The organism is Klebsiella sp. GB_Kp047 (assembly GCF_040065235.1).
In the GTDB taxonomy this organism is placed as follows: Bacteria; Pseudomonadota; Gammaproteobacteria; order Enterobacterales; family Enterobacteriaceae; genus Klebsiella; species Klebsiella quasipneumoniae.
Window position 1 is genome coordinate 392,015 of the sequence record NZ_JBEAJG010000041.1, and the last position, 56,721, is coordinate 448,735.

53 protein-coding genes (2 of these 53 only partly in view) are annotated in these 56,721 nt (G+C 60.1%); 29 read left to right on the forward strand and 24 right to left on the reverse strand.

Going from position 1 to position 56,721, the window contains the following annotated elements:
* From ABLV76_RS22465 to clcB, 3 genes are all read left to right on the forward strand, one after another.
* Positions 1-558, forward strand: partial view of a DmsC/YnfH family molybdoenzyme membrane anchor subunit gene (locus tag ABLV76_RS22465; protein WP_348878487.1) — the 3' portion only. Its footprint begins 300 nt before the window's first position; only the last 558 of its 858 coding nucleotides appear in the window; its start codon lies beyond the left edge, outside the window; it ends in the stop codon at positions 556-558.
* 41 nt (positions 559-599) lie between these two features.
* The gene (gene dmsD / locus ABLV76_RS22470) at positions 600-1,208 is read left to right on the forward strand and encodes a Tat proofreading chaperone DmsD (protein ID WP_053810421.1); all 609 of its coding nucleotides are present in this window, start codon (positions 600-602) and stop codon (positions 1,206-1,208) included.
* Positions 1,209-1,315: 107 nt separating this feature from the next.
* On the forward strand, positions 1,316-2,626 hold the full coding sequence (gene clcB / locus ABLV76_RS22475) for a voltage-gated ClC-type chloride channel ClcB (protein WP_348878488.1): 1,311 nt from the start codon (positions 1,316-1,318) through the stop codon (positions 2,624-2,626).
* Here the strand turns inward: clcB and bioD are convergent.
* From bioD to ABLV76_RS22490, 3 genes are all read right to left on the reverse strand, one after another.
* Positions 2,579-3,274 carry a dethiobiotin synthase gene (bioD, locus tag ABLV76_RS22480; protein ID WP_004206045.1) on the reverse strand — a complete coding sequence of 232 codons (696 nt, stop codon included), beginning with the start codon at positions 3,272-3,274 and terminating at the stop codon, positions 2,579-2,581. The genes clcB and bioD overlap by 48 nt on opposite strands.
* A 127-nt stretch (positions 3,275-3,401) precedes the next feature.
* Entirely contained in the window at positions 3,402-4,622 is a 1,221-nt protein-coding gene (gene mlc, locus ABLV76_RS22485) for a sugar metabolism global transcriptional regulator Mlc (RefSeq protein WP_004206046.1), read from the reverse strand.
* Positions 4,623-4,746: 124 nt separating this feature from the next.
* Positions 4,747-5,649 (reverse strand): LysR family transcriptional regulator, encoded by a 903-nt coding sequence (locus tag ABLV76_RS22490; protein WP_004206047.1) that lies wholly within the window; start codon positions 5,647-5,649, stop codon positions 4,747-4,749.
* A 130-nt stretch (positions 5,650-5,779) separates the two neighbouring features.
* Here ABLV76_RS22490 and ABLV76_RS22495 point away from each other — a divergent pair, with 130 nt between their 5' ends.
* A complete protein-coding gene (locus ABLV76_RS22495) occupies positions 5,780-7,030 on the forward strand; it encodes an MFS transporter (RefSeq protein WP_049092632.1) in 1,251 nt (416 codons plus the stop codon).
* 30 nt (positions 7,031-7,060) lie between these two features.
* On the opposite strand, the gene ABLV76_RS22500 is transcribed toward ABLV76_RS22495, so the two are convergent.
* Positions 7,061-7,153: a hypothetical protein gene (locus ABLV76_RS22500; protein ID WP_004206050.1), complete on the reverse strand. Its 93-nt coding sequence runs from the start codon at positions 7,151-7,153 to the stop codon at positions 7,061-7,063.
* 227 nt (positions 7,154-7,380) lie between these two features.
* On the opposite strand from ABLV76_RS22500, the gene ABLV76_RS22505 reads away from it, so the two are divergent.
* The 3 genes from ABLV76_RS22505 (at position 7,381) to ABLV76_RS22515 (ending at position 11,205) form a co-directional block, all read left to right on the forward strand.
* A complete protein-coding gene (locus ABLV76_RS22505; RefSeq protein ID WP_348878489.1) occupies positions 7,381-8,868 on the forward strand; it encodes a carboxypeptidase M32 in 1,488 nt (495 codons plus the stop codon).
* A 164-nt stretch (positions 8,869-9,032) separates the two neighbouring features.
* Positions 9,033-9,452, forward strand: coding sequence for an acid resistance repetitive basic protein Asr (gene asr / locus ABLV76_RS22510; RefSeq protein ID WP_004206052.1), 420 nt, complete (start codon positions 9,033-9,035; stop codon positions 9,450-9,452).
* 940 nt (positions 9,453-10,392) lie between these two features.
* Entirely contained in the window at positions 10,393-11,205 is an 813-nt protein-coding gene (locus ABLV76_RS22515; protein WP_200982890.1) for a serine protease, read from the forward strand.
* Here ABLV76_RS22515 and ABLV76_RS22520 read toward each other — a convergent pair whose 3' ends face one another.
* Positions 11,206-13,308, reverse strand: coding sequence for a bifunctional diguanylate cyclase/phosphodiesterase (locus tag ABLV76_RS22520; RefSeq protein ID WP_224052069.1), 2,103 nt, complete (start codon positions 13,306-13,308; stop codon positions 11,206-11,208).
* Between ABLV76_RS22520 and ABLV76_RS22525 the strand changes: the two genes are divergently transcribed.
* Positions 13,280-13,393, forward strand: coding sequence for an ArsR family transcriptional regulator (locus tag ABLV76_RS22525; protein ID WP_224052065.1), 114 nt, complete (start codon positions 13,280-13,282; stop codon positions 13,391-13,393). The genes ABLV76_RS22520 and ABLV76_RS22525 overlap by 29 nt on opposite strands.
* Before the next feature lie 74 nt (positions 13,394-13,467).
* Here the strand turns inward: ABLV76_RS22525 and kpnF are convergent, their stop codons facing one another.
* Both kpnF and kpnE read right to left on the reverse strand, forming a co-directional pair.
* Complete coding sequence (gene kpnF, locus ABLV76_RS22530) at positions 13,468-13,797, reverse strand: multidrug efflux SMR transporter subunit KpnF (protein ID WP_004206057.1); 330 nt, start codon at positions 13,795-13,797, stop codon at positions 13,468-13,470.
* Positions 13,784-14,146 carry a multidrug efflux SMR transporter subunit KpnE gene (gene kpnE, locus ABLV76_RS22535; RefSeq protein ID WP_004206058.1) on the reverse strand — a complete coding sequence of 121 codons (363 nt, stop codon included), beginning with the start codon at positions 14,144-14,146 and terminating at the stop codon, positions 13,784-13,786. Before kpnE ends, kpnF begins: the two co-directional genes overlap by 14 nt.
* Before the next feature lie 442 nt (positions 14,147-14,588).
* Here kpnE and ABLV76_RS22540 point away from each other — a divergent pair, with 442 nt between their 5' ends.
* The 9 genes from ABLV76_RS22540 to mdcH all read left to right on the forward strand — a co-directional run bounded on the left by ABLV76_RS22540 (position 14,589) and on the right by mdcH (position 22,908).
* Positions 14,589-15,623, forward strand: a complete 1,035-nt coding sequence (locus ABLV76_RS22540; RefSeq protein WP_049092628.1) for an AI-2E family transporter — start codon at positions 14,589-14,591, stop codon at positions 15,621-15,623.
* A gap of 221 nt (positions 15,624-15,844) precedes the next feature.
* A complete protein-coding gene (gene mdcA / locus ABLV76_RS22545; protein ID WP_004206060.1) occupies positions 15,845-17,500 on the forward strand; it encodes a malonate decarboxylase subunit alpha in 1,656 nt (551 codons plus the stop codon).
* Positions 17,500-18,342, forward strand: a complete 843-nt coding sequence (locus tag ABLV76_RS22550) for a triphosphoribosyl-dephospho-CoA synthase (RefSeq protein ID WP_048294814.1) — start codon at positions 17,500-17,502, stop codon at positions 18,340-18,342. The genes mdcA and ABLV76_RS22550 overlap by 1 nt, the downstream gene beginning before the upstream one ends.
* A 17-nt stretch (positions 18,343-18,359) precedes the next feature.
* Positions 18,360-18,659: a malonate decarboxylase acyl carrier protein gene (gene mdcC / locus ABLV76_RS22555; protein ID WP_017900317.1), complete on the forward strand. Its 300-nt coding sequence runs from the start codon at positions 18,360-18,362 to the stop codon at positions 18,657-18,659.
* Positions 18,652-19,485 carry a biotin-independent malonate decarboxylase subunit beta gene (locus tag ABLV76_RS22560; protein ID WP_048294813.1) on the forward strand — a complete coding sequence of 278 codons (834 nt, stop codon included), beginning with the start codon at positions 18,652-18,654 and terminating at the stop codon, positions 19,483-19,485. Before mdcC ends, ABLV76_RS22560 begins: the two co-directional genes overlap by 8 nt.
* Positions 19,485-20,285 carry a biotin-independent malonate decarboxylase subunit gamma gene (gene mdcE / locus ABLV76_RS22565; protein WP_032455992.1) on the forward strand — a complete coding sequence of 267 codons (801 nt, stop codon included), beginning with the start codon at positions 19,485-19,487 and terminating at the stop codon, positions 20,283-20,285. Before ABLV76_RS22560 ends, mdcE begins: the two co-directional genes overlap by 1 nt.
* 140 nt (positions 20,286-20,425) lie before the next feature.
* A complete protein-coding gene (locus tag ABLV76_RS22570; RefSeq protein ID WP_032455991.1) occupies positions 20,426-21,385 on the forward strand; it encodes an AEC family transporter in 960 nt (319 codons plus the stop codon).
* A 3-nt stretch (positions 21,386-21,388) separates the two neighbouring features.
* Positions 21,389-22,006: a malonate decarboxylase holo-ACP synthase gene (locus tag ABLV76_RS22575; RefSeq protein WP_049092627.1), complete on the forward strand. Its 618-nt coding sequence runs from the start codon at positions 21,389-21,391 to the stop codon at positions 22,004-22,006.
* On the forward strand, positions 22,006-22,908 hold the full coding sequence (gene mdcH, locus ABLV76_RS22580) for a malonate decarboxylase subunit epsilon (RefSeq protein WP_049092626.1): 903 nt from the start codon (positions 22,006-22,008) through the stop codon (positions 22,906-22,908). Before ABLV76_RS22575 ends, mdcH begins: the two co-directional genes overlap by 1 nt.
* On the opposite strand, the gene ABLV76_RS22585 is transcribed toward mdcH, so the two are convergent.
* The 4 genes from ABLV76_RS22585 to ABLV76_RS22600 form a co-directional block, all read right to left on the reverse strand.
* On the reverse strand, positions 22,898-23,824 hold the full coding sequence (locus ABLV76_RS22585) for a LysR substrate-binding domain-containing protein (RefSeq protein ID WP_004206070.1): 927 nt from the start codon (positions 23,822-23,824) through the stop codon (positions 22,898-22,900). The genes mdcH and ABLV76_RS22585 overlap by 11 nt on opposite strands.
* Before the next feature lie 156 nt (positions 23,825-23,980).
* A complete protein-coding gene (gene mqo, locus ABLV76_RS22590) occupies positions 23,981-25,591 on the reverse strand; it encodes a malate dehydrogenase (quinone) (protein WP_228958665.1) in 1,611 nt (536 codons plus the stop codon).
* Positions 25,592-25,898: 307 nt separating this feature from the next.
* A complete protein-coding gene (locus ABLV76_RS22595; RefSeq protein ID WP_017900310.1) occupies positions 25,899-26,819 on the reverse strand; it encodes an N-acetylmuramic acid 6-phosphate etherase in 921 nt (306 codons plus the stop codon).
* Positions 26,820-27,018: 199 nt separating this feature from the next.
* The gene (locus ABLV76_RS22600) at positions 27,019-27,342 is read right to left on the reverse strand and encodes a hypothetical protein (RefSeq protein WP_177952129.1); all 324 of its coding nucleotides are present in this window, start codon (positions 27,340-27,342) and stop codon (positions 27,019-27,021) included.
* Between the two features lie 152 nt (positions 27,343-27,494).
* Between ABLV76_RS22600 and ABLV76_RS22605 the strand changes: the two genes are divergently transcribed.
* A complete protein-coding gene (locus ABLV76_RS22605) occupies positions 27,495-29,111 on the forward strand; it encodes a sensor histidine kinase (RefSeq protein ID WP_064177876.1) in 1,617 nt (538 codons plus the stop codon).
* A complete protein-coding gene (gene dcuR, locus ABLV76_RS22610; protein WP_017900307.1) occupies positions 29,108-29,827 on the forward strand; it encodes a two-component system response regulator DcuR in 720 nt (239 codons plus the stop codon). Before ABLV76_RS22605 ends, dcuR begins: the two co-directional genes overlap by 4 nt.
* Here dcuR and ABLV76_RS22615 read toward each other — a convergent pair.
* Both ABLV76_RS22615 and ABLV76_RS22620 read right to left on the reverse strand, forming a co-directional pair.
* Positions 29,808-30,758 carry an FAD:protein FMN transferase gene (locus ABLV76_RS22615; RefSeq protein ID WP_135683136.1) on the reverse strand — a complete coding sequence of 317 codons (951 nt, stop codon included), beginning with the start codon at positions 30,756-30,758 and terminating at the stop codon, positions 29,808-29,810. The two genes, dcuR and ABLV76_RS22615, sit on opposite strands and share 20 nt — an antisense overlap.
* Positions 30,759-30,824: 66 nt before the next feature.
* Positions 30,825-33,602, reverse strand: a complete 2,778-nt coding sequence (locus ABLV76_RS22620; protein WP_004206081.1) for a flavocytochrome c — start codon at positions 33,600-33,602, stop codon at positions 30,825-30,827.
* A 643-nt stretch (positions 33,603-34,245) separates the two neighbouring features.
* On the opposite strand from ABLV76_RS22620, the gene ABLV76_RS22625 reads away from it, so the two are divergent.
* From ABLV76_RS22625 to ABLV76_RS22635, 3 genes are all read left to right on the forward strand, one after another.
* The gene (locus tag ABLV76_RS22625; protein WP_049092623.1) at positions 34,246-35,757 is read left to right on the forward strand and encodes an anion permease; all 1,512 of its coding nucleotides are present in this window, start codon (positions 34,246-34,248) and stop codon (positions 35,755-35,757) included.
* A 54-nt stretch (positions 35,758-35,811) separates the two neighbouring features.
* Positions 35,812-37,464 (forward strand): class I fumarate hydratase FumA, encoded by a 1,653-nt coding sequence (gene fumA / locus ABLV76_RS22630; protein ID WP_048294808.1) that lies wholly within the window; start codon positions 35,812-35,814, stop codon positions 37,462-37,464.
* A 164-nt stretch (positions 37,465-37,628) separates the two neighbouring features.
* Complete coding sequence (locus tag ABLV76_RS22635; protein ID WP_131079793.1) at positions 37,629-39,245, forward strand: mechanosensitive ion channel domain-containing protein; 1,617 nt, start codon at positions 37,629-37,631, stop codon at positions 39,243-39,245.
* A 502-nt stretch (positions 39,246-39,747) separates the two neighbouring features.
* Here ABLV76_RS22635 and pcaC read toward each other — a convergent pair.
* The 6 genes from pcaC to ABLV76_RS22665 are packed head-to-tail and all read right to left on the reverse strand — an operon-like array spanning position 39,748 to position 44,812.
* Entirely contained in the window at positions 39,748-40,137 is a 390-nt protein-coding gene (gene pcaC / locus ABLV76_RS22640) for a 4-carboxymuconolactone decarboxylase (protein ID WP_004886998.1), read from the reverse strand.
* Complete coding sequence (gene pcaD / locus ABLV76_RS22645) at positions 40,127-40,894, reverse strand: 3-oxoadipate enol-lactonase (RefSeq protein WP_048294806.1); 768 nt, start codon at positions 40,892-40,894, stop codon at positions 40,127-40,129. Before pcaD ends, pcaC begins: the two co-directional genes overlap by 11 nt.
* Positions 40,884-42,236, reverse strand: coding sequence for a 3-carboxy-cis,cis-muconate cycloisomerase (locus ABLV76_RS22650; RefSeq protein WP_102006573.1), 1,353 nt, complete (start codon positions 42,234-42,236; stop codon positions 40,884-40,886). The genes pcaD and ABLV76_RS22650 overlap by 11 nt, the downstream gene beginning before the upstream one ends.
* A 9-nt stretch (positions 42,237-42,245) precedes the next feature.
* Positions 42,246-43,448: a 3-oxoadipyl-CoA thiolase gene (gene pcaF / locus ABLV76_RS22655; RefSeq protein WP_004887005.1), complete on the reverse strand. Its 1,203-nt coding sequence runs from the start codon at positions 43,446-43,448 to the stop codon at positions 42,246-42,248.
* Between the two features lie 10 nt (positions 43,449-43,458).
* A complete protein-coding gene (locus ABLV76_RS22660) occupies positions 43,459-44,115 on the reverse strand; it encodes a 3-oxoacid CoA-transferase subunit B (RefSeq protein WP_004887008.1) in 657 nt (218 codons plus the stop codon).
* A 10-nt stretch (positions 44,116-44,125) separates the two neighbouring features.
* Positions 44,126-44,812, reverse strand: coding sequence for a 3-oxoacid CoA-transferase subunit A (locus tag ABLV76_RS22665; protein WP_004887011.1), 687 nt, complete (start codon positions 44,810-44,812; stop codon positions 44,126-44,128).
* 169 nt (positions 44,813-44,981) lie between these two features.
* Here ABLV76_RS22665 and ABLV76_RS22670 point away from each other — a divergent pair, with 169 nt between their 5' ends.
* Positions 44,982-45,788 carry an IclR family transcriptional regulator C-terminal domain-containing protein gene (locus ABLV76_RS22670; RefSeq protein WP_004887014.1) on the forward strand — a complete coding sequence of 269 codons (807 nt, stop codon included), beginning with the start codon at positions 44,982-44,984 and terminating at the stop codon, positions 45,786-45,788.
* On the opposite strand, the gene smrA is transcribed toward ABLV76_RS22670, so the two are convergent.
* Entirely contained in the window at positions 45,785-46,348 is a 564-nt protein-coding gene (smrA, locus tag ABLV76_RS22675; RefSeq protein WP_004887017.1) for a DNA endonuclease SmrA, read from the reverse strand. The two genes, ABLV76_RS22670 and smrA, sit on opposite strands and share 4 nt — an antisense overlap.
* A 101-nt stretch (positions 46,349-46,449) precedes the next feature.
* Complete coding sequence (locus ABLV76_RS22680) at positions 46,450-47,358, reverse strand: LysR family transcriptional regulator (protein ID WP_048324066.1); 909 nt, start codon at positions 47,356-47,358, stop codon at positions 46,450-46,452.
* Positions 47,359-47,524: 166 nt separating this feature from the next.
* On the opposite strand from ABLV76_RS22680, the gene ABLV76_RS22685 reads away from it, so the two are divergent.
* The 3 genes from ABLV76_RS22685 (at position 47,525) to abgT (ending at position 51,929) form a co-directional block, all read left to right on the forward strand.
* Positions 47,525-48,835 (forward strand): M20 family metallo-hydrolase, encoded by a 1,311-nt coding sequence (locus ABLV76_RS22685; protein WP_194418071.1) that lies wholly within the window; start codon positions 47,525-47,527, stop codon positions 48,833-48,835.
* Entirely contained in the window at positions 48,835-50,280 is a 1,446-nt protein-coding gene (locus tag ABLV76_RS22690) for a M20 family metallopeptidase (protein ID WP_194418072.1), read from the forward strand. The genes ABLV76_RS22685 and ABLV76_RS22690 overlap by 1 nt, the downstream gene beginning before the upstream one ends.
* 122 nt (positions 50,281-50,402) lie before the next feature.
* Positions 50,403-51,929: a p-aminobenzoyl-glutamate transporter gene (abgT, locus tag ABLV76_RS22695; protein ID WP_023318148.1), complete on the forward strand. Its 1,527-nt coding sequence runs from the start codon at positions 50,403-50,405 to the stop codon at positions 51,927-51,929.
* Positions 51,930-51,961: 32 nt separating this feature from the next.
* Here the strand turns inward: abgT and ABLV76_RS22700 are convergent, their stop codons facing one another.
* The gene (locus ABLV76_RS22700) at positions 51,962-52,120 is read right to left on the reverse strand and encodes a phosphatidate cytidylyltransferase (protein WP_200927343.1); all 159 of its coding nucleotides are present in this window, start codon (positions 52,118-52,120) and stop codon (positions 51,962-51,964) included.
* A 267-nt stretch (positions 52,121-52,387) separates the two neighbouring features.
* Between ABLV76_RS22700 and ogt the strand changes: the two genes are divergently transcribed.
* The 3 genes from ogt (at position 52,388) to uspE (ending at position 54,939) form a co-directional block, all read left to right on the forward strand.
* The gene (ogt, locus tag ABLV76_RS22705; protein WP_200927344.1) at positions 52,388-52,903 is read left to right on the forward strand and encodes a methylated-DNA--[protein]-cysteine S-methyltransferase; all 516 of its coding nucleotides are present in this window, start codon (positions 52,388-52,390) and stop codon (positions 52,901-52,903) included.
* A 194-nt stretch (positions 52,904-53,097) separates the two neighbouring features.
* Positions 53,098-53,850, forward strand: coding sequence for a fumarate/nitrate reduction transcriptional regulator Fnr (gene fnr, locus ABLV76_RS22710; RefSeq protein WP_004887031.1), 753 nt, complete (start codon positions 53,098-53,100; stop codon positions 53,848-53,850).
* A gap of 138 nt (positions 53,851-53,988) precedes the next feature.
* The gene (uspE, locus tag ABLV76_RS22715; protein WP_004887033.1) at positions 53,989-54,939 is read left to right on the forward strand and encodes a universal stress protein UspE; all 951 of its coding nucleotides are present in this window, start codon (positions 53,989-53,991) and stop codon (positions 54,937-54,939) included.
* A 119-nt stretch (positions 54,940-55,058) separates the two neighbouring features.
* Here the strand turns inward: uspE and ABLV76_RS22720 are convergent, their stop codons facing one another.
* On the reverse strand, positions 55,059-55,247 hold the full coding sequence (locus ABLV76_RS22720; RefSeq protein ID WP_004887037.1) for a YdiH family protein: 189 nt from the start codon (positions 55,245-55,247) through the stop codon (positions 55,059-55,061).
* A 148-nt stretch (positions 55,248-55,395) separates the two neighbouring features.
* A protein-coding gene (gene pntB / locus ABLV76_RS22725; RefSeq protein WP_004887040.1) for a Re/Si-specific NAD(P)(+) transhydrogenase subunit beta crosses the window boundary here: on the reverse strand, positions 55,396-56,721 show its 3' portion. 63 nt of this gene lie beyond the right edge of the window; the window shows 1,326 of its 1,389 coding nt (coding positions 64-1,389); its start codon lies beyond the right edge, outside the window — the gene reads right to left on this strand; the stop codon is at positions 55,396-55,398.

The window sequence follows — 56,721 nt, forward strand, 5'->3', positions numbered from 1 at the left end:
TGGTGGCTGCTGGCAGTGCTGGAAAAAATGCCGGCGGCGCTGGGCAAAATCTGGCTGATGATCACCCTGCTGTTGGGGCTGCTGTTTATCCTCGCGATGACCCGGGTTTATCAAATCGATACTGTACCGACATGGTACACTGGCTACACCACCAGCGCCTTCTTCCTGACGGTACTCCTTAGCGGGCCGCTGTTCGCCGCCCTGCTGTTGCAAATGGCGAAAGTCGACGTTAACGGCTGGTTTATTGCTGGGTTGAGCATGGCCGCGCTGGTCATCAGCGCCGCGGTGATCGTCATGCAAAGCGCCGGGCTCAGTACTATTCACAGCTCCGTTCAGCAGGCGGCCAGCCTGTTGCCGAATTACGGCAGACTGCAGGCCTTACGCCTGATCCTGCTGGCGCTGGGACTCGGCTGCTGGCTGTGCCCGCTGATCCGTCGCCAGCCGCCGCGCGCGGTGGGGCTACTGGCCGGTCTGGTGCTGGTCTTGATTGCTGAATGTATTGGCCGCGGCCTGTTTTATGGGCTACATATGACCGTCGGTATGGCGGTTGCCGGTTAATGAGACGGCGCGCCGGCGCGCGCCGCAGAAAGGAATAAGTGATGATGCCGTTCCCACACCGCGACGCCGTCGCGTTAAGCGCCCGTACCCTGGGCGCGTTGTTCTCTTATGCGCCGAATAACGCGCAAATCGCGCCGCTGGTCGCCGCCTTCCAGGACGGCAGCTGGCAGCAACAGTGGCCCTACCCGGTTGCCGCCCCGCTGGCATCGGGGTTTGCCGCGTCGGCTGAAGAGTCGTTGCCGGAAGCCTGGCAGCGCCTGTTTATCGGACCATGGGCCCTGCCGGCGCCGCCATGGGGATCCGTCTGGCTGGATAAAGAATCGGTGCTGTTCGGCGAATCCACGCTGGCCCTGCGCGAATGGATGCGCGCGAACGGCATCGCACTGGACGCCGATCGCAACGAGCCGGAAGACCATTTCGGCACCCTGCTGCTGCTGGCGGCGTGGCTGTGCGAAACGGAGCAGGAGGCGTTGTTTGGCCAGCTGCTGGCCTGGCATCTGCTGCCGTGGTCCGGACGCTTCCTGAGCGTCTTTGTCGAACGCGCTGCCCACCCCTTCTACCAGGCGCTGGGTCAGCTGGCGAAGGCGACCCTGGCGCAGTGGCAGGAGAATCTGCCGATCGCCGTGGCGGAAAAGCCGCTCTATCGCTAATCCCTTTACCGCGCCGGTAGTCGGCGCGGTTTCCTTATTTGCACGCCTGACCGTGACCCGCACTTATCGCTTTTGCATATAAGGTTATTCCCTATCACAATAAGGCCATGTTTTCCGACTCTCGCCATCGTCTTCATCCCTATCCTGACGTGCAGGTGATGTTTCGTCGCCTGCTGATCGCCACGCTGATTGGCCTGCTCGCCGCCCTGGCGGTGGCCCTGTTTCGCCATGCCATGGTGGTGCTGGAAACGCTGTTTCTCGGTAACGACAGCGGGAGCCTGGTCAACGCCGCGCAGTCGCTGCCGGCGTGGCGGCGGCTGATTACCCCGGCGCTGGGGGGACTGGCGGCAGGGACACTTCTCTGGCTCTGGCAGCGGCGCAGCATTGCCCGCCCGCACGCCGCCACCGATTATATGGAAGCCCTGGAAACCGGGGACGGTTGCTTCGATACGCCGGCAAGCCTGGTGAAGTCGCTGGCCTCGCTGCTGGTGGTGGTCACCGGCAGCGCGATTGGCCGGGAAGGCGCCATGATCCTGCTGGCCGCGCTGGCGGCCTCGCTGTTCGCCCGCCGCTTCACGCCGCAGGCAGAATGGAAGCTGTGGGTCGCCTGCGGCGCCGCCGCCGGGATGGCCAGCGCCTATCATGCCCCGCTGGCCGGCAGCCTGTTTATCGCTGAAATTCTCTTTGGCACGCTGATGCTGGCCTCGCTTGGGCCGGTTGTCATCTCGGCGGTGATCGCCCTGCTGCTCACCCAGTTTCTCAACGGCGGCGCCGCGCCGCTGTACCATGTCGTTCTGCAGAAGGACCTCAGCGCGCTGCACTATGGCCTGATGCTCGCCACCGGACTGCTGGCCGGGTTGTGCGGGCCGCTGTTTATCTGGCTGATGGACTACAGCCACCGCGGGTTCGTCAGGCTGAAGCTGGCGCCGCCGTGGCAGCTGGCGCTGGGCGGGCTGATAGTCGGCGGCTTATCGCTCATCACTCCGGCGGTGTGGGGCAACGGCTACAGCGTGGTGCAAAGCTATCTCCTGCTGCCGCCGCCCGGCGCGCTGCTGGTGGCGGTATTCCTGTGCAAACTGCTGGCGGTGCTGGCCAGCAGTGGCTCCGGCGCGCCGGGCGGGGTGTTTACCCCCACGCTGTTTGTCGGTCTGGCGATGGGCATGCTGTTTGCCCGCTTCAGCGAGCTGTGGCTACCGGGGGATCAGGAGATGGCTTTGATGATGGGACTTACCGGCATGGCGGCGTTTCTTGCCGCCACCACCCATGCGCCCATTATGTCGACCCTGATGATTTGTGAGATGACCGGGCAGTATACGCTGCTGCCCGGCCTGTTGATCACCTGCGTGGTGGCGTCGGTGCTGTCGCGGACGTTACGCCGGGATTCGATCTATCGCCATCACGTTGCCGAGCATGTCTAAGTCGACGTAGCGGCTTAGCTCACGCTGCTCGGCGCGCGGCAGATACGGCAGCTCGCCAATGAGCGGCGCCGGCAGCTTTTTGCTGAGCACATCGATGATTTCGGCGTAGTGCGCCAGACCGGGGTTAATGCGGTTGGCCACCCAGCCGATCAGCGGTAGCCCGTCATTGGCGATCGCCTGGGCCGTCAGCAGCGCATGGTTGATGCACCCTTCCTGGATCCCCACCACCATCAGCACCGGGAGCTGCTCCTGTACCACCCATTCGGAGAGCGGTCGCAGGTCGTTCATCAGGCTGCGCCAGCCGCCGGTGCCTTCAACCACCACATGTTCAACCTGCCCGGTCAGCCGCTGCAAACCATCCGACAGCAGACCGTAGTTGATCGGGCAGCTGTGCGCCACGCTGCTTTCGTCTTCGCTTAAGGCGATGGGATTGACAGCCTCATAGGGTAACGCCAGCGTGGAGACGCTCTGCAGCACCAGCGCGTCTTTGTTACGCAAACCGTCCGGCGTCTCTTTGCTGCCCTTCGCCACAGGCTTGTACCCGGCCACGCTTTTGCCTCTGGCAGCAAGTGCCTGCAACAGCGCACGGGAAACCACTGTCTTCCCGACAGAGGTGTCTGTACCTGTAATAAAGAAACGCTTAAACATCACTAACCCCACAGTTTTGTCGATGAAATATACGGGAGAGAAATAATCAACAGTGGGCAAAGTCTACGTGAAGCCGCTGGGGGTCAGCTTGAGATAGCGCAATTTTTGGTGTGACTATGAAAAAATGTTAACCCTGTAACAGTCGTATGAGTAAGGATCCGTTATAGAGCGCATCCTTGACCAACGCCGCGCCAGCCATCGTTCCGCGGTTGGAGAACTGGGTGCTTTCAACCGCGATATGCTGGCTGTAGGCCGGGAGTGATTGTTGCCGAATGCAGCTGGAAATTGCCGGAAAAAGAATGTCTGCCGCCAGGTTAAACGGCGAGCCAATCAGGATTTTCTGCGGGTTAAACAGATTGACCATGATCGCCAGAATGCGGCCGACGTGATTACCGACGCCGCTGATAATGTCCCGGGCCAGCAGATCGCCCTGCAGCGCCGCCTGACATAGCCACTCCACGCTCAGCGGACGCTGATGCAGTAGCGAGCTCATCGACTGCGCCATCCGCATCTGCGCCAGCTCCAGCACGCTCTCCACGCTGGCGATCGTTTCCAGACAGCCATGGTTGCCGCAGTAGCAGCGTTTGCCGTAGGGGTCGACCTGGGTATGACCGATCTCCACGAGACTGCTGCTGCCGGCGTGCAGCAGACGTCCATCGGTGATAACCCCGGCGCCGACGTTGTGATCGATCACTACCTGAATGACGTCCCGGGCGCCGCGCGAGGCGCCAAACAGCGATTCCGCCATGGTCCAGGCGCTGATGTCATGCTGAATATAGACCGGCACCCCGGTATGGTTGGCCAGCGTTTCGCCCAACGGGACGTCTTTGACTTCTTCATAAAACGGCATGCGATGAATAATGCCGTTTTCAGTATCAATGATACCCGGCATCGTGATGGCGATGGAGGTGAGACGTTCCAGCTTCTTCTGGTGGCGAATAAAGAAGCGATCGATATGGTCGATAATCCGCGTCAGAAACGGCGTGCTGTCGGCAAGCGCCAGCTCCAGCTGCTCCTCCACCACCAGCTGGCTGCTTAAATCACGCAGCGAAAGGTGGATCTCGCCGCGGCTGATGCGCACCGCCAGATAGTGCCATGCCTCGGTTTCCACCATCAGCCCCACCGCCGGCCGCCCGCGGCTGCCGGGCTCCTGAATTTCGGTCTCCTGCACCAGGTGCGCTTCCAGCATTTCGCGGACAATTTTGGTGATGCTGGCGGGCGCCAGTTGCGCAAATCGGGAGAGGTCGATACGCGATACCGGGCCGAGCTGATCAATCAGGCGATAGACGGCGCCCGCATTGGTCTGCTTGATTTGATCGATATGGCCTGGTTGACTATCCGCTACCACCATTGACTCCCTTTATTTTCGCGCTTCGAAATAAACTTTCGGCTATGGTGAAGCACTTCGATGGTGAACGTCAAATTTTTGCTTAGCCTTGTGATTTACCGCACATTTCCAGCCCATTTTTGCTTCAATTGCGCTCGCTTTTCCAGGCCAGCAGCGTGTCACGAAAGCGTTTTGCCAGCGCTCCCTGCTCATGGTGTTTCGACCACACCAGCCACATCTCTGACACCGCATCCTGTTCGTCGATCGGCAGCCAGCGCATTTCGCTGAGCTGCACGCGCTGAAAGGAGGCCGGCAGGATCGACACCCCCAGTCCGGCGGCCACCAGGCCAATAATGGTCATCGCCTCCCCCACCTCCTGCGCAATCACCGGCGTATGGCCGTAGCGGCGCAGCAGGCCAAGGATATCGTCATACAGGCCGGTACCGACATGCGGGTCGAAAAAGACGAACGGCTCCCGCGCCAGCGCCGCCAGGCTGACCGAGGGCAGGCGGGCCAGCGGATGGTCCGCCGGGACCATCGCCAGCAGCGGCTCACGCAGCACCCGCTGCCACGCCAGGGTGTCCGGCAGTTGGGTATTACGCAACAGGCCAAGGTCGAGGGCCCCCTCGCTCAACGGGACAATCTGTTCGCGGGTATTGGTCTCGCGGGTGAGAATATGCACATCCGGGTAGCGCTGACGAAACAGCGACAGCGTATCGGATACCGCCTTGATGAAAGGGGCCGAGGAGGTAAAGCCGATACGCAGTTCGCCCGTTTCCCCATGGTGCAGGCGGGCGGCGCGGGCGGCGGCGTCCTCCACCTGGGCGAGAATTTGTCGGCTGTCGGCGAGAAACTGTTTGCCCGCCGCCGTCAGGCTGACGCTGCGGTTGGTGCGGGCGAACAGGCGGGCGCCGGTCTGCTGCTCGAGGATCTGAATTTGCTGGCTTAACGGCGGTTGAGAGATGTTCAGTCGCGCCGCGGCGCGGCCAAAATGCAGCTCCTCGGCGACGGCGACAAAGTAGCGCAGATGACGCAACTCGATATTCATATTTATAACGTCTTATTTGAGATTATTAATATATTAGACAGAATATTTACATTTTCATACCCTAAAAATGTGAGCTGAATGGTCACAACACTCTGTTGGTAAGCAGCAACTTCTATCCAAGGAATTCTCTGTGAGTCGTACAACAACCGTTGACACCGTGCCGGCGGACGAGGTCAGCGTCGCTGGTGCATCCCGCCCGGATCAATTTATTAAGCGCGGCACCCCGCAGTTTATGCGCGTCACTCTCGCGCTGTTCTCCGCCGGTCTGGCCACCTTTGCCCTGCTCTATTGCGTGCAGCCGATCCTGCCGGTGCTGTCGAACGAGTTCGGCGTATCGCCGGCCAGCAGCAGTATCTCTCTCTCCATTTCCACGGCGATGCTGGCGGTGGGCCTGCTGTTTACCGGCCCACTATCGGACGCCATTGGCCGCAAGCCGGTGATGGTCACCGCCTTGCTGCTGGCCGCCTGCTGCTCGCTGTTGTCGACCATGATGACCAGCTGGCACGGCATCCTGATTATGCGCGCCCTGATCGGCCTGTCGTTGAGCGGCGTGGCGGCGGTCGGCATGACCTACCTGAGCGAGGAGATCCACCCCAGCTTCGTGGCCTTCTCCATGGGACTCTATATCAGCGGCAACTCCATCGGCGGCATGAGCGGCCGCTTGCTCACCGGGGTCTTTACCGATTTCTTCGGCTGGCGCGTGGCGCTGGCGGTGATCAGCGGGTTCGCTCTGGCAGCGGCGATTATGTTCTGGCGTATCCTGCCCGAGTCGCGCCATTTCCGCCCGACCTCGCTGCGGCCAAAAACGCTGCTGATTAATTTCCACCTGCACTGGCGCGATCGCGGCCTGCCGCTGCTGTTCGTCGAAGGTTTCCTGCTGATGGGGGCCTTTGTCACTCTGTTTAACTACATTGGCTACCGTCTGATGATGTCGCCGTGGTCGTTAAGCCAGGCGGTGGTGGGTCTGCTGTCGGTGGCGTATCTCACCGGAACCTGGAGCTCGCCGAAAGCGGGCGCCATGACCGTACGCTATGGCCGCGGTCCGGTGATGCTCGGCTTTACCGGCGTGATGCTTTGCGGACTGCTGATGACGCTCTTTTCTTCCTTGTGGCTGATTTTCATCGGCATGCTGCTGTTCTCCGCCGGCTTCTTCGCCGCGCATTCCGTCGCCAGCAGCTGGATTGGCCCACGCGCGCGCCGCGCCCGCGGTCAGGCGTCATCGCTATATCTGTTCAGCTATTATCTTGGCTCAAGCCTGGCGGGGACGTTAGGCGGGGTGTTCTGGCACCGCTACGGCTGGAACGGCGTCGGCGGATTTATCGCGCTGCTGCTCCTTGCCGCGCTGTTGACCGGCACTTGCTTGTATCGCCGACTAAAATAATCGCCCGTGACGTGGCCTGCGGGCCACGTTTCACCACATGCCCATGATAGATGACAAGCCCATCAGCTCTCTGACGGCATCAACGGACAGTAAGGCAATAAACAGCCAGGTGAACGGATTCATAAACCACCCCCGAACCTCCAGACCTGTGTAATCGATCACAGTTTAGTCACGATACGTTACCGATTTCTGCAATACCGCTCACAGAGCCACGCTTTTTTTCCTGCTATCACCCGGCTGATGCTATACCACGCCTCCTGCGCGCAACGCTCGACCCGCCAGGCGTATCAGGATAGTGTAGAGGCATACCGATAATCTGTTCATTCACCTGTCACGGACCGAACGCTACTATGACTGAAAATACGCCTTATCAGCAGCTTACCCGCACGTTTCAGCGCCTGTCGCGCTTTTCGCATCTATCCGCCATCGCCGGCTGGGATATGTTCGCCATGATGCCTCCGGGCGGTAGCGCCGCCCGCGGCGAAGCGCTGGCGGAACTCGGCGTGCTACAGCATCAGATCCTGACCGATAAAAAAGTGGGCCAATGGCTGCAGGCGGCCCGCCAGCAGGATCTCAACGACCTCGAACAGGCCAACCTGCGGGAAATGCAGCGTCAGTACGATCAGGCGGCGCTGCTGCCGGAAAGCCTGGTGGAGGCCAAATCACTGGCCGGTAGCCGTTGCGAACATGCCTGGCGCAGCCAGCGGCCGGCTAACGACTGGGCTGGCTTTGCCGAAAATTTGCGCGAGGTGGTCAGGCTGAGCCGCGAGGAAGCGCAGATCCGCGCCGACGCCCGGGGCGGCTCACGCTATGACGCGCTGCTTGATATTTTCGAGCCGGATATGACCAGCGCCCGGCTGGACAGCCTGTTTGCCGACCTCAAGTCCTGGCTGCCGTCCCTGCTGCGGCAAGCGGTCGACAAGCAGGCGACGCGAACCTTGATCGCCCCGCAGGGACCGTTCCCGATCCCTGAGCAGCGCGAGCTGGGTCTGCAGGCGATGCGCATCCTCGGCTTTGACTTTGACGGCGGGCGTCTGGACATCAGCGCCCACCCGTTCTGCGGCGGCGTCCCTCAGGATGTGCGCATCACCACCCGCTACAACGAAAACGACCTGCTAATCGCCCTGTTCGGCGTGATCCACGAGACCGGCCACGCCCGCTATGAGCAGAATCTGCCTCGCCCGTGGGTCGACCAGCCGGTAGGACTGGCCCGCTCTACCGCTATCCATGAATCGCAAAGCCTGTTCTTTGAAATGCAGCTGGGACGCAGCGAGCGCTTCCTCCACCGCCTGTTGCCGGCGGTGCGCGAACGCTTTGGCGATCGGCCGGCCTTTAGCGAGGAGAATTTTGTCGCCTGGAACCAGCGGGTGAAACCAGGCTTTATTCGCGTTGATGCCGATGAGGTCAGCTACCCGGCGCATGTGATCCTGCGCTATGAAATTGAACGCGCGCTGATCGATGGCGAGATCGAGGTGGAAGATATTCCGTCGCTGTGGGATGAGAAAATGCAGCACTGGCTGGGACTGTCGACCACCGGCAACTACCGGGACGGCTGTATGCAGGATATTCACTGGACCGACGGCGGCTTCGGCTACTTCCCTTCCTATACGCTGGGGGCGATGTACGCCGCGCAGCTGATGGCCGCCGCCCGCCGCGCGCTGCCGACGTTAGACCGCGATATCGCGGAAGGGGATTTCAGTGCCCTGTTTGACTGGCTGCGGCAGAATATCTGGCAGCATGGCAGCCGCTTCACCACCTCGCAGCTGATCCAGCAGGCCACCGGAGAGGATCTTAACAGCCGCTACTTCCGCGACCACCTTACCGCCCGCTATCTGTAATCGTCCGCGCCGGGCTGCCCGGCGCGTCCTTCGCTCCTCGCCTTGTACATTCGGTTACACGCCGATACCAAACACTCACGGAAAGCCCGAAAAGACAAGCATATAGTAATTTCACCGGCCCCGCAGTGGGGTTGAAATTAAGAAAACTTTTCGAGGATATCAGAATGAAAAAAGTATTAGCTCTGGTCGTTGCCGCTGCTATGGGTCTCTCTTCCGCCGCTTTCGCTGCTGACGCAGTAAGCACCACTCAGGCGCCTGCTGCTACCCACAGCACTGCTGCCAAGACCACCCATCACAAAAAACACCATAAAGCCGCAGCAAAACCAGCTGCAGAGCAGAAAGCTCAGGCTGCCAAAAAACACAAGAAAGCAGAAGCGAAACCAGCCGCTGCCCAGAAAGCCCAGGCCGCTAAAAAACACAAAAAAGCAGAAGCTAAACCAGCCGCTCCGCAGAAAGCCCAGGCCGCTAAAAAGCACCACAAAGCTGCCGCTAAACCAGTAGCCCAGAAAGCCCAGGCAGCGAAAAAACACCACAAAACCACCAAACACCAGGCCGCTAAACCTGCTGCACAGCCGGCAGCATAATTCCTCCCGGTGAACCAACCTTCTTAAATAATCGGCGCTGTTTCAGCGCCGTTTTTTCTGGAGAGCACTATGCTGCGGCGATATCGTTTTGAGCTCATCCTGATCCTGTTAATCATTTGCGCAGTGGTTGCGACCCGCTTTTTCCTCTATTAATTGTTTCGCCCCCTCTCCCTTTTTGCCGCCTGGCGCAGACTTCCCGGAAGGTGAATGTCGCGCAAATATTATTGCCTGCCTCTTACCACTCTCTGTACCCTGCCGCTGCCAGCGGCGCAAATAATGCCCGGCGCCCGAAGACGCCAGACACGTTAGCAAGAAACCATCGCGCGCCTGGCCCCCATGCGGCGGCCAGACTCATCACAAAGCACGTACCGCTTCCATCACCAGATAGCCGGTTGCGCCCCAGATGGCCACGGAGACCAGGGAAACATACACCAGTGCGCGAATACCTTTTTTAGACATATACCCTCCGAACGCCGGGGAAATAGAATTCAGGCTATCATCGCCGGTATTACCTCTCTATTTACTCAACGGCGGGGTGACGGTAACAATGTTTTCGGTGAGAAAATGTTTCGCATTGAAAATTATTACGTGAGGCGTAAAGAAGTGCGAATTCTGGTGAAGTTCTGGCGGGTAAACGTATTATTTTTGCACATTCCGCTGACAAACCAGGAATAACCTTAAAGAAGTGTTGCTGCATTATTCGCCAATTTCAGTACGTTCTGATACACGAATGTTCTTGCGCCAGACCGCGCTTTCTGCGGAAATAGCAGCAGAAGGTTACTGGTATTAACCGATTGAAATCAGACGGTTTTACCCGCGCCAGGGCCCGCCGCGCGCAGATGAGACATGCCGTTTGGCCTGATAAGAATTATTGTTTACTTTCATAAACTTAAATCTCCTGCTACTGTCAATAGACATCATAGCCTCCCCAGAGAGTGATATGCGTAGAAACGTTCTGTTATTACTGTGTACATTTTATCTGTTACCTCTGGGCGCACATGCCGATGATAACGGACTGAGCGCCAAAGATATTAAGACGTTGTTTTTCGGTCACGATGACCGTAAAGCGGTGAGCCGTCCGGAGGAGAGCCCGTGGGACGCGATTGGCCAGCTGGAGACCGCCAGCGGCAATCTGTGCACGGCGACGCTCATCTCCCCCAACCTGGCGCTGACCGCGGGCCACTGCCTGTTAACGCCCCCGCGCGGCAAGCCGGACAAAGCGGTCGCTCTGCGCTTTATTTCCCGCAAGGGAAACTGGGTGTATGAGATCCACGGCATTGACGGACGAGTGGATCCCGTGTTAGGCAAGCGCCTGAAAGCCGACGGCGACGGCTGGATCGTTCCCTCCGCCGCGGCGCCCTCGGATTTTGGCCTGATCGTGCTGCGCTATGCTCCCTCAGGCATCACGCCGATCCCGCTCTTCCCCGGCAGTAAGGCCGATTTAACCGCAGCGCTGAAGGCGGCGGACCGGAAAGTGACCCAGTCAGGTTATCCTGAAGATCATCTGGATAATCTTTATAGCCACCAGGACTGCATCGTCACCGGCTGGGCGCAAAACAGCGTTCTGTCGCACCAGTGTGACACCCTGCCCGGCGACAGCGGCTCGCCGCTGCTGCTGAAAACCGCAGACGGCTGGCAAGTGATCGCCGTGCAAAGTTCGGCTCCCGGCCCGCAGGATCGCTGGCGAGCGGACAACCGCGCCATCGCGGTGACCGGCTTTCGCGATAAGCTGGAGGCGCTGGCCGGAGAGTAATTACCCCTGCTGCTGGCGCCGCTGCAACAGGTCGGCGATCGGCATCGGTTTACTGAAGTAAAAGCCCTGTAGCCGGTCGCAACCGGCCCGCCGCAGCAGCGCCAGCTGTTGCGGATCTTCAACCCCCTCAGCCACGACCGTCATCCCCAGCGCGCGGGCGATGCGCACCGTGCCGCGCACCATCTCCGCCGCCTGCGCATCACAGTCCACCCGCCCGGCGAGGGATTTGTCAATCTTCAGGCTGTCAAAACGAAAGCGGCGTAAATAGCCGATGCTCGAATAACCGGTGCCAAAATCGTCCAGCGCCACGGCGATGCCCTGGGCCTTCAGATTCTCCACCACCGCCTGCGAACGTTCCGGATTTTCCAGCACATAACTCTCCGTCACCTCCACTTGCAGGCGTGACGGCGGAAAGCGGCAGGCAGCGACCGTCTCCATCACCCGGCTTTCAAAAGCCGGATCGCGAAATTGCGCCGGGGAGATATTCACCGACAGCAGCAGATCGCTCACCGGCTGCAGATCGCTGCAGGCACGTTGCAGAACGAACTGGCCGAGGGTGTCAATCAGGCCGCTGCTCTCGGCAATGGCGATAAATGCATCCGGCGCCAGCGCACCCTGCGGGCGACGCGGCCAGCGCAGCAGCGCTTCAACGCCGGTCATCGTCAGGGTATCGGCATCGACTACCGGCTGATACCAGACCTCAAATTCATCCTGCTCCAGCCCCTGACGGATGCCATTCTCGATCATCAGCTGATGACGTCGCACGGCATCCAGCGCATCGTCATACCAGGCCGTCTGCCCCTTGCCGCTCTTCTTGGCGTGGTACATGGCGATATCCGCCCGGCGAAACAGTTCGGTACTGGAGCATTCCGCCGGGGTTCCGCTGGCGATGCCGATGCTGGCGCCGATATAAATTTTGCGTTTGCTCAGTGCCACCGGCGCTTTCAGCAGCTCCAGCGCCGCCCAGGCGAACGCCGCCGCCCGGTCGATCGCTTGTTCGCCGCTCACCGCCATGGCGAATTCATCCCCGCCCATTCTTGCCAGCATGGCCTCCGCCGGCACCCGTTTTTGCAGCGCGCTGGCGATATGGCGGATCAGGGCGTCGCCCACATCGTGGCCATAGTTATCATTCACATCTTTAAATCCGTCCAGATCGATAAACACCACGCACTGCATGTCGTGCTTACTCGTGTCGCACACCTGGCTTAACCGCAGCAGCAGCGCTCGTCGGTTGGGCAGCCGGCTGAGCCAGTCAATCAGGGCGATCTCCCGCGCCTGACGTTCGCCGCGGGCCAGCTTATACATGCCGAGGCTGCTGAACAGAATAAACAGCAGGATCAGGCTGGCGGCCACCCCGGCGATCAGCCGCATACTGCCTGATGAGGCCAGGGCCGCTTCGGCGCCGGGCAGACGCGGCTGCCACGCCAGATAGCCCAGCACCTCGCCTCCCTGCGTGCGCAACGGAATATGGTGTTCGCCGGGGCCGTCGCTGAGATGGAGATGACTTATCTGGAAGGTGTCGCCTAAACGCTGCAGCAGCTGAGGACTGATGTGCCGGGTAATGACCAGATAGCGCCGGGTATCGTCAGCCACTTGCAGCCGGCCGGTCGTTGGCCGGATCAGACCGATGCCGACGAAAGCGATCCCTGCCTCGGTGCGCGTGATGCCGGCGAAGGCGTTTTTCCCCTCGCGCAGAGCTTTTGCATGATAACGGATCAGGCTGGTCAGCCCGGCGCCGAGAAATGAAAGGTCTGTCCGGGGCATCACCTGACTCTGAAAGGCGCCCCACAGAATGTGATAATGTTCATCAAGGACAAAGGTGCCGTCGTACAGGTTATTGATTTTGAAGCCCGATCCCCAGGTGTCGTACAGCCATTTTTGATCCAGTCTGGGGGCGTAAGTCTGGGTCACCGCATCGTCCCAGATAGCATTGTCCAGCACCAGGGACAGCACCCGGTTGACCGATGTCTGCACCGCCCCTTCCACCGACAGGACAGAACGCTGCTGGTCAATTTCATTGGATTTGCTGGCAATGAGGTGTTGGGACAGGTAAAGCAGGGAGATCACCGACGCGGTGAGGCCGAGCCCGGCGAGAAAAATCATTATTGACAACGTCCTGGCGGAAGGAATTTTCCGCCAGCCGAAAGCTGTGAACATGCGCAGTCCTCATCGTCACCGGGCACAATAACTGCGGGGCCGGTCTTGAGGTAAGCATACTACAGCGGACCCGTTTTGCCGCCTGGCTTTGCAGGCGGCGCGACGTCAGGCGAGTTTAATTAACACCATGCCGGCAACCAACAGGATGACTCCCGCCCAGCCTTTGTTATTCAGGCGCTGGCCAAACAGCACCCAGCCGGCGGCGATGGTCGCCGCGATACCGAAGCCGCCCCACAGCGCATAGGCAACCGACAGATCGATGCCTTTTACCGCCTGCGACAGGGCGCTGAATGCGCCCAGCACCGCCGCCAGCGACAGGATGCCATAGACCTTGCGGCGGAAACCGTCGGAAAACTTCAAAAAGACGTTGGCAATAATCTCCAGAACAATGGCGATAGCCAACCAGGCGGCGTGGATCCACTCAAACTGCTGCATGAGCCACCTCCTGCTTCGACGACGCTTTTTTCTGGGTGCCGGACTTAATCAGGACGATCCCCACCACCAGTGTGGTCAGACCGGCTATTTTCAGCAGCGACAAGCTTTCATCAAATAACAGAACGCTGAACAGGGTGATCAGCAAAATGCCAATCCCTTCCCATAACGCGTAAGCCACACCGAGGGCAATTTTTTTAACTGCAAAGGCGAGAAAAATATATGACAGAGCTATCATGGCCAGCATTAAAATATAGCCGGTATGCCCACCGCTGATGCTTGCCCATTTCATCGACAACGTGCCGGTAATTTCAGCAACAATAGCTAAAGCTAATAAAATCCAATAAAACATGATCCCTTCTCCTGCTTGAGAATATAATCCATTACCGTTTACGAGACGCGTAAACCGGAAAATTTCTGACGTAGATTTCGCTGTGCGCTTGGCGCCAGCTCAGGCAGAAAAAAGGTGACTATAGCGCCGAATGCCAGTGCTGTTCGCCGGCAAAACGGGAAAAAGTGAGGGATACTGCGGGGTGATTTAAAATATACATCCTGAACTGATTGTCCATAAAATTACAATTATCCGCGGTGTTGCTTCTCGTCCGGTGCGGATGGAAATTGTCCTCAGTAGTTAAACACAGGTAGATTTGTAGCATAGTGCTACATTTAATTCAAAGACTTTGCAATTCTTTACGCCGCGGTTTTGCAGCAATGCGTTTTTTCTGAAAAAAAACGTCATTATGCTAATGTAACGCAACCTGTTAACAGGCAAGGAAGATTGAGGACGGGATCCTATGGCTAAACCTATTATTACACTTAACGGACTAAAGATGGTCATCATGCTGGGCATGCTGGTGATCATCCTGACCGGCATTCGCTTTGCGGCAGACATTATTGTCCCGTTTATTCTCGCGATTTTTCTGGCGGTGATCCTTAATCCGCTGGTGCAGCTGCTGGTCCGCTGCCGGGTGCCGCGTGTGCTGGCGATCTCACTGCTGATCGGCCTTATCGTGATGTTAGCCGTTGTGCTGCTGGCCTCGCTGGGGACCTCGCTTAACGAGCTGGCGCGCACCCTGCCGCAGTACCGCAACTATCTCTACGAACCGATGCAAACCATCGCCCCCTGGCTGCAGCGCCTGGGTTTTACCGTCTCGGTGGTGGAGCTTAACAAATACATCGACCCCAACGCCGTGATGACCCTGGTCACCAGTCTGCTCACTCAGCTGTCGAACGCCATGTCCTCGATTTTTCTGCTGCTGCTGACGGTGGTGTTTATGCTGCTGGAGGTTCCGCAACTGCCCGCCAAACTGCAGCAGCTGATGTCCCGCCCGGTAGAAGGCATGGGGGCCATTCAGCGCGCCATCGACAGCGTGTCGCATTATCTGGTGCTGAAGACCGCGATTAGCCTGGTCACCGGGCTGGTGGTCTGGGGCATGCTGGTTCTGCTGGACGTGCGCTTCGCCTTTATGTGGGGGCTACTGGCCTTCGCGCTGAACTATATTCCCAATATCGGTTCCGTACTGGCGGCCATCCCGCCGATCCTGCAGGTGCTGGTGTTCGGCGGCCTGTACGAGGCGCTGGTGGTGCTGGCCGGCTATCTGATCGTTAACCTGGTGTTCGGCAATATTCTCGAACCGCGGATCATGGGGCGCGGCCTGGGGCTCTCCACCCTGGTGGTGTTCCTGTCATTGATCTTCTGGGGCTGGCTGCTGGGTCCGGTCGGTATGCTCCTGTCGGTGCCGTTGACGATTATCGTCAAAATTGCCCTTGAGCAGACCAGCGGCGGGCAGAGCATCGCCTTCTTATTAAGTGATGTGAGCAAACAGTAACCCTTCCCCGGGCCGGTGGCTGACCGGCCCTCCTCTCCTTGTCACCTGCAGTAGACCACTACGCCTTTTGTATTATTGATCCTCATCACAAAGGGCCACTCACCATTGTTACTCTCAGGCTAACGATTGGCCGCCGTGCTTAATTGATGCTCCGCGCCCCGCGTCGCACACTACCCTCCACCAGGACAAACAAAACGATTTGTCGAATCAGGAGGTTAATAATGAATGCCGAACAAACGACGGGGCGGGTCTGGAACCGTCGCCGGACGGAAAAGCAACGGCGGCTGGCCGAGGCCAACATCCCGGGCAAAGTCATCCCCACTGACCAGCTGGTCAGCGTACTGGAAAACCTGCTCGCCCCCGGCGACCGGGTGGTGCTGGAAGGCAACAACCAGAAGCAGGCCGATTTTCTCTCCCGCATGCTGGCGGAAGTCAATCCGCAGAAAATCCACGATCTGCATATGATCATGCCCAGCGTCGGGCGCAGCGAGCACCTTGACCTGTTTGAAAAAGGCATCGCCCGTAAGCTCGATTTCTCCTTCTCCGGTACCCAAAGCCTGCGCATTTCGCAGCTGCTGGAAGATGGGCTGCTGGAAATCGGCGCCATTCATACCTATATCGAACTCTACTCCCGCCTGTACGTCGATCTGTCGCCTAACGTCGCGCTGATCGCCGGCTACAAAGCCGACCGCAAAGGAAACCTCTATACCGGGCCGAGTACCGAAGATACCCCGGCGCTGGTGGAGGCCGCCGCCTTCCACGACGGCATTGTTATCGCTCAGGTCAACGAACTGGTGGACGACGAGTGCGATCTGCCCCGCGTCGATATTCCCGGCTCGTGGATTGATTACGTGGTGGTCGCCGACAAGCCGTTCTTTATTGAACCACTGTTCACCCGCGACCCGCGCCTGATTAAGCAAGAACACATTCTGATGGCGATGATGGCGATCAAGGGCATCTACGCAGAGCATCAGGTGCAGTCCCTCAACCACGGGATCGGCTTCAACACCGCCGCTATCGAACTGCTGCTACCGACCTACGGCGAACAGCTCGGCCTGAAAGGCAAAATCTGTAAACACTGGACCCTGAACCCGCATCCGACCCTGATCCCGGCGATCGAGAGCGGCTGGGTGGAGAGCGTGCACTGCTTCGGCGGCGAGCTGGGGATGGAAGAGTACATCCGCGCCCGCCCGGATATCTTCTTTACCGGCCCGGACGGCTCCATGCGTTCCAACCGCGCCTTCTGCCAGCTGGCGGGTCAGTACGCGGTGGATATGTTTATCGGTTCGACCCTGCAGGTGGATGGACTGGCTAACTCCTCGACCGTCACACGCGGCCGCCTTTCCGGCTTCGGCGGCGCGCCGAACATGGGCCACGATCCGCACGGCCGCCGCCACGCTACCCCTGCCTGGCTCAATATGATCACCGAGCCGGACCCAATGCAGCGCGGTAAAAAACTGGTGGTGCAGATGGTCGAAACCTTCCAGGCCGGCGTGAAACCGACCTTCGTTGAGACCCTCGACGCGGTCGACGTCGCTAAAACCTCCGGCATGCCGCTGGCGCCGGTGATGATTTACGGCGATGACGTCACCCACGTGCTGACCGAAGAGGGTATCGCCTATCTGTATCGTGCGGAAAGCCTGGAAGAGCGCCGGGCGATGGTCGCCGCAGTGGCCGGGATCACCGACATTGGCCTCGGGGTGGACGCAAAACGCGTGGCTGCCCTGCGTCAGAGCGGCAAAGTGGTCTACCCGGAAGATCTGGGTATTCGCCGCAGCGAGGCAACCCGTTCACTGCTGGCCGCCGGCAGCGTCGCCGACCTGGTGGAATGGTCCGACGGACTGTACAACCCACCGGCAAAATTCCGGAGCTGGTAATGAAAATTCTCTCTCCCCTGCACGCCGAAAGTCTTGTCAGCTGGCTGGCGGACACCGCCAGCGCCTGCCTGATTGACGAAGCCCGTCTGAGCCCGAAACCGGGTCTGGTCGACAGCCGCGGCAGTGGCGCGCATCAGGACCTCACGCTGGCGCTGATGGAACGCTCCGCCCGCAGCCTGCAGCCGACCTTCCACGCGCTGGCCCAGCAAAGCTGGCGCCGCCCGGCGGATATCGCGCTGCGCGAAACCGTCGGCCGCCTCGGTCGCGAAGGCGAAGCGCAGATGATGCAGGCCACCGGCGGGGTCAATACCCACCGCGGCGCCATCTGGGCGCTGGGGCTGCTGGTCAGCGCGGTGGCGATGTTGGGTGGAGAGGGTCAATCACAGACGATCGCCGACACCGCCGCCGCCCTCGCCCGCCTGCCCGACAGCCTGGCGCCGAAAAGCTTCAGTAAAGGGCTGCGCGCCAGCCGCCGCTGGCAGGTGCCTGGCGCGCGCGAAGAGGCGCAGCGCGGTTTTCCGCATATCACCGCCCTGGCGCTGCCGCAGTTACAGCAAAGCCGCGCCCGGGGCGCCAGCGAGCCGCAGGCGCGACTTGACGCGCTGATGGCCATCATGACCTCGCTGAGCGATACCTGCGTGCTGTCGCGCGCCGGCATGAGCGGCCTGCAGACCATGCAGCAGGGCGCCCGCGAGGTGCTGGCGGCCGGCGGTTGCGCCAGCGTCGCCGGACGCGCCGCCCTGGCGCGACTTGACGCGCAGATGCTGGCGCACAACGCCTCGCCGGGCGGCGCCGCCGATCTCCTTGCCGCCACCCTGTTTCTCGACCGGGTTGCCGGCTAACGCATTCAGAGGATGTTATGGAACAGATTACATTGTCATTTCCTGCCAGCCGCGCCCTCAGCGGCAGAGCGTTGGCAGGGGTTGTAGGTTCAGGCGATATGGAGGTGCTCTATACCGCCGCCGGGAGCGATACGCTCCGCGTGCAAATTACCACCTCGGTGGATAACAGCCAGGCGCGCTGGCAGGCGCTGTTCGACCGGCTGAACCTGATCAACGGCCTGCCCGCCGGGCAGTTGGTTATTCACGACTTCGGCGCCACGCCGGGCGTCGCTCGTATTCGTATTGAACAAGTCTTTGAGGAGGCCGCTCATGCGTAACGATCGCAGCTTTATCGAACTGCGCGCTCGCGAACGCGCCCACGCCCTGCTGGACGACGGCAGTTACCGCGAACTGCTGGATCCGTTTGAAGGCATTATGTCGCCGTGGCTCGGCGCGCAGGGCATCGTCCCACAGTCCGACGACGGTATGGTGGTCGCCAAAGGCACGATCAACGGCCAGCCGGCGGTGGCGATTGCCATCGAAGGCACCTTCCAGGGCGGCAGTATGGGCGAAGTCTCCGGCGCCAAAATGGCCGCCGCGCTGGAGCTGGCGGCGGAAGATAACCGCAACGGTATCCCGACACAGGCGGTGCTGTGCCTGGAAACCGGCGGCGTACGTCTGCAGGAGGCCAACCTCGGTCTGGCCGCCATCGCCGATATTCACGCGGCGATTGTCGACCTGCGCCGCTACACCCCGGTGGTCGGCATTATTACCGGTACCGTCGGCTGCTTCGGCGGTATGTCCATCGCCGCGGCGCTGTGCAGCTACCTTATCGTCACCCGTGAAGCCCGTCTCGGCCTCAACGGCCCACAGGTTATCGAGCAGGAAGCCGGCATTGAAGAGTACGACTCACGCAACCGGCCGTTTATATGGAGCATGACCGGCGGCGAAATTCGCGCCGCCAGCGGCCTGGTCGACGCGCTGGTTAACGATGGCGTCAACGCGGTCAAAACCGCGATGAACGAGGCGATCGCCAAAGGCGTACCGGCGCAGCACCGCAGCGACAATTATGACGATTACCTGCGCCGTTTAAGCCAGTTCGACACCCGCCAGCAGGCGGATACCGCGCAGATTAAACAGCTTTTTGCCCGGGAGGAGAAATAATGAGCCAGTTCCCAAACCGCGCCGCGCTGTGGCTGAACAAACTGGCGCCCGACGCGCCGCTGATGAGTGGTCTGTGCCCTTCGGTGCAGGTCGCAGATGGCCAGATTGATGGCGAAAGCGTCCGCTTTATCGCCGTGGTACCTGACGCTAACAACCACTACCCGCGCGCCGCCGGCGGCGAAGTCGGCCTGCTGGAAGGCTGGACGCTGGCGAAAGTGGTCAACGAAACCATCGCCGCTGACGCCGACCAGCCTGGTAAACGGCCGATCGTCGCCGTGATCGATGTGCCGAGCCAGGCCTATGGCCGTCGCGAAGAAGCCTTTGGTATTCACCAGGCGCTGGCCGGAGCGGCAGGCGCCTACGCCAAAGCCCGTCTGGCCGGCCACCCGGTGATTGGCCTGATCGTCGGCAAAGCGATGTCCGGGGCGTTTCTGGCCCACGGCTACCAGGCCAATCGCCTGATCGCCTTTAACGACAGCGGTGTGCTGGTCCACGCGATGGGGAAAGCATCGGCCGCGCGCATTACCCTGCGCAGCGTGGAGGCGCTGGAGAAACTGGCGGCAACCATCCCGCCGATGGCCTATGACGTCAACAACTACGCCACGCTCGGCCTGCTCTCTGCTCTGCTTGACATCAGCAATCCGGACGCGCCTGACGACCACGATCTGGCGCTGGTCAGCCACACCTTGCGCGACGCCATCGCTGACGCGCGCCAGGATCCCTCGCTGAAGTGCCGCCTGGGTGCGGAAAACCGCCGCAGTTCGCAGCAGGTCCGCGACCTTATGCGCGCCAGCTGGTAAGACGTTCGTTCGTACGTAAGTAGTAGAAGAAAACCTGCCGGAAGCCGTCCCCCGGAGCGCGTAATAACCGCGCCGGGCAGGGACGGCTTTTAGAAAAAATAACAATCGCGCCAGTACTCTATTTTATTTACAGGTGATTTATGACTTATGTGATTATTCATGCTCTTGCCCCGATTTTCGTCATTATGCTGCTGGGCTTCTGGGCCGGTAAGGCCGGTATGGTAGATAACAAAAATGTCTCCCTGCTCAATATCTTTGTAATGGATTTCGCCTTACCCGCTACGCTGTTCAGCGCCACGGTGCAAACCCCATGGGCCGGTATCGTCGCCCAGTCGCCGCTGGTGCTGGTGCTCACCGGCGCGATGTGGATCACCTACGCCGGGATCTACTTCCTCGCCACCAGCGTGTTCAAACGCACCCCGCAGGATGCCGCGGTGCTGACCCTCACCGTCGCGCTGCCGAACTACGCCGCGCTGGGCCTGCCGATCCTTGGCAGCGTGCTCGGCGAAGGCGCATCGACCTCGCTGTCGGTGGCGGTCTCTATCGCCTGCGGTTCGGTCCTGATGACCCCCTTCTGCCTGCTCATTCTGGAACGTGAAAAAGCCCGCGCCGCGGGGGAAAACACCGGTTCTACGCTGGCGATGCTGCCGGTGCTGATGTGGCGTTCGGTGAAAAAGCCGATCGTCTGGGGCCCGCTGCTCGGGGTGGTGCTTTCCGCTATCGGCATTAACATGCCGGACCTGCTGCTGGCCTCCATCAAACCGCTGGGCCTGGCCGCTACCGCAGCAGCGCTGTTCCTCACCGGGGTGATCCTCTCGGCGCGTAAACTGCAGATCAATGCGCTGATCGCCACCTCCACCCTCGTAAAACTGCTGGTACAGCCGTTTATCGCCTGGGGTCTGGTGATGCTGCTGGGTCTGCATGGCTCCATCGCGATTACCGCGATCCTGATGATTGCCCTGGCCGCCGGCTTCTTCGGCGTGGTCTTCGGCAACCGCTTCGGCGTGCAGTCCCCGGATGCTGAAGCCGTGCTGTTGTTAAGCTCGGTTCTGTGTATCCTGTCGTTACCGCTGTTTATCTCTTTGACTTCAGGACTGTAAACCATGTCATCAACGCCGCGTCCCCACGATTTAGTTTGGTTAAACCACGCCAGCGCCCTGGAAGATATTGCCGAGCCGTGGGTGGTTCAGCAATGGCGAACCGCGCTGCCGGTGGTGGTGAGGCGCGACGTTGACGGCCTGGCCCGCATCCCGGTTGGGGTGCGGGGCATGAAGCGCGAGCAGCGCGCCGCCGGCTGGGTACAGGCGCAGAATATCGTGCGCAGCGTCACCCCGGAGATGCTGGTGGAGCGCGAGCGCCTGCTGGGCTCTCCTTTTGTTTCGCAGCCGCCGGTGCAGGCGGCTATCGCCCTGACGCTGGACGAATGGCCCTGGCGCTGGGGCGTCACCGGCAGCACTGGCTACGCGCTGGCGACCGAAATCCCGGTACTCCATGCAGCAAGCGATTTGGATCTGCTGATCCGCGCGCCGCAGCCGCTGGCCCGCGAGGCGCTGCTGGAATGGCAGTCCCGGGTGGCCAAGCTCCCGTGCCGCGCCGATACCCAGGTCGAAACGCCGTACGGCGCCTTCGCCCTCAATGAGTGGCTACGCGATGGGCGGGCGCTGCTGAAAACGTCACACGGTGCGCGCTTAACTACTGCGCCGTGGCGCAGGGAGGAATGATGAAGATTTTGTTTACTTTTCCCGGACAGGGCGCCCAGCGTCCCAACATGCTGGCGGCTATCCCCGATCGCGAAGCGATCCTCAGCCAGGCGCGCGCCGTGCTGGGGGATGAAGTCGAGACTCTCGATAGCGCTGATGCGCTAAAACACACCCGTGCGGTCCAGCTCTGTCTGCTGATCGTCGGGGTAGCCTGGGCGCGCGAGCTACAGCGCCAGGGCGTTAATCCGCAGATGGTCAGCGGCCTCTCCATCGGCGCCTTTCCCGCAGCGGTCATTGCCGGCGCGCTCGATTTCGCCAGCGCGCTGCGGCTGGTAGCCCTGCGCGGCGATCTCATGGAGCAGGCCTATCCTGAAGGTTACGGGCTGACGGCGATTATGGGCCTGACCCGCCCGCGGCTTGAGGCGCTGATGCAGGGCCACGAGGTCTATCTCGCCAACCTCAACGCCGAAACGCAGATTGTGATCGCCGGACGCGATGAAGCCATGGCCGAAGTGGCACAGCTGGCGCTGCAGGCGGGCGCCAGCAAGGCGCAGCGGCTGGCGGTCAGCGTGCCATCGCACTGTGCGCTGCTGGATAAACCCGCCGCAGCGCTGGCAAAAGCCTTTGCCAACCTGACCTTAACGCGCCCGCAGTGCGCCTATTTAAGCGGCTCGACGGCGCGCGTGCTGTGGGAGCCGCAGCGGATCGCCGACGATCTGGCGATGAACATGGCGCGCACCGTCCACTGGCAGGAGGCGATGATCGCCGCCGATGAGCGCGACGCGCGCTTAGCCATTGAGATGCCCCCCGGCGGGGTATTGACCTGCCTGACCCGCCAGGCGGGCTGGCGCGGGGAGACCCTTTCGCTGGAACGCAGCGGCGTGGACGTTGCCCGCCATCTGGCGCAGCGGCTTAACGAATAAGGCTCCGGGCGTACATCCTTCCTTCCGCCGCCAGCGCCAGCAGGTCGGCATCGCGCTCGCGATGGTGTGAATAGACAATCGAGATCAGCTGGCGCATCTGGTACGGTTCCGCCAGCTTTAACAGCTGTACATCTTTTTCATAGACTTTCTTCATTCGCCCCGGCAGCAGCGCAAACCCGACGCCCGCCTGCACCAGGCTAATCATCGAAAAGATGTCATTCACCCGGGTGACGATCTCCGGCTCGAAACCAGCGATATGGAATGCTTCCCGAAATCCGGCATAGGTGGCGAACCCCTCCGCCAGCGACACAAACTTGCGATCGGCGTAATCGCGCAGGTCGGCGAGTTGTGAGGCATCCAGCTGCTCCGTCGCCGGGGCGGCGAGAAAAATATCGTCCTCAAACAGCGGCACCACGTCGAAAGCGGTATTGTTGAATTCCCCTTCATTGGTGGCGATCAGGATAGCGTCGAGAGCGTCGTCTTCCAGCATATCCAGCAGCATCTGGTTAGAGCCCATGGTCAGATCCAGCTCCAGCTCAGGGCGCCGCAGCTTCATGCCCATGATAATGCGCGGGACGGTTTCCAGGGTCAGGGAATAAAGAGTGCCGATGCGCAGCCGCCCCTGGCCGACGCCGGCGACTTTGCGCGTCGCCTCAAGCCCCCGGCTCATCAGACTCATCACATCCTGACAATATTCCAGCAGCGTCCATGCCGCCTGCAGCGGCAGTAAATTGCGCCCTTTGTGAACAAACAGCGGGCAGCCCACCCCCTCTTCCAGCGTATGCAGCGCGCGGTGGACGCTGACGCTGCTGAGCTTCATCGCTTCGGCGGTTCTGGCGATATTGCCTTTCGCCATAAACATCATAAAGACCGACAACTTGCGGAAGGTGATCTCCTGGTTGATATCGTCTTGCATAGCCCTTCCACACTCCTGATTTGCTTTTCTTTTTCAATTCAAATCAGTATATCGTTTATGACGGCAAAGTTGCAGGCAGAGCGCGGCGCAGGCGGGGAATGGACGCAAAAAAGGGAAGACCGTGGTCTTCCCTTTTGTTCACTTTCAAGTTTGCTTTTACAGCGCCATATCATGCTGCGGCGAGGCGTCGCGCTGAGGCTCAACCGGCTTCGCGGTCGCGGTGGGCGCAGCCGCTGGCATCTGGATCACCGGCGGTTTCGTCAGCTGCAGGGTCGCGGCGGTATCATCCCAAACCTGCTGGGTCAGCGCCACGTTGCCGTTCAGCTTCTGGCCGTAGCTCGGCACGATCTGGTGGATACGGGTCTGCCACTCCGGCGAGTTAAACTGCGTCGGGAACATCTGCTTGAGCACATTGAGGGTGATCGGCGCAGCGGTGGAAGCCCCCGGCGACGCGCCAAGCAGCGCGGAAATGGTTTTCTGCTGATCGACCACCACTTCGGTGCCCAGTTTCAACACGCCGCCCTTCTCTGCGTCTTTCTTAATGATCTGCACGCGCTGGCCGGCCTGGATCAGCTTCCAGTCCTCTTTACGCGCGTCAGGGTAGTACTCTTTCAGCGCGGCGAAGCGGTCATCATCGCTGAGCATCACCTGGCTGACGAGATATTTCACCAGATCGAAGTTGTCGAGACCGACGTGGGTCATCGGCAGCACGTTGTCAGTGGTAGTGGTGCTCAACAGGTCGAAGAAGGAACCGTTCTTCAGGAACTTGGTCGAGAAGGTGGCGAAAGGCCCAAACAGCACCACGCGCTTGCCATCGAGGTAGCGGGCGTCAAGGTGCGGTACCGACATCGGTGGTGCGCCGACCGAAGCCTGGCCATACACTTTCTCGAGGTGCTGCGCGGTGACCGCCGGGTTCTCGGTCATCAGGAACGAACCACCCACCGGGAAGCCAGCATAGTTGTCCGCTTCCGGTATACCGGTTTTTTGCAGCAGCTTCAGCGCGCCGCCGCCGGCGCCAATAAAGACGTATTTCGCATCGATGGTCTGCGCCTCGCCGCTCTGCACGTTCTTAATGGTCACGTGCCAGGAGTTATCGGCATTGCGTTTGAAATCGGTGACCTCAGAGGAGGTTTGCAGGGTGAAATGGCTGTTTTTCTTCAGGCTGCCGATCAGCTGTCGGGTGATTTCGCCATAGTTAACGTCGGTACCCACCGGCGTCCAGGTGGCAGCCACTTTCTGCTGCGGATCGCGGCCTTCCATCACCAGCGGCGCCCACTGTTTAATTTGCGCGTGGTCGGTGGAGAATTTCATCCCCTGGAATAAGGTGGTCTGCTGCAGCGCGGTATAACGCTTCTGCAGATAGTCGACATTATCGCCCCAGACGAAACTCATATGCGGCGTGGAATTAATAAAGGAGTGCGGGTCGTGCAAAATACCGCGCTTCACCTGTGCCGACCAGAACTGACGGGAAATCATGAACTGTTCGTTAATATCCAGCGCTTTGCTGACGTCAATCGATCCGTCCGCCCGCTCCGGCGTATAGTTCAGCTCCATATTCGCCGAGTGACCGGTACCGGCATTATTCCAGCCGTTGGAGGATTCCAGGGCCACGCCGTCCAGTTTCTCCACCATCGTCAGGTTCCAGTCCGGCTGCAGCGCCTGCAGCCAGGTGCCAAGCGAGGCGCTCATGATCCCGCCGCCAATCAGCAGGAAGTCGGTTTTTTTAGAGGTATCCGCTTCAGCATGCGTCGCCGCGCTGACGAACATCGCTAATGCGGTAAAGGAAATAATCGTTTTTTTCATTGCAGGCATAATAGAATTATCACGTAGCACACGGTAATAAGAGGCAGCATATTAACGCACTTTTACTTTATTTTAAAATATCATTTACACTCTCGCATTTTTAATCAAATAATTATTTAACTTAAAAAATCAGAGCGGCACTAAAAAATAAGCGTCGGCGTAAAAACTCACTGAAAATTCAGCGCAATTACCGGAATAAATAGAAGAGAGGAATTTCTTTAGTTAATAAAGTGCAGGCGCGCATACCGTTTGTGCGCGCCTGGCTAAAGGCTTAATGGGCGGGAGTGACAGCGCTGCGCTGGGCTTCGCGCAGGGCGAGACGCAGATGATCGTGATGTTTGGTCAGCAGCTCCCGCGCGTGCCAGGCGTCCAGCCCGCTGAGCAGCATCAGGATGGCGGTGCGGCACTGGTGGTGGCAGCTGGTCAGCGCGGCTTTCGCTTCGCTGCGCGTGCAGTCGGTGGCCGCCATGACAATCGCCACCTGCCGCTCCGCCCAGTGTGGACTGTCAGCCTGCAGATCCACTCGCAGGTTGCTGTACACCCGGCCGTCACGGATAGCGAGGCCCGTCGACACCATGTTAAGGATCTGCCGCTGGGCCAGCCGGGCCTTCGGATTGGTCAAGCCCGCCACCGCTTCCGGCCCGGTTTGCGGAGCAATAATAATATCCGCCAGCTGCGCCGCCTCGCTGGCCGCCTGCTGAGTCACCACCGCGATCGGAGCCCCCAGCGACCAGGCGTGGCGCATCGCCCCCCAGACCCATGGGGTCTTGCCGCTAACGGTAAGCGCCAGCAGCATATCGTGGCTGGAAAAGTCCAGCGACTGCAGCTCGAAGGCGCCTAGATCGTAATTATTCGCCGCGGTCTCCCGCTCGGCCATCGCCGGCGTCTGCCCACCTGCAATCAGCCCCACCAGCGCGTGTTTGCCTTCCGGAGAGTAGTCGCTGACCGCCTGGACAGCCGTGCGGCCTGATTCCCCGGCGCCGATAATAACCAGACGCCCTCCCCGGCTCATTGTCGCGGTGGCAATATCAATCAACCGGGCGATATCCGGCAAACAGGCGCCAACCGCCTCCGATATCTGCTTATCATCCTGATGCAGCATCGCCAGCATGTCGGCGGTGGCGAGGCGATCGATGTGGGTGGTATCCGGGTGACGACGTGCCTGCATTGACGCGGTTAGCGAACTGCTCATAACAACCTCCATTTACGACAGAAAAAGCGCATCTCGGCGAAATCAGCGGCCTGATGCATATCCTTATATTCATCAGGACTATTTAACCTCTGTCGCCACTATAAGGGGAATCTTCCGCGCTTTACCGCCGTCGGGGTCACAGTTTACCGTCCCGATCGCCCATTCACGGGCAATTGCCGATTATCTGAACAATCCTGTCTCAGCTCTCATCTTCGCCGTCCGCCTGCATGGCCAGCCAGAAGGATTGTTGACAGAGGTTATAAAATTGTTTGCGCATTGGCTGCACCACCAGGCCGGCGCTATCGATAACCTGCCACTCGATCCAGCACTCCGGGCAGGAGGCGGCATCCTGTTGCGGAAGTTCGAGTTCGTAGCGGTGCTGGATCACCACCCCGCTGCGATGTCGCCAGCGCGCGATCTTCCACTCTGCTTCCGCTTCATGGTCCTGTTCACGATGCTGCGCCAGTTGTTCAACGTGCTGTTGCCGGAGAATATCCCGGACCAGAGATGCCAGTTCCATCATGTCTGCCTTAAGCCTGTGGCGAAAAGCGACAGTTTATCGTGGACGGGACGAGGCTACCGTAGCAAAAGCGGCCTTTTGCTTTGATTACACGGCTTTATGAATGCCACGCTATCAGCGATAATAATCGTTTACTGACTCTATCCGGGATCGTCATGAAGGCATCAGAGCACCCGCCTCGCGTTCGTCAACGCGCCTTACCGTTAAAGCTGAGCACCGCCGTCTCCTTGATGATCGGCAGCGTGATCGGCGCCGTGCTGCTGCTGGTCTATGCCCTGTGGTATATGCAGATCAGCAATGCCACTCGCGATGGTCTGAAAGAGACCGCGCTGGCGGTGGCGCGCACCATGGCCGATATGCCGCAGGTGAAGCGCGGACTGGAGGCGCCGCCGCAGCAGCAAATTATTCAGCCGCTGGCGCAGGCCATCACCCGGCGCAACGACCTGCTGTACGCTATCGTCACCGATATGCAGGGTATTCGCTATTCGCATCCGGACAGCTCAATTATTGGCAAACCCTTCATCGGCCACGATATCCAGCCGACGCTGCAGGGAAAAGAGAACGTGGCCATTAACCACGGCGTGCTGGCCCCGGCGCTGCGGGTGTTTACCCCGGTGTTCAACGATCAGCATCAGCAGATTGGCGTGGTGGTGGTCGGCATTTCGCTGAGTAAAGTGGACGAGCAGATCGCCAACAGCCGCTGGGACGTGCTGCTGACCATCCTGTTCAGCGCGCTGGTCTGCGCCCTCGGCACCTGGAGCCTGGTGCGCGGCCTGAAGCGCGTCCTGCTGGGACTGGAGCCGCACGAAATCTCCACTCAGTTTCAGCAGCGTCAGGCCATGCTTCACGCCCTCAAGGAGGGGGTGGTGGCCGTCGATGCCCATGGTGAGGTTAACCTGATCAACCCGGCGGCGCGCGAGATCCTCTTTTCCGGGCCGGACAAGACGCTCGCTCATACCCCGCTGCTCGCTGACCTGCAGACGGTTTTGCACAGCGGCGAGCCGATGTACGACCGCGAGCTGGGATGCAATGGCCTGTTGCTAATCAGCAACACGGTGCCTATCCGCAGCCAGGAGGCCGTGGTCGGCGCCATCTGTACCTTCCGCGATAAGACCGAAGTCAGCCAGCTGCTGCAGCGGCTGGACGGTATGATGAGCTATGTCGATGCCCTGCGCACCACCTCCCATGAATTTATGAATAAACTGCACGTGATCCTCGGCCTGCTGAATATGAAAAGCTATGGCAAACTCGAGGAGTACGTGCTGCAGACCGCCCATCGCTACCAGGCGGACATCGGCGATATTCAGCACCGCATAAAATCCCCGGTGGTCGCCGGCTTTCTGATAAGTAAAATGCAGCGCGCCACCGAGTGCGGCTTTACCCTTAAGCTGGCGGATGAGAGCCTGGTGCCGGATTGCCCGAATGAGAAGCAGGTCACCGTGCTGGTGACGGTGCTGGGCAACCTTATTGAGAACGCGCTGGATGCCATGAACGGTCAGGCGGAGGGCGAGATCGGCCTGCTGCTGCACTATCAGGACGGCTGGCTAAGCGGTGAAGTGAGCGACGACGGGCCGGGGATCCCGGAAAACAACATCGACGCTATCTTTAACAAAGGTTTCTCCACCAAAGGGGAGAATCGCGGCGTCGGGCTGTTTCTCGCCAACCAGCAATTACGCGAGCTGGGCGGCACCCTCGCCGTCGAGTCGGAACCCGGCGTATTTACTCAATTTTTTGTTCATCTCCCCTGGGATAGTAAAAGGAAACGTGCGTGATAAATGTGTTGATTGTTGACGATGATGCCATGGTGGCCGAACTGAATCGCCTGTACGTGGCAAGGGTTCCCGGCTTTCGTTGCAGCGGGAGCGCTTCGACGCTCAGTCAAGCCCAGGAGATGATTAACGATCCGCAACAGGAGATCGATCTGGTGCTCCTGGATGTCTATATGCAGCAGGACAGCGGGCTCGATCTGCTGCCGACTATCCGTCAATCGGGGCGCGCCATCGACGTCATCATGATCACCTCAGCGGCGGATGCCGCCACGGTGCAGACCGCCATGCATTACGGGGTAGTCGATTACCTGATCAAACCCTTCCAGTTTCCCCGTTTTGAAGAGGCGCTCACTACCTGGCGGGAGAAGCGCAAGCTGATAACCGGCCAACCCTATTACGAGCAGGCCGACGTTGACCGCCTGCTGCACGGCGGCACGCCGGAGGCCAGCGACGCGCGCAAGCTGCCCAAGGGGCTTACCGCGCAAACCCTGCGCACGCTGTGCCAGTGGATTGACGCCCACCCGGACGTTGAATTCTCTACCGATGAGCTGGCGGCGGCGGTGAATATCTCCCGCGTTTCCTGCCGTAAGTATCTGATCTGGCTGGCGCAGATCAATATTCTCTATACCACTATCCACTACGGCGCCACCGGGCGGCCGGTCTATCGCTACCGGCTGGTGGCCGAACAGTACAGTTTGCTTAAGCAGTACAGTCAATAACGCGGTAGCCGCTGTCCAGCGGCGCAAAGCGCAATCGCTGCGGCGATGAAAGTATAATGTCGCGATTTTTGGTGACGAAAATCGCGTCGATATCCTGCCGTTGACGCAGCGCTGCGCAGCCTTTCTCGACGCCGAGGCCGAACAGCAGCGTGGTCCAGATATCGCCGTCTAAAGAATCAGTGGAAATCACCGTGACGCTGTCGAGTTCGTTATCCAGCGGGTAACCGCTGCGCGGGTCGAGAATATGGTGCCAGCGCCTGCCATCCTGCTCGAAATAACGTTCGTAGGTGCCCGAGGTGACCACCGACTGCCCGTTAACCGTCAGAGAGCCGATCAGCGCCTGCGCATCGGCAAACGGTTTTTTCAGGCCAATGGCCCATTCGCCAAGGGTATGCACGTTGCCGCCGAGGTTGATCAGCGCCTTTTCCACCTGCTGCTGACGGAGATAATCACGCACCCGGTCAGCGATATAGCCTTTGGCGATCGCCCCAAGATCCAGCTCCATCCCCGGCTGCTGAAGAAACACGCTGCAGGTTGCCTCATCCAGGATCACCTCTTGCGGGCGGGTCAGCGCCAGCCGGGCCCTGATTTCGCCGGCGTCAGGCACGCTGTGTCCCTGAAAGCCAATTCGCCACAGCTTCACCAGCGGCCCAATCGCGAGGTTAAAGGCGCTGTCGCGCACCATGCTGGCGGCTTTGGCGCACTGAATGAGCTGAAAGACCGGGCGGCTGACCGTCACCGGGTGACGTCCGGCGGCGTGGTTGATATCCATTACCTGCGACTCGGCGCGGTTAACGGTAAGCAGATCTTCGTAGCGTTTGATTAACTGAAATACGCGGGAGGCCAGCGCCTCATTATGGGAGCAGAGTTTGAGCAGGATGGGAGAACCCATCAGAACGGTGGAGTAGCTATAGACGCGGTTATCAGACATCGGGCTCTCCTTAGAAGGGATAAGCCGGGCGGCGAGAGCGCCAGCCCGGCATCAGGCAATTACGTCTTATCCTCTGGCGCGTTTCGCCGCCTGGCGACCCGCGAGGGTGCCGAAGATGATGATATCCGCCACCGCGTTACCACCGATACGGTTGCCGCCGTGGATCCCGCCAACCACCTCACCGGCGGCGTAGGCGCCGCGGATCGGCTGCCGGGCAACGTCCAGCACTTCGCCATCGGTGTTAATGGTCACGCCGCCCATGGTGTGGTGCACCCCCGGGGCGATACGGATGGCATGGAACGGACCTTCGTTAATCGGCGCGCGCAGCGCGGTGGTACGGCCAAACTGTTCATCATGCTGTTTTTCCACCGCCCCGTTGTAGCACTCGAGGGTGGCGAGGAAGGCATGGTAATCCATCCCCAGTTTATCCGCCAGTTCACGCGGCGAGCTGGCGCTGGTGACGAAGCCTTTGGCGATGTACTCATCGGCGGCTTTGTTTTTCGCCCGCACATGTTCGTCAAAGACGATGTACGCATAGTGTTCCGGTAGGGCGATAATCGCCGCGGAGACTTTATCGCGGGTCTCCATTTCGTTGAAGAAGCGGTTACCCTGCTGGTTGACGAGGATCGCCCCGCCGCCGCGAATCGACTCGGAAATCAGATAGGAGGTCTGCTGTTCAACGGTCGGGTGGATTTGAATTTCGCCCATATCCACGGTACCGGCGCCAATGCGCTCCAGCAGCGCGATACCGCTCCCGGTGGCCCCTTTGTGGTTGGTGGTGACGAAGCCTTCGAGGTCAGGACGATACTTCACCACCATCGCGCTGTTGGCGCTGAAGCCGCCGGTGGCCACCACAATGCTTTTAGTCTGGACCTCTACGATCTCGTTTTCGTCGTTGATCAGACGCACACCGCTGACTTCATCGCCGCTCATCAGGATCTCTTCCACCGAGGTATCCAGCAGGACGTCGATGCCGCGTTTGGTGATGTTGCGCACCAGGCCGCTAATCAGATAGCCGCCGACCGCTGACCCGTCGCGCGGACGGTGGGTGCGGTCAATGCTCATCCCGCCGGTGGTGGTGATATCGTTGAGCATAATGCCGCGGTCCGCCAGCCATTCAATGGCTTGCGGGGCATTCTCCACAAAGCGGCGCAGCAGCTGCGGATTGTTTTTATTGTGCCCGCCCCTCAGGGTTTCCTGATAGAACAGCTCTTTGCTGTCCTGAATGCCTTTCACGCGCTGGAAGCGGGTCTCCGCGGCGTTCATCCCGGCGGAAGCCTTGATGGTGTTCCCGCCAATGGTCGGCATTTTCTCGACGATCAGCACGCTGGCGCCTTCGTCGTGAGCCTGAATGGCGGCCGCCAGGCCGGCGCCGCCGCTGCCGACGACCACCACATCATAGCTTTTCGGCGCGGCGTCATTGCCGCCCTCTTCCGCCGCCAGCGCTTTGCTCGATTTCAGCATCGCTTTGGCGACCGCTTTTTTCACCGCCTCGCTCTGGCTGGTGGCCCCGGAAATGGCGTCGACGTGCGGGGTATTGGCGGTGAGAATACGTTCGCGGATCTCTTCGAAGCTGGTGGTGAACTCCACGGTCTGCACCGGGCTCGCCGCCAGTTCGATATCGGCGATATGGTCATTTTCGAGGCTGACGTTGATCACCAGTTCATTGGCGTCATCCTGAACGGTTTCAACAAACATCCCCGGCTTAAATTTAGCGTCGCCCATGCTCATGTCGCGGATCATCGCTTCCACCAGCGAGAAGCGCCACAGCGGTTCCGGAATGTGCAGCGCTTCGCGCTGGGTGCTGTCGATAAACAGCTCCAGCTCTTCACCCGCGGCGATACGAGCCGCCCAGTCAGGATAGGCGATGCAGGCGCGGCCCACAGCGATCAGGTCATAGCCGTGATCGAGGCCCAGCTCGGCATCGGCAACGTTAACCACCCCGCCGACGCCCATCACCGGCACCTGAGCCAGAGTGTCAGAGCGCATGGCGCAGTATTTCTCGATCAGCGGCGTCGGGTCGCTGGTATCGACGATAGAGGGACGCAGGGTCGCGCCCACCGAGAAGTGCAGATAATCGACGCCGCGAGCGGCCAGTTTTTCCAGCAGATACATGGTGTCATCGAAGCGGATCCCCGGGACCTCCATCTCTTCTGGCGAGAAGCGGTAGCCGATGATAAAGGCATCGTCAGCGTACTGGCGGGCCATTTTATGGGTGATGTCGAGAACCGCCAGCGGGAAGCGGGCGCGATTGTCGCGGCTACCGCCCCATTCGTCGTCGCGCTGGTTGGAGTTTGGCGAATAGAACTGCTGAATAAGGTAGGTGTTGGCGCCGTGAATTTCGACCCCATCGAAGCCGGCAAGGATAGCGCGGCGGACGCCCTCGCCAAACTTGGCGATCATCCCCTCCACTTCTTCTCCGCTCAGCGCCCGCGGCATCGCGGCGCCCTCACGCGGGGCGGCGATGGCGCTCGGCGCCACGGGCTGACGTCCGCCAATCAGCTGCGGGTCGACCATGCGGCCGCCGTGATAGATCTGCAGAATCGCTTTCGAACCTTCCGCTTTAATTGCTTCAGCGATTTTCGCCAGGCCGGCGATTTTTTCATCGTTATCGATACCGATAGCGCCCGGGAAGGCCAGACCGTAGTCATCAATAAAGCAGCACTCAACAATAATGGTGCCGATACTGCCGGCGCGGGCGCGGTAGTACTCCACCAGCTCGCTGGTGACAGTCCCGTCGAAATAACCGGTGCAGGTGGTCATCGGCGCCATCAGCAAACGGTTTTTCAGCTCCGTACCATTTGGTAAAGTAAATGGCTGCAAAATACGTTCGTTACTGGTCATAAGTTACGCTCCAGATTTTGAAATATTAAAAATTCAGAATGGGGTGACGGAATCATTAATGGTTGTGGTTTTTTAATTCCTGTTGTCATGCTAATAATATAGCGACTTTTTTAGTTACTAAATCAATTACGTTAGTTATAAAACTATTTAACCCCAGCAATAACATCGCTACCCCTATTGTATTATTAAAATAATAAATAGCATTTACATAATACAAATGAAGGATAACATTTTAGATACTTTCGTTAACATTCAAAGCGACCAACCATCAAGATTATTTGTTTTTATTTCATAGACATAGGCATGTGTCGAGTAAAAACAGCATTAATTGTACATTTTTATTTTAACATTTATCGATATTTTCGCCAAAATAACACCTCATCAGATAGGGTTATATCGAAAATAAAAAAAAATAGTGAAATCACCTGCTTTTCTTGATCTCGATCAATTGCAACGACCATTGAAAGCGCAATATATAAATAACCAACAAATTTAATTTAACGCCCATCAAACCGCGTTAAATAATCGCCAAGACGATACTCAGAAACGCAAAATAAAAACTAAAGTAATTTTTGTAATTAAAGAAATCACTGAGCGCATCGCTGGCGGAAACGTTATTTTCAACAACTTGCAGATACTCATTATGAAAGAGAAAAAGACAACCATACCGCCTGCCGGTGCAGTCAATCCAACGACTGCGAATAAAAAACGTCTCCTGATGATGGCGCTGCCGATTATCGTTGCTGTGCTATTACTCTTCGTCCCGGTCCCGGACGGCCTGCCGCCGTACGCCTGGCACTACTTCGCTATCTTCGTCGGGGTGATCGTCGGGTTGATTTTTGAACCACTGCCGGGCGCCGTTATCGGCATCACCGGCGTGGTGGTCATCGCCCTGTGCAGTCAGTGGCTGCTGTTCAGCCCGGAACAGATGGCCGCACCCGGCTTCAAAATGGCTGGCGCCTCCTTTAAGTGGGCGGTGAGCGGCTTCGGCAACTCCACCGTGTGGCTTATCTTCGGCGCCTTTATGTTCGCCGCCGGCTACGATAAAACCCAGTTCGGCCGCCGCCTGGCGCTGATTCTGGTGAAATATCTCGGCCGTCGCAGCCTGACGCTGGGCTACGCCATCACCTTCGCGGATCTGCTGCTGGCGCCGTTTACGCCGTCGAATACGGCGCGCAGCGGGGGCACCATTTACCCAATTATCGCCAACCTGCCGCCGCTGTACGGTTCAAAACCAAACGATCCGAGCGCGCGTAAAATCGGTTCCTATCTGATGTGGGTAGCGATCACCGCCGCCTGTATTACCAGCTCGATGTTCCTGTCGGCACTGGCGCCGAACCTGCTGGCGCTGGCGCTGGTAAAAAGCATCGTCGGTATCAATATCTCCTGGGGCACCTGGTTCATCGCCTTCCTGCCGCTTGGCGTACTGCTGATCCTGACCATGCCGCTGCTGGCCTACTGGTTCTACCCGCCGGAAGTGAAAGTCAATAACGAAGTGCCGCTGTGGGCCGCTCGTGAACTGGAAAAACTGGGCAAACTGTCGCGCAATGAGATCCTGCTGCTGGTGTTCGTCTGCTTCGCGCTGATGATGTGGATCTTCGCCGCCGACTGGATTGAACCGGCCCTGGCCGCCCTGCTGGTTATCGTGCTGATGCTGTGGACCGGCGTGCTCTCCTGGAGCGATATCACCAACAATAAAGCGGCGTGGAACACCTTTGTCTGGTTCGCCACCCTGGTGGCGCTGGCCGACGGCCTCTCCTCCACCGGCTTTATCGCCTGGCTGGGTAAAGAGGGCGGCGCGCTGATGAGCGGTATCTCCCCGGGGATGGCGACCATCGTCCTGCTGCTGGCGTTCTACCTGCTGCACTATCTGTTTGCCAGCACCACCGCGCACACTACCGCGCTGCTGCCGGCCATGCTGACCATCGCCGCCACCATTCCGGGAATGAATATGGAAGTGTTCGTTCTGCTGATGGTGACCTCGCTGGGCGTGATGGGGATCATCACCCCGTACGGTACCGGCCCGAGCCCGATCTACTACGGCAGCGGCTATCTGCCGACCAAAGATTACTGGCGCCTCGGCACCATCTTTGGCGCCATCTTCCTGGCCGCCCTGCTGCTGATTGGCTATCCGTGGATGTCCATGATGTTCTGATTCATAACCGCCGGGAGCACCCCGGCGGTTTTTATCTTTATGGAGTAAGTGATTATGTCGACTAAACCGTTTGTTTATCAGGATCCATTCCCGCTGGCGCACGACGATACCGAATACTATCTGCTCAGCAAAGAGCACGTCTCCGTCGCCGAGTTTGACGGCCAGGAAGTGCTGAAAGTGGAACCGCAGGCGCTGACCCTGCTGGCGCAACAGGCCTTCCACGATGCCGCCTTTATGCTGCGCGTCTCCCATCAGCAGCAGGTGGCCTCGATTCTGCTCGACCCGGAGGCCAGCGATAACGATAAGTATGTCGCCCTGCAGTTCCTGCGCAACTCGGAAATCGCCGCCAAAGGCGTCCTGCCCACCTGTCAGGACACCGGCACCGCCATCATCATGGGTAAAAAAGGTCAGCGCGTCTGGACCGGCGGCGGCGACGAAGCCGCCCTGGCGCAGGGCGTGTACAACACCTATACCGAAGATAACCTGCGCTACTCCCAGAACGCCCCGCTGGATATGTATAAAGAGGTCAACACCGGCACCAATCTGCCGGCGCAGATCGATCTCTACAGCGTCGACGGCGACGAATATAAATTCCTGTGCATGGCGAAAGGCGGCGGTTCCGCCAATAAAACCTATCTCTATCAGGAAACCAAAGCGCTGATCACCCCGACGAAGCTGAAAAACTATCTGGTCGAGAAGATGCGCACCCTCGGTACCGCCGCCTGCCCGCCGTACCACATCGCCTTTGTCATCGGCGGGACTTCGGCGGAAGCGACGCTGAAGACCGTCAAGCTGGCCTCCACCCGCTACTACGACGGCCTGCCGACCGAAGGCAACGAGCACGGTCAGGCGTTCCGCGATGTGCAGCTTGAACAGGAACTGCTGCAGGAAGCGCAGAACCTCGGCCTCGGCGCGCAGTTCGGCGGCAAATACTTCGCCCACGATATCCGGGTGATCCGCCTGCCGCGCCACGGCGCCTCCTGTCCGATCGGCATGGGCGTCTCCTGCTCCGCCGACCGCAACATCAAAGCCAAAATCAACCGCGACGGCATCTGGATTGAGAAGCTGGAGAGCAATCCAGGAAAATATATCCCTGAACATCTGCGTCAGCAGGGCGAAGGCAAGGTGGTCAGCATCAACCTGAATCAGCCGATGAGCGAGATCCTGGCGCAACTATCTGCCCATCCGGTTTCCACCCGCCTGAGCCTCAACGGCACCATTATCGTCGCCCGCGATATCGCGCACGCTAAGCTGAAAGAGCTGCTCGACAACGGCGAGGAACTGCCGCAGTACGTGAAAGATCATCCGATCTACTACGCCGGCCCGGCCAAAACGCCTGCCGGTTACGCCTCCGGCTCCCTCGGCCCGACCACCGCTGGCCGCATGGACTCTTACGTCGATCTGCTGCAGTCCCACGGCGCGAGCATGGTGATGCTGGCGAAAGGCAACCGCAGCCAGCAGGTCACCGACGCCTGCCACCAACACGGCGGCTTCTACCTCGGCAGCATCGGCGGCCCGGCGGCGGTGCTGGCGCAACAGAGCATCAAGAGCCTCGAGTGCGTGGCCTACCCGGAACTGGGGATGGAGGCTATCTGGAAAATCGAAGTGGAAGATTTCCCGGCGTTTATTCTCGTCGACGATAAAGGCAACGATTTCTTCCAGCAGATCCAGAACAAGCAGTGCGCTGGCTGTAAACAGCACGGCTAACACCCCCTTCTGGCGCTAACAGCAGGCCGTCGCCGTTCAGGTGACGGCTTTTTTTATGCCCGCGCCGCGCCAGCTTGAATTCACTTCCTGCCAGGCTATGCTCAACTACAAGTCCTACCTTGCTTGCTGAAAAATAACAATAATTCTCTTTCTCAGGTGCTTCTATGAACAGGATAAGCGTGGTTATCCTCTGGGTACTGGCGCTGCTGGCGTTACAGCCGGCGCTGGCCGCAGAGCCTCGGCAGCAGCCAACCGCTCGCGAAAAGGCGCGCACGGTATATATTTTCCACCAGCCGGTAGTGATGTTGCAGGCGACCTTTGGCCAGACGACGCCAGAAGAGCGCGTGCTGCGCACCCGCAGCGCCCTGCGCGCATTTACCGAGGATGATATTCGCCAGCCGCTGCGGATCGTGCCGGTTATTCGCTATGGTCAGCCGGGACGGCTGTTTCTGATGAACGGCAAACCGGTGCTGCTGTTGAGCCAGGCGGATCTCGACGAGGGCGATGACTTAAGCCTCGACCAGGCGGCCCAGCGGGTGCTGGCGCGGATGGAAGCCCAGCGCACCGGCCTGCAGGAACAGTTCAATCAACGCTATCTGCTGATCTCCGCCGGTAAGGCCCTCGCCGGGGCGCTGCTGCTGGCGCTGTTTTACTACGGCGCTTTCCGCGCCTGGCGGCGGGTACGGCGCTTTTTCCAGCTGCGGATCCTCGAAAAGCGCAGCGCTATTCCTCAGCACTGGCGGCGCTTTCTCGGCAATATCGAGGTCCGATTGTATGCCGCGCTGGCGATCCTCGTCGGTGTCCTGGCCTGTTACATCTGGCTGAGCTGGGCCTTCAGTCTGTTTCCCTGGACGCGCGTATGGAGTGAATCGCTGGGTGACTGGTCGCTGGGGGTGATCCGCGATATCTCGCTGTCGATTGTCGCTTCCCTGCCGGGGCTGATGATCGTGGTGCTTATTTTTCTCATTACCTGGCTCATCATTCGCCTGGTGAAGGTGGTTCTCGACCAGGTCGCCGCCGGCCGCATTCAGGTTCCCGGCATTCATCCGGAGACCGTGAGCGCTACCCGTCGGCTTATCTCGGTGGTCATCTGGCTGTTCGCCCTCTCCGCCGCCTACCCGTTTCTTCCCGGCGCCAACTCCCTTGCCTTCAAGGGCATCAGCGTGTTCTTCGGCCTGATGCTGACCCTCGGCTCGACCGGGGTGATGACCCATGCGATGAGCGGCCTGGTGCTAATCTACTCCCGGGCGCTGCGTAAAGGCGACTGGATCCGCCTCGCTGACAATGAGGGACAGGTCAGCGAGATTGGCGTGCTGGCGACCAAGATCCTCACCCGTGAGAATTACATCGTGACGGTACCGAACGCGGTGGTAGTGAGCGGCAAGATTGTCAATCTCAGCGCCGAGAGCAGCGACGGCGGGTTCAATCTCACTACCAATGTCACCATCGGGTACGATACGCCCTGGCGCCAGGTTCATGCGCTTCTGGAGCTGGCGGCGAGACGCACCCCCGGGGTCGATCAGCAAATTGCGCCGGTGGTGCGTAAGCTGGGGTTGCTCGACTGGTACACCTCGTATGAGCTGCAGGTGCGCTTATTACCCGCGACGAAGCTGCCAGATGGTCGTAACGCGTTACACAGCAGCATTATTGATGTGTTTAACGAATTCGGGGTGCAGATTATGTCGCCAAACTATGTGATGCAGCCCCGAGCCGCGGTGGTGGTGCCGCAGGAAGCCTGGTACGCCGCCCCGGCTGTCGCGCCGCAGGAGCCTGAGAAATAAGGGTTAACGTATCGGGAATGTCGCCGGGTGGCGGCTACGCCTTACCCGGCCTACGTACGACCTGCCGTTAATTTATTCACCATTGTTGCTGAAACTGCCGATGCTGGCGGCCTCAAAATCGCTGAGACGTTCCCGGAAGGCCGGGGCAGCCCGCATGGATGCGGGCTGAGGGCCGTGTTTTGCAGGGACGCTGCCTCGGCCCGACCCGAAGCCTGCAGGGATAAGTCGAAGGCACCACGCAGTGGCGATTTTGCTGGCCGGAGCCCGGGGGTACAGGGGACGGCGGCGACTGGCCGCCCCCTGTGCGCTCCCTGCGCCATAAGAGACATAACGCAGAAGATCAACCGGGAGCGCAATCTGCCCGGAATTAACATAGAAGTTGTAGCCCTGCCAAACATAGTGCGAACAGGGACATTTCCGGTTGTGCCGTTATTTCGCCGGGTGACGGCTACGCCTTACCCGGCCTACAACAACTGCCGGGCAATCCGACTCGGACGACGACTTAACCCCGCCCGGCGTCGATGTCGTCAAACACCTGCTGCGCCAGATGCATCGTGGCATTGGCCGCCGGCAGCCCGCAATACAGCGCAGAGTGCATGATCAGCTCTTTCAGCTCATCGCGGGTCACCCCGTTGTTAAACGACGCGCGTAGATGCATCTTCAGCTCCGCCTCGCGATTGAGAGCGATCAGCATGGCAATGGTGATCATGCTGCGGGTGTGGTGGTCGAGCCCCGGACGCGTCCAGGTCTCACCCCAGGCGTAGCGGGTGATAAAGTCCTGAAACTCGTCATTCAACGGCGTCAGATGCTGCAGGGTACGGTCGACGTGGGCGTCGCCCAACACTTTGCGCCGCACCGCCATTCCGTCCTGGTAGCGCTGTTTATCCTCCATGGCGTTCTCCCTGGAAAAAGCTCAGCAGCGCTGAAGTAAAGCTTTTCGCCGCCTCAATGTTTGACAGATGCGATGCCGGCAGAACCACCACCTGGGAAGCGGGGATCTGCTGCTGCAGAAAATTGGCGTCAGCGACCGTGGTGACAGGGTCACTTTCCCCGGCGATGATTAATGTCGGCAGCGGGATCTTCCCCGCTTCGCCCCGCAGGTCGGCGGCGGCCAGCGCCTCACAGCAGGCGGCATAGCCTTCGGCATCGGTATGGGTCAGCTGGTGACACAGGGCCTCCACCACCTCCGGCGCCTTCTGGCGAAACGCGTGGGTGAACCAGCGGTCCGCCGCCCCGGCGGCCACCACCGCCATTCCTTCCTGGCGTACCGCCCGCGCCCGCGACAGCCAGCTGGCCTGATCGCCGATGCGCGCCGCGGTGTTGGCGACGGCCAGACCATAAAAACGCTCTGGCGCAAAGCGGCCCAGCCACAGACCGGTCAGACCGCCCATCGAAATCCCGCAGAACCAGGCCCGGTCGATATTCAGATGATCGAGCAGCGCAATTACATCTTCCCCCAGCTGGGCGAGGGTCACTTTGCCATTTTTCGTCGTTTTACCGTGGCCGTGGGTGTCGTAGCGCAGCACCCGGAAATGGGCGGTTAGCGCCTCAATCTGCGGCTGCCACATCGCCCGGGTGGTGCCCAGCGAGTTGGAGAGAACGATAACCGGCGCACCTTCCGGTCCGTCGAGTTGATAATCAAGATTCATCATGTTGCTCCTGATAACGCGCCAGCACCTGGCGCACAAAGCATTCGGCGCTGCCGGTCGCCGTTGCCGGGTCCAGCAGCGTGGTTAAACGTTCGCGGGAGAGATACTGGCTGACCTGCGGATCCGCCGCGAGCAGATCGACCAGCGGACAGAGGCGGTCCAGCGCCTGACGGCACAGCGCCTCAATATGATGATGCGCCTCGGCTTTGCCGATGAATTCCGCCAGCGCCAGGGTCACCGCCTCAGCCATAATCAGCCCGTGGGTAATATCGAGGTCGGCGCGCATCTTCTGCGGGAAGACCTGCATGTCGCGCACCAGCGCCTCGCTTTGCGCCAGCGCCCCGCCCACCAGGGTAATCAGCTCCGGCAGCGTCTCCCACTCCGCCTGCCAGCCGCCCAGCGCCCGCTCGTGCTGCTGAATCTGGCTGGCGTAGAGGGTCGCCATCAGCCCCGGCGTGCGCTGGGCGGCGGTCAGGATCGCCGCGCAGGCCACCGGATTGCGCTTATGCGGCATCGTCGACGAGCCGCCGCGCCCTTCCGCTACCGGCTCGCCCACCTCCGCCACTTCGGTCTGCATCAGCAGGGAGAAGTCGTTAGCGAATTTCCCCAGGGTGCCGCAGACGCCGGCGAACCAGGCGCCCGCCTCCAGCAGCCGATCGCGCTGGCTGTGCCACGGGGTATCCGGCAGCGTCAGACCAAGATTCTGCGCCAGCGCCTGGCCAACCGCCGGCCCTTTCTCTTTTAGCGCGTCCAGGGTCCCCGCGGCGCCGCCGAACTGCAGCACCAGCAGACGCGGACGCATCTCGCGCAGCCGCTGCTGCCAGCGCAGGAGCGCGTCGAGGGTACCCGCCAGCTTCAGGCCAAAGGTCACCGGCAGCGCGTGCTGCATCCAGGTCCGGCCCGGCATCACGGTATCGCGATAACGATCCGCCTGCCCGGCGAGGGCCGCCAACAGCTGCTCAAGCAGGGTCTCAGCAGCCTCCAGCGCCCCGCGCAGCTGGAGCACCAGACCTGTGTCGATGGCGTCCTGACTGGTGGCGCCCCAGTGAACGTAGCGCGCGGCGTCCGGATCGCGCGCTTTTACCTGGGCCGTCAGCTGTTTCACCAGCGGGATCGCCAGGTTACCCGCCCCCACCGCCGCCTCGCCGAGGGCGGTAAAATCGATCGCCTCGTGGCGGCAGGCGGCGACAATCGGCCCGACCGCCGCCGTCGGCACCATGCCGCAGGCGGCCTGCGCCTGGGCCAGCGCCGCTTCAAAATCCAGCATGCCCTGCACCCGCTGCGCGTCGCTGAACCAGTCGGTCAGCGGACTGCTGCGCAACATCGGGGTCAACAAACTCATTCTGGCTCCTTAAACACGTTCAATAATCAGGGCGATCCCCTGCCCGACGCCGATGCACATGGTGCACAGCGCGTAGCGGCCGCCGGTCCGTTTCAGCTGGTAAGCCGCGGTCATCGCCAGGCGGCCGCCGGAGGCGCCGAGCGGATGCCCCAGGGCGATCGCCCCGCCGTTGGGGTTCACATGGGCGGCATCGTCCGGTAAGCCCAAATCGCGGGTCACCGCCAGCGCCTGGGCGGCGAAGGCTTCATTCAGCTCAATCACGTCCATCTGGGCTAACGTCAGGCCGGTCTGCGCCAGCACCTTCCGCACCGCCGGCGCCGGGCCAAAGCCCATAATGCGCGGCGCCACCCCCGCCGTCGCCACGCCGACCACCCGGGCCAGCGGTTGAAGATCGTTGGCCGCCAGCGCGGTTTCGCTGGCCAGCAGCAGCGCGCAGGCGCCATCGTTAACGCCGGAGGCATTCCCGGCGGTGACGCTGCCGTCGGCGCGCACCACGCCGCGCAGTTTAGCCAGCGCCTCCAGCGAGGTGCTGCGCGGGTGTTCATCGCGGCTAAACCGCAGCGGCTCGCCTTTGCGCTGCGGCACCTGGACGGCGATCAGCTCATCGGCGAAACGTCCTGCCTCCTGGGCCGCGGCGGCGCGCAGTTGACTGCGCAAGGCGAACGCGTCCTGATCGGCGCGGGAAATGGCAAACTCATCGGCGACGTTTTCCGCCGTCTCCGGCATGGAATGGACACCGTACAAGGCTTTCATCTGCGGGTTAATAAAGCGCCAGCCGATGGTGGTATCTTCCATCTGCATGTTGCGGCTAAAGGCGCTCTCCGCTTTACCCATCACAAACGGCGCCCGGGACATGCTCTCCACCCCGCCGGCGATCATCAGCTGCGTTTCACCGCTTTTAATCGCCCGCGCCGCGACGCCGATCGCGTCGAGGCTGGAGCCGCACAGGCGGTTGATGGTGCTACCGGGCACGCTCTCCGGCAGCCCGGCCAGCAGCAGCGCCATGCGCGCCACGTTGCGGTTGTCTTCCCCGGCCTGGTTGGCGCAGCCCAGAATCACATCGTCAATGCGCGAGGGATCCAGCCCCGGGTTACGCTCCAGCAGCGCTTTCAGCGGCAGCGCCGCGAGGTCGTCGGCGCGCATCGTCGCCAGAGTACCACCAAAACGGCCAAAGGGTGTACGCACCGCATCACAGATAAATGCCTGATTCATCATAGGTTCCTTACGCGCTTTCCGCCAGTTGTTCAAAGGTCAGCGTCACCGGAGTGATGCGCTGCAGCTCTTCAAAAGAGAGACCGTTAAAGATTTCCCGCACCACCGGGCCGCGGTCGGTAATGTCGATCACCGCCAGGTCGGTATAGATCCGGCTAACGCAGCCGACCCCGGTCAGCGGATAGCTGCACTGTTCCACCAGCTTGCACTCGCCGTCGCGGGTCAGATGGTCCATCATCACAAACACCTGGCGAGCGCCGATGGCCAGATCCATCGCCCCGCCGACCGCCGGGATAGCGTCCGGCGCGCCGGTGCTCCAGTTGGCGAGATCGCCGCTGGCGGAGACCTGATAGGCCCCCAACACGCAGATATCGAGATGGCCGCCGCGCATCATGGCAAAGGAGTCGCCATGGTGGAAATAGCAGCCGCCCTGCAGGAGGGTGACGTACTCTTTTCCGGCATTGATCAGCTCCGGATCTTCTTCGCCAGGCAGCGGTTTCGGCCCCATGCCCAGCAGGCCGTTCTCGCTATGCAGGAACACCTCTTTGTCGGCGGGCAGGTAATTGGCAATCCGGGTCGGCAGGCCAATACCGAGGTTAACGTAAGCGCCTTCGGGGATATCGCGGGCCACGCGCTGGGCCATTTCGTCACGGGTCAGTTTTTGCATCTCGGGCTCCTCAGGCACGTTGTGCGGCAGTCAGGTTTTCCAGCGAGAAGAGGCGCTGGACGAAAATGCCGGGGGTGATAATGTGTTCAGGGTCGAGGTCGCCCAGCGACACCAGCTGCGAGACTTCAACGATGGTGGTTTTCGCCGCCGTCGCCATAATCGGGCCAAAGTTGCGTGCCGCCTTGCGATACACCAGGTTGCCCCAACGGTCGCCCTGGTGAGCTTTAATCAGCGCGAAATCGGCTTTGATCGGATACTCCAGCACATAGTGGCGGCCGTCGATTTCCCGTGTCTCCTTCCCTTCCGCCAGCGGCGTGCCGTAGCCGGTGGGGGTAAAGACCGCGCCCAGCCCGGCGCCGGCGGCCTGGATCCGCGCCGCGAGGTTGCCCTGCGGCACCAGCTCCAGCTCCACTTTGCCGCGTCGATAGAGGTCATCAAAAATCTGTGAATCGACCTGGCGCGGGAAGGAGCAGATCATTTTGCGCACCCGGCCAGCCTTCAGCAGCGCCGCGAGCCCCACTTCGCCGTTGCCGGCGTTGTTGTTAATGATGGTCAGGTCGCGGGCGCCCTGGTCAATCAGGGCGTCAATCAGAAAGGTCGGCTGGCCGGCAGGACCAAAGCCGCCGATCATAATAGTCGCCCCGTCGTGGATCCCGGCGATGGCCTCGCTCAGCGTCGATACGCTTTTATCAATCATCAGGTCGCTCCATTGATGTGCGGTAATCGCACTTTTATTCGTTGTTCGCACAAAATGTGACCCGCTTAACGATGTCGGTCAAGGGCGATAATCGAAATATGGTGCGATAATCGAACATCGGTTATCTTTAGCGAAAGAATGTGATCGATGGCAAATATGGGGAACAGAAATGGATAAGCATCCAGACGATTTACTGACCGGCGACGGCGATCCGTTTAAGGGCGATCCTAACTTTATGGCCTCGCTGGCGCGCGGCCTGGAGGTCATTCAGGCATTCACGCCGCAGCGGCCCCTGCTGTCTATCTCACAGATCAGTCAGAAGACCGGTATTCCGCGCGCCGCGGTGCGCCGCTGCCTGTATACCCTGAGCAAGCTGGGGTTCGTCTATGCCGAAGACGGTAAAAACTTTCAGCTACGGCCGCGGATCCTGGCCCTCGGTCACGCCTGGCTGGCCTCGACGCCGCTGGCGCGTTCGGCGCAGCCGGTGCTGCGGCATCTGAGCGAAATGCTCAACGAGTCCTGCTCCATCGCCACCCTCGATGGCGACGATATTCTGTATATCGCCCGCGCCTCCAGCTCGCGGATCATGACCATCGACCTCGATATCGGCAGCCGCCTTCCGGCGTGGGCGACCTCGATGGGCCGGGTGCTGCTCAGCCATCAGCCAGAGGAGAAGCTCAACGATATGCTGGCCAGGGTAACCATGATCCGCTATACCCCGCAGACGGTGGACTCGGTGGCGAAGCTGCGCGCCGAGCTGAAACGGGTGCATCAACAGGGGTATGCCCTCAACGATCAGGAGCTGGAGATGGGCCTGCGCTCCCTCGCGGTACCGCTGTTTAACGCCCAGGGTCAGGTGCAGGCGGCGCTCAACGTCGGGGTGCATGCGGGCCAGATGTCGGCCCGCGAAATGATCGACCGCGTGCTGCCGGAGCTGCAAAAAGCCGCCCGTGAGCTGACGCTGCTGATGCGCTAACGGCTGCGCTTGGCGTGCTGCTCCCAGGTCTCCTGCTTCGCTTCGGCCGATTTACGCAGCGCGACATAGCAGGCGCCGCTGCCGCCGTGGTGCGGAAGCGCGGCGCAGAAGGCCTGCACCTCCGGCAACTCTTCCAGCCAGCGCGCCAGATAGCTGCGGATGATATTGGCGTGGGACTGATCGTCGCGGCCTTTGCCGTGAACGATCAGCACATTGCGTAACCCCTCTTTCTGCGCCTGCACCATAAAGGCGAAGAGCATCTGCCGGCACTGCTCCACCGGCTGGCGCAGCAGGGAGAGGCTCGCCTGCTGGCCGTATTTCCCCCGCCGCAGCTTATCCAGCACGCCGCTCTGCAGCCCTTCGCGCTTAAACTCCAGCGGCGTGGCGAGCGGTACGATATCGAGATAGCCGGTAGTGAGAAAATTATCCAGTTGCAGGGTGTCGACGCGCTGCGGGGCGCGACTGTTGCGCCCGGGATGCCAGTGCACGTCATTGTTACGTTTCAGGGGCTGGACATCTTCCATGGCGTCAAGAAACAGGGATTTGTCATCAAGGTTCATGGGCTCTCCTCCAGCGGCTGTCGCCAGCTACTATAGCCGCCTCGCGCTCCCCCCTCAATGCGTTTATCCCCGTCTGCTGGCAAAGTGAGCGCGACGGGCGGTTAAGGAAAACATTGTCGACTCTGGCGGCGAAACAGGGTGATCAATGACGCCGTTAGCGGCGTCTGTCGGGTGTCGCGCCGCTGGATCAGAAAATAGGCCGCCGTCGGCAACGCTTCGCGGACGGGGATCATCATCAGCTTGTCCGCCATCAGCGGATCGTTGCCGAGCTCCACCGGCAGGATACTGAGAAAATCGCTTTTCACCACCAGGCTGATGCACGACGAGAAGGTCTCGCACACAATATTCACCTTTGGCGCCAGCCCGGCCTGATTAAACCTGTCCTGCAGCTGTTTAAAGTAGCTGCCGCGCGGCGTCGGCATGGTCCAGTGGTGATCCATCAGCTCCACCAGCGAGGTGGCCTGCGCCGCCGGATGCCCCGCGCGAGCGAACACCGCGAACGGTTTCTCAAACAGTTTTTCAAAGCTGAACTCATGGTCGTACGGCCCGGGATAGTAGGTATTGATGGTGAAATCCAGCTCCCCCTGGCGCAGCTCATTGATCATCGCCAGCAGCTGGCCCTCCATGATCCGCACCTTCACCTGAGGATGCTGCTGATGAAAGCGGCAGATCACCGACGGCATCAGCGACCGGGCGACGCTGGCGCCAAGGCCAATATTGATCTGCCCGGCCTGCTCTCCCTGACGCTGCAGCAGTTCATCCTGCGCCGCCCGCAGCTCCTCAAGGATCAGGCTCGCATGTTGATAAAAACTTTCGCCATTGTCAGTCAGCGCCACCCCCTGGCGGCGGCGGACGAACAACTGAGCGGAAAGCCCCTCCTCGAGCTCTTTAATCGCTTTGGTCAGGGCCGGCTGCGAGATCGCCAGCGAGCGGCTGGCGCCGCGAATACTCCCTTCCCGGGCCACCTCGACGAAGGCGCGAATTTGATGAAATTTGATCTGAAAGGCCATGCTTTTGGTGATAACCGTTGTTTATCAGACGCAAGAAAATGACATCTACTGTAATCCATCAGGCTGTGGCAGGTTAAGAGCGTTAAGGCCTGTAGCGCGTCAGTGATAAATAAAAGCTATCACATCGTGAACGCCATCACATTTTTTACTTATGACAGGATAAGCTATGCCGCAACTTGATGAATACCTGCGCCAGCTGGCGCCAGCCATGACCCAATGGCGCCGCGATTTTCACCTGCACGCTGAATCCGGCTGGCTGGAGTTTCGCACCGCCAGTAAGGTGGCGGAGATCCTCGACGGGCTCGGCTACCAGCTGGCGCTGGGGCGCGACGTCATCGATGCCGACAGCCGGATGGGGCTGCCGGATGAGGAGACCCTGGCCCAGGCTTTCGAGCGCGCCCGCGAGCAAGGGGCGCCGGAACGCTGGTTGCCGGCGTTTGAAGGCGGGTTCGCCGGCGTGGTGGCGACGCTCGACACCGGACGTCCCGGCCCAACCCTGGCCTTTCGCGTCGACATGGACGCCCTCGACCTCAATGAGCAGCACGATGACAGCCATCGCCCCCATCGCGACCATTTCGCCTCCTGCAACGCCGGCATGATGCACGCCTGCGGCCACGATGGGCATACTGCCATCGGGCTGGGGCTGGCGCATGTGCTCAAGCAGTATGTCGCCCAGCTCAATGGCGTCATTAAACTGATTTTCCAGCCTGCTGAAGAGGGTACCCGCGGCGCCCGCGCGATGGTGGCCGCCGGCGTGGTGGACGAGGTGGACTATTTTACCGCCATCCATATCGGCACCGGCGTCCCGGTCGGCACCGTGGTGTGCGGTGGCGACAACTTTATGGCCACCACCAAATTCGATGTGCAGTTCAGCGGCGTGGCCGCTCATGCCGGCGGCAAGCCTGAAGATGGGCGCAACGCGCTGCTCGCCGCCGCCCAGGCCGCCCTTGCCCTGCACGCCATCCCACCGCACAGCGCCGGCGCTTCGCGGGTCAACGTCGGGGTGATGCAGGCCGGCACCGGACGCAACGTGGTGCCCTCCTCGGCTCTGTTAAAAGTGGAAACCCGCGGCGAAAGCGAAGCCGTCAACCAGTATGTTTTTGACCGGGCGCAGCACGTCATCGCCGGGGCCGCGGCGATGTATCAAGCCGGGTACGAGTTACGCATGATGGGGGCCGCCACCGCCAGCGCCCCGTCGCCGGCGTGGGTGGCGTACCTGCGCGAACAGGCCGCGCGGGTGCCCGGCGTGCAGCAGGCGGTGGATCGCATCGCCGCCCCGGCGGGATCGGAAGACGCCACCCTGATGATGTCCCGGGTCCAGGCGCGCGGCGGCCTTGCGTCATACATGATATTCGGCACCGAACTGAGCGCCGGTCATCACAACGAGAAGTTTGACTTCGACGAGAGCGTAATGACGGTCGCGGTCGACACCCTGGCGCGCGTCGCGCTTAACTTTCCCTGGCAGCGGGGGGTGTGATGGACCCGATTTTTCAGTTTGTTGAAGAGGTAATTGAGGCAAGCCACGAGACCTATTGCGCCATCGCCGATGATATCTGGGACCACCCGGAGACGCGCTTTGAGGAGTTCTGGTCCGCCCGGCGGCTGGCGGACGCCCTGGAAGCGGAAGGTTTCCAGCTAACCCGTGATGCTGGCGGGATCCCCAATGCTTTTATCGCCAGCCTCGGCGAGGGCCAACCGGTTATTGCCCTGCTTGGCGAGTTTGACGCCCTGGCGGGTCTCAGCCAGCAGGCCCATTGCGCGGAGCCGACATCGTCAACGCCGGGGGGCAACGGTCACGGCTGCGGGCACAACCTGCTCGGGACAGCGGCTTTCGCCGCGGCGGTTGCCGCCAAAAAATGGCTGCAGCAGCACGGCGGCGCGGGCACCCTGCGCTTCTACGGTTGCCCGGGGGAAGAAGGCGGCTCGGGCAAAACGTTCATGGTGCGCGAAGGGCTGTTTGATGACGTCGATGCGGCCCTCACCTGGCATCCGGAGGCCTGGGCCGGGATGTTCAGCACCCGCACTCTCGCCAACATTCAGGCGGCGTGGCGCTTTACCGGCACCGCCGCCCACGCCGCCAATTCGCCGCACCTGGGGCGAAGCGCCCTGGACGCGGTCACCCTGATGACCACCGGCAGTAACTTCCTGAATGAACATATTATCGAAAAGGCGCGGGTTCATTACGCCATTACCGATACCGGCGGCGTCTCGCCCAACGTCGTCCAGGCCCAGGCGGAAGTGCTGTATCTGATCCGCGCCCCGGAGATGGCAGATGTAGAACAGATCTTCGCCCGCATTGAGAAGATTGCCCAGGGGGCCGCGCTAATGACCGAGACCCACGTCAGCTGCCGCTTTGAAAAAGCCTGTTCCAGCTATCTGCCCAACCGCACGCTCGAAGCGGCGATGTATCAGGCGGTAGCGCATTACGGCACGCCGGCATGGAGCGACGACGATCGCGCCTTTGCCGCGGCGATCCGCGCCACTCTCAGCGCCAACGATATCAACAACAGCCTGAACAATATCGCCGGCACCGGCGGCGAGGCGGGGAAAACCTTCGCTCGTCGCCACCGCGATACGCTGCTGATTGATGAGGTGGCGCCGTGGGCGGCCACGGATACGATTCTCGCCGGCTCCACCGACGTCGGCGACGTCAGCTGGAAAGCGCCGGTGGCCCAATGCTTCAGCCCCTGCTTCGCGGTGGGTACCCCGCTGCACAGCTGGCAGCTGGTGAGCCAGGGACGCACCGCCATCGCCCATAAAGGGATGCTGCTGGCGGGGAAAGTCCTCGCGGCGACGGCGATCCGTTTATTCAGCGACCGCGCGCTGCTGGAGGCCAGCCAGCGAGAGCTCAGGCAGGCGCTGGCCGAACATCCTTACCGCTGCCCGATTCCGGCGGAGGTGAGACCGTCGGTTTTACGATAACCATAAGACCAGACCGCTCCTGACAGACGCTGACCGGCATAGCGGCACGCACCGACCATAATAACCGCCGGCAGTACGGGAGCAGGCCTGCCCAACACAACAACGACAACAGAGGAACGCCCATGAGTATGTCATCCATACCGTCGCCTTCCCCCGCCGGAAAGCGCTATGGCTGGGTAGAGAAGATCGGTAATAAGGTCCCGCACCCGTTTTTGCTGTTTATCTATCTTATCGTGGCGCTGATCGCCGCCACGGCGATACTCTCCGCCTTCAACGTCGGGGTGCAAAACCCTGCGGACGGGTCGCGGGTGGTGGTCAAAAACCTGCTCAGCGTGGAAGGGCTGCACTGGTTTTTACCGAACGTGATTAAAAACTTCAGCGGTTTCGCGCCGCTGGGGGCGATCCTCGCCCTGGTGTTGGGCGCCGGCTTTGCCGAGCGGGTGGGCCTGTTGCCCGCGCTGATGGTCAAGATGGCCTCCCACGTTAGCGCCCGTTATGCCAGCTATATGGTGCTATTCATCGCCTTTTTCAGCCATATCTCTTCCGACGCCGCGCTGGTGATCATGCCGCCGCTGGGGGCGCTGATGTTTCTCGCTGTCGGTCGGCATCCGGTCGCCGGCCTGCTGGCGGCGATAGCCGGCGTGGGCTGCGGCTTTACCGCCAATTTACTGATCGTCACCACCGACGTGCTGCTCTCCGGGATCAGCACCGAGGCGGCCAAATCCATCGATGCCTCTCTGCACGTCAGCGTGATCGACAACTGGTACTTTATGGCGACCTCGGTGATCCTCCTGACCCTCGTCGGCGGTTTAATCACTGACAAGCTGGTGGAGCCGAGGCTCGGACAGTGGCAAGGCAGCCGCGACGAAAAGCTGCAAACCCTGACCACTGAGGAGCGTTTCGGCCTGCGCATCGCCGGGGTAGCAACGCTGGCGTTCGTGGCGGTCATCGCCCTGATGGTGGTTCCTGAAAACGGCATTCTTCGCGATCCGGTTCAGCACACGGTGATGCCCTCGCCGTTTATCAAAGGCATCGTGCCGCTGATCATCTTTTTCTTCTTTGTCGTGTCGCTGGCTTACGGCATCGCCACCGGCAAAATTCGCCGTCAGGCCGATCTGCCGCAGTTGATGATTGAGCCGATGAAAGAGATGGCCGGATTTATCGTGATGGTCTTCCCGCTGGCGCAGTTCGTGGCGATGTTCAACTGGAGCAATATGGGCAAGTTTATGGCCGTTGGCCTGACGGACCTGCTGGAGAGCGCCGGCATGAACGGCGTCCCGGCGTTTGTCGGTCTGGCGCTGCTGTCGGCTTTTCTGTGCATGTTTATCGCCAGCGGCTCGGCCATCTGGTCGATTCTGGCGCCGATCTTCGTGCCGATGTTTATGCTGCTGGGCTTTCACCCGGCGTTTGCGCAGATCCTGTTTCGCATCGCCGATTCATCGGTGCTGCCGCTGGCGCCGGTTTCACCGTTTGTACCGCTGTTTCTCGGTTTTTTACAGCGCTACCGACCCGACGCCCGCCTCGGGACTTACTACTCGCTGGTGCTCCCTTATCCGCTGATTTTTCTCGCCGTCTGGCTGCTGTTGCTGGTGGGCTGGTATCTGGCAGGACTGCCCATCGGCCCTGGCATTTATCCGCGGCTCCCTTAAGCCGCTGAAGCGCCAGGGACGGCTGCTTACTCTTAACGCGGCACCTTCATTTTGACCTTACGGGGGACATCTGCGGCTCCGGCGAAGATGCCGAAAAGCGCGCGATACCCGCGTTCGAGCAACAGCGTGAGGCCGTGGATAACCAGGCCGCTGCAGATCAATACGATTACGCCAGTCAGTATATATTGCATAGCCCCACCTCTGAGTTATTAACCGCGCCGCGACGACGCGGTGGCACCTTCCCGGGCGCGCAAAGCGGCGCGGAGGACCGGCGTCGTCAGCTTAAAAGTAGCAAAAACCATGCCCGATAACCCGCGAGGATCGATCCAAAAATAAATCAAGGTACCTGCTGCTGAATGCCGGCCGGGGATACGGGTTTATCTTTTGGGAGTATAGTTGACCGCCGCCGGCGCGTGGTATCGTGTGGCCCTCGTGTACGATGGTGGATGACTGAAACGATGTTGACCTTGCTGCAGGATAAAATGGATACCCCGCTGGGGGCGCTGTGGGTACTCTGCGACGAACAGTTTAATTTACGCGCCGTCGAGTGGGACGAGCACCGCGATCGGATGGAAACCCTGCTCGACGTACACTATCGCCGGGAAGGCTATCAGCGCGTCGACTGCCGCAATCCGGGCGGTCTCAGCAGTAAGCTGAACGACTATTTTGCCGGCGACCTGACCGTTATCGAGACCCTGCCTACCGCTACCGCCGGCACCCCTTTCCAGCGCCAGGTCTGGCAAGCGTTGCGCGATATCCCCTGCGGCCAGGTGATGCACTACGGTCAGCTGGCCGAAGCGCTTGGTCGTCCCGGCGCGGCGCGCGCGGTGGGGGCCGCCAATGGCGCCAACCCGGTGAGTATTGTGGTGCCTTGCCATCGGGTCATCGGACGTAACGGTACGATGACCGGCTATGCCGGCGGCGTGCAGCGTAAAGAGTGGCTTCTGCGCCACGAGGGCTATCTGTTGCTTTGACTGAAAATGCCTTTTCTGGAATTTTCAGGTAATTTTACAATCAAATGTGGCTGAATAATCTATTTTTAATCAAGCAGATATCAGCCTGTTTTGATTTCCCCTGCTGATATTACGTGTTTCAGAGCCTGAAGACTTACCTGCTCATCAAAAAGATGTTAAAATTGACCAATATCAATTAAGGCCTGAGCAGACATATGATCCCTGAGAAGCGAATTATTCGACGCATTCAGTCTGGCGGTTGTGCTATCCATTGTCAGGATTGCAGTATCAGCCAGCTCTGCATCCCCTTTACTCTGAACGAGCACGAGCTTGATCAGCTGGATAATATTATCGAGCGGAAAAAGCCCATCCAGAAAGGTCAAACCTTGTTCAAAGCCGGTGATGAGCTGAAATCGTTGTATGCCATTCGCTCCGGGACCATCAAAAGCTACACCATCACCGAGCAAGGCGATGAGCAGATTACCGGCTTCCACCTGGCGGGCGATCTGGTGGGCTTTGACGCCATCGGCACCGGCCTGCACCCGAGCTTCGCCCAGGCGCTGGAAACGTCGATGGTATGCGAGATCCCCTTTGAAACCCTCGACGATCTTTCCGGAAAAATGCCGAATCTGCGTCAGCAGATGATGCGCCTGATGAGCGGTGAGATCAAAGGCGACCAGGATATGATCCTGCTGCTTTCCAAAAAGAACGCCGAAGAGCGCCTGGCCGCGTTTATCTATAACCTGTCCCGCCGTTTCGCGCAGCGCGGTTTCTCTCCCCGTGAGTTCCGTCTGACCATGACCCGCGGCGACATTGGCAACTATCTCGGCCTCACCGTCGAAACCATCAGCCGTCTGCTGGGGCGTTTCCAGAAGAGCGGCATGCTGGCGGTGAAAGGCAAATACATCACCATTGAAAACGGCGACCTGCTGGCCCAGCTGGCCGGTCAGGCGCGTAACGTCGCTTAATCTCCGCGCAACACCTGGTCAGGATCGGCAATTTTTTCAGATTTGTTGATCTGACCAGGCTCCTCCCCTGTTTCAATTCATCCATATAGGTTATCTTTTTAATAACTGACGGTAGCTGCAGTTGTAAGGAGACCCTGTATGGCGAAGTATCAGAGCATGCTGGTAGTAATCGATCCTAACCAGGACGACCAGCCGGCACTAAGGCGAGCGGTGTACCTGCACCAACGGATTGGTGGACGCATCAAAGCCTTTTTGCCGATCTATGATTTTTCTTATGAAATGACCACCCTGTTGTCGCCGGATGAACGGACGGCGATGCGTCAGGGCGTCATTGCCCAACGAACGGCCTGGATCCGCGAGCAGGCGAAATTCTATCTTGAATCCGGTGTGCCGATTGACGTGAAGGTGGTGTGGCACAACCGCCCCTTCGAAGCCATTATTCAGGAAGTGATCAGTGAGAAACACGACCTGCTGCTGAAGATGGCCCACCAACACGACAAGCTGGAAGCGGTGATCTTCACCCCGACCGACTGGCATCTGCTGCGTAAGTGCCCTTGCCCGGTCTGGATGGTGAAAGACCAGCCATGGCCAGAAGGCGGTAAAGCGCTGGTCGCCGTCAATCTGGCCAGTGAAGAAAATTATCACAACACCCTCAACGAGAAGCTGGTGCGCGAGACCCTGTCGCTGGCGGAAGAAGTCAACCACACTGAAGTGCACCTTATCGGCGCCTATCCGGTCACCCCGATCAATATCGCGATTGAGCTGCCGGATTTCGATCCCAGCGTCTACAACGACGCCATCCGCGGCCAGCATCTGCTGGCGATGAAAGCCCTGCGGCAGAAGTTTGGCATTGACGAGAAATTCACCCACGTGGAAAAAGGGTTGCCTGAGGAGGTGATCCCGGATCTCGCCGAGCATCTGCAGGCGGGGATCGTGGTGCTGGGTACGGTCGGACGAACCGGCCTCTCCGCGGCGTTCCTTGGCAATACCGCGGAGCAGGTTGTCGACCACCTGCGCTGCGATCTGCTGGTGCTTAAACCAGAGGCCTATCAGACGCCGGTGGAACTGGACGACGACGACGACGATTAACCTTCCCTCCCGGAACGTTCATCATCCCCCGCCTCGCGGGGGATTTTTTTGCCCGCTTTCCCTCAGGCACAAAAAAGGGCCGCTTGCGGCCCCGTCATGGCATGGCGACCCTGAACGACTCAGTGGATACCCAGACGCCAGGCCAGATCGATCTCTTCTTTCAGCTCCAGCGAGGAGAGCGCCATCAGGTCAGCAAACTCCAGTTCCAGCAGTTTAAGTTTTTTCAGATACTGCGCTGGAGTCATGACGGTGGTATCGCGGCGTAAGAATTCGATGGCCATCTGCGTTGGGGTTAACTCGGTATCCATAATATCCTCTGTCTGATGTAATAACCGGAACATTATATCACCTTTTACCGCTTATTTTATGAACAATCCCTGGTATCCCAGTGCATATAAAAAAGCCGTCTCACAGGAGACGGCTTATAAACAAACGTTGTAAAACAATAATGTTACATTACAGCGCTTTCAGGATCGCATCGACGCTGGCTTTGGCATCACCGAACAGCATATGGGTGTTCTCTTTAAAGAACAGCGGGTTCTGTACGCCGGCGTAACCGGTGTTCATCGAACGCTTAAAGACCACCACGTTCTGCGCTTTCCACACCTCAAGCACCGGCATGCCGGCGATCGGGCTCTTCGGATCGTCCTGCGCCGCCGGGTTGACGGTATCGTTAGCGCCGATGACCAGCACGGTGTCGGTATCGCTGAAATCATCGTTGATCTCATCCATCTCCAGCACGATGTCGTAAGGCACTTTAGCCTCCGCCAGCAGGACGTTCATATGTCCCGGTAGACGGCCGGCGACCGGGTGAATGCCAAAGCGCACCTTAATGCCGCGCGCCCGCAGCTTCTCGGTAATTTCTGCCACCGGATACTGCGCCTGGGCCACCGCCATACCGTAGCCCGGGGTGATGATGACCGAGTGCGAATTTTTCAGCATCTCCGCCGTCTCTTCGGCGCTAATTTCGCGGTGCTCGCCCACTTCTTCATCGCCACCGCTGGAGGAACCATCGGTGCCGAAGCCGCCGGCGATCACGCTGATAAAGGAGCGGTTCATCGCCTTACACATAATGTAAGAGAGAATGGCGCCGGAAGAGCCCACCAGCGCGCCGGTGACGATCAGCAGGTCATTGCTCAGCATAAAGCCCGCCGCCGCCGCCGCCCAGCCCGAGTAGGAGTTGAGCATCGAGACCACCACCGGCATGTCCGCGCCGCCGATGGAGGCCACCAGGTGCCAGCCGAAGGCCAGCGCGATCGCGGTCATCACCAGCAGGCACAGGACCTGGGTGCCGGTGCTATCGGAGCGCACAAAAATCACCATCAGGATGAAGGAAACCACCAGCGCCGCCAGGTTAAGCTTATGGCGATTAGGCAGCATCAGCGGTTTGGAGGAGATCTTGCCGCGCAGTTTACCAAACGCCACTACCGAACCGGTGAAGGTCACCGCGCCGATGAAGATGCCGAGGAACACTTCGGTCAAATGGATATTGACCAGAATCTGCTCCATGCCGGTTTCATGCTGCAGGTAGCTGTTAAACCCTACCAGCACCGCCGCCAGGCCCACGAAGCTGTGCAGGATGGCCACCAGCTCCGGCATCTCGGTCATTTCGACCTTCTTCGCCAGACGAATACCGATTGCCCCACCGATCACCATCGCGAGGATAATCCAGCCGACGTTGCCGGCGTCCGGACCCAGAATAGTGGCGATCAGGGCGATGGCCATCCCGGCGATGCCGAAATAGTTGCCCTGCTGCGAGGTTTCGTGTTTCGACAGACCCGC

Bases quoted from the DNA above. Each gene is read 5' to 3' on its own strand.
- dmsD (WP_053810421.1), top strand. From the start codon at position 600: ATGATGCCGTTCCCACACCGCGACGCCGTCGCGTTAAGCGCCCGTACC.
- clcB (WP_348878488.1), top strand. From the start codon at position 1,316: ATGTTTTCCGACTCTCGCCATCGTCTTCATCCCTATCCTGACGTGCAG.
- bioD (WP_004206045.1), bottom strand. From the start codon at position 3,274: ATGTTTAAGCGTTTCTTTATTACAGGTACAGACACCTCTGTCGGGAAG.
- ABLV76_RS22490 (WP_004206047.1), bottom strand. From the start codon at position 5,649: ATGAATATCGAGTTGCGTCATCTGCGCTACTTTGTCGCCGTCGCCGAG.
- ABLV76_RS22500 (WP_004206050.1), bottom strand. From the start codon at position 7,153: ATGAATCCGTTCACCTGGCTGTTTATTGCCTTACTGTCCGTTGATGCC.
- ABLV76_RS22505 (WP_348878489.1), top strand. From the start codon at position 7,381: ATGACTGAAAATACGCCTTATCAGCAGCTTACCCGCACGTTTCAGCGC.
- asr (WP_004206052.1), top strand. From the start codon at position 9,033: ATGAAAAAAGTATTAGCTCTGGTCGTTGCCGCTGCTATGGGTCTCTCT.
- ABLV76_RS22515 (WP_200982890.1), top strand. From the start codon at position 10,393: ATGCGTAGAAACGTTCTGTTATTACTGTGTACATTTTATCTGTTACCT.
- ABLV76_RS22520 (WP_224052069.1), bottom strand. From the start codon at position 13,308: ATGATTTTTCTCGCCGGGCTCGGCCTCACCGCGTCGGTGATCTCCCTG.
- kpnF (WP_004206057.1), bottom strand. From the start codon at position 13,797: ATGCAGCAGTTTGAGTGGATCCACGCCGCCTGGTTGGCTATCGCCATT.
- kpnE (WP_004206058.1), bottom strand. From the start codon at position 14,146: ATGTTTTATTGGATTTTATTAGCTTTAGCTATTGTTGCTGAAATTACC.
- ABLV76_RS22540 (WP_049092628.1), top strand. From the start codon at position 14,589: ATGGCTAAACCTATTATTACACTTAACGGACTAAAGATGGTCATCATG.
- mdcA (WP_004206060.1), top strand. From the start codon at position 15,845: ATGAATGCCGAACAAACGACGGGGCGGGTCTGGAACCGTCGCCGGACG.
- ABLV76_RS22550 (WP_048294814.1), top strand. From the start codon at position 17,500: ATGAAAATTCTCTCTCCCCTGCACGCCGAAAGTCTTGTCAGCTGGCTG.
- mdcC (WP_017900317.1), top strand. From the start codon at position 18,360: ATGGAACAGATTACATTGTCATTTCCTGCCAGCCGCGCCCTCAGCGGC.
- ABLV76_RS22560 (WP_048294813.1), top strand. From the start codon at position 18,652: ATGCGTAACGATCGCAGCTTTATCGAACTGCGCGCTCGCGAACGCGCC.
- mdcE (WP_032455992.1), top strand. From the start codon at position 19,485: ATGAGCCAGTTCCCAAACCGCGCCGCGCTGTGGCTGAACAAACTGGCG.
- ABLV76_RS22570 (WP_032455991.1), top strand. From the start codon at position 20,426: ATGACTTATGTGATTATTCATGCTCTTGCCCCGATTTTCGTCATTATG.
- ABLV76_RS22575 (WP_049092627.1), top strand. From the start codon at position 21,389: ATGTCATCAACGCCGCGTCCCCACGATTTAGTTTGGTTAAACCACGCC.
- mdcH (WP_049092626.1), top strand. From the start codon at position 22,006: ATGAAGATTTTGTTTACTTTTCCCGGACAGGGCGCCCAGCGTCCCAAC.
- ABLV76_RS22585 (WP_004206070.1), bottom strand. From the start codon at position 23,824: ATGCAAGACGATATCAACCAGGAGATCACCTTCCGCAAGTTGTCGGTC.
- mqo (WP_228958665.1), bottom strand. From the start codon at position 25,591: ATGTTCGTCAGCGCGGCGACGCATGCTGAAGCGGATACCTCTAAAAAA.
- ABLV76_RS22595 (WP_017900310.1), bottom strand. From the start codon at position 26,819: ATGAGCAGTTCGCTAACCGCGTCAATGCAGGCACGTCGTCACCCGGAT.
- ABLV76_RS22600 (WP_177952129.1), bottom strand. From the start codon at position 27,342: ATGATGGAACTGGCATCTCTGGTCCGGGATATTCTCCGGCAACAGCAC.
- ABLV76_RS22605 (WP_064177876.1), top strand. From the start codon at position 27,495: ATGAAGGCATCAGAGCACCCGCCTCGCGTTCGTCAACGCGCCTTACCG.
- ABLV76_RS22615 (WP_135683136.1), bottom strand. From the start codon at position 30,758: ATGTCTGATAACCGCGTCTATAGCTACTCCACCGTTCTGATGGGTTCT.
- ABLV76_RS22620 (WP_004206081.1), bottom strand. From the start codon at position 33,602: ATGACCAGTAACGAACGTATTTTGCAGCCATTTACTTTACCAAATGGT.
- ABLV76_RS22625 (WP_049092623.1), top strand. From the start codon at position 34,246: ATGAAAGAGAAAAAGACAACCATACCGCCTGCCGGTGCAGTCAATCCA.
- fumA (WP_048294808.1), top strand. From the start codon at position 35,812: ATGTCGACTAAACCGTTTGTTTATCAGGATCCATTCCCGCTGGCGCAC.
- ABLV76_RS22635 (WP_131079793.1), top strand. From the start codon at position 37,629: ATGAACAGGATAAGCGTGGTTATCCTCTGGGTACTGGCGCTGCTGGCG.
- pcaC (WP_004886998.1), bottom strand. From the start codon at position 40,137: ATGGAGGATAAACAGCGCTACCAGGACGGAATGGCGGTGCGGCGCAAA.
- pcaD (WP_048294806.1), bottom strand. From the start codon at position 40,894: ATGAATCTTGATTATCAACTCGACGGACCGGAAGGTGCGCCGGTTATC.
- ABLV76_RS22650 (WP_102006573.1), bottom strand. From the start codon at position 42,236: ATGAGTTTGTTGACCCCGATGTTGCGCAGCAGTCCGCTGACCGACTGG.
- pcaF (WP_004887005.1), bottom strand. From the start codon at position 43,448: ATGAATCAGGCATTTATCTGTGATGCGGTGCGTACACCCTTTGGCCGT.
- ABLV76_RS22660 (WP_004887008.1), bottom strand. From the start codon at position 44,115: ATGCAAAAACTGACCCGTGACGAAATGGCCCAGCGCGTGGCCCGCGAT.
- ABLV76_RS22665 (WP_004887011.1), bottom strand. From the start codon at position 44,812: ATGATTGATAAAAGCGTATCGACGCTGAGCGAGGCCATCGCCGGGATC.
- ABLV76_RS22670 (WP_004887014.1), top strand. From the start codon at position 44,982: ATGGATAAGCATCCAGACGATTTACTGACCGGCGACGGCGATCCGTTT.
- smrA (WP_004887017.1), bottom strand. From the start codon at position 46,348: ATGAACCTTGATGACAAATCCCTGTTTCTTGACGCCATGGAAGATGTC.
- ABLV76_RS22680 (WP_048324066.1), bottom strand. From the start codon at position 47,358: ATGGCCTTTCAGATCAAATTTCATCAAATTCGCGCCTTCGTCGAGGTG.
- ABLV76_RS22685 (WP_194418071.1), top strand. From the start codon at position 47,525: ATGCCGCAACTTGATGAATACCTGCGCCAGCTGGCGCCAGCCATGACC.
- ABLV76_RS22690 (WP_194418072.1), top strand. From the start codon at position 48,835: ATGGACCCGATTTTTCAGTTTGTTGAAGAGGTAATTGAGGCAAGCCAC.
- abgT (WP_023318148.1), top strand. From the start codon at position 50,403: ATGAGTATGTCATCCATACCGTCGCCTTCCCCCGCCGGAAAGCGCTAT.
- ABLV76_RS22700 (WP_200927343.1), bottom strand. From the start codon at position 52,120: ATGCAATATATACTGACTGGCGTAATCGTATTGATCTGCAGCGGCCTG.
- ogt (WP_200927344.1), top strand. From the start codon at position 52,388: ATGTTGACCTTGCTGCAGGATAAAATGGATACCCCGCTGGGGGCGCTG.
- fnr (WP_004887031.1), top strand. From the start codon at position 53,098: ATGATCCCTGAGAAGCGAATTATTCGACGCATTCAGTCTGGCGGTTGT.
- uspE (WP_004887033.1), top strand. From the start codon at position 53,989: ATGGCGAAGTATCAGAGCATGCTGGTAGTAATCGATCCTAACCAGGAC.
- ABLV76_RS22720 (WP_004887037.1), bottom strand. From the start codon at position 55,247: ATGGATACCGAGTTAACCCCAACGCAGATGGCCATCGAATTCTTACGC.